General features: G+C 42.1%; 32 protein-coding genes (1 of these 32 running past the window's edge). 9 read left to right on the top strand and 23 right to left on the bottom strand.

The window, feature by feature from the left end:
• Positions 1-163: 163 nt before the first annotated feature.
• Together AC04Q1_RS23650 and AC04Q1_RS23655 are read right to left on the bottom strand one after the other, a co-directional pair.
• Positions 164-3,478: a DUF5107 domain-containing protein gene (locus AC04Q1_RS23650; RefSeq protein WP_478367020.1), complete on the bottom strand. Its 3,315-nt coding sequence runs from the start codon at positions 3,476-3,478 to the stop codon at positions 164-166.
• 77 nt (positions 3,479-3,555) lie between these two features.
• The gene (locus AC04Q1_RS23655) at positions 3,556-4,905 is read right to left on the bottom strand and encodes a sugar porter family MFS transporter (protein ID WP_478367021.1); all 1,350 of its coding nucleotides are present in this window, start codon (positions 4,903-4,905) and stop codon (positions 3,556-3,558) included.
• A 107-nt stretch (positions 4,906-5,012) separates the two neighbouring features.
• Here AC04Q1_RS23655 and AC04Q1_RS23660 point away from each other — a divergent pair, with 107 nt between their 5' ends.
• Positions 5,013-5,783, top strand: coding sequence for a hypothetical protein (locus tag AC04Q1_RS23660; protein WP_478367022.1), 771 nt, complete (start codon positions 5,013-5,015; stop codon positions 5,781-5,783).
• Positions 5,784-6,041: 258 nt separating this feature from the next.
• Here AC04Q1_RS23660 and AC04Q1_RS23665 read toward each other — a convergent pair whose 3' ends face one another.
• Genes AC04Q1_RS23665 through AC04Q1_RS23700 form a run of 8 tightly spaced genes read right to left on the bottom strand, consistent with a single transcriptional unit; the run spans position 6,042 to position 21,385 of the window.
• On the bottom strand, positions 6,042-8,219 hold the full coding sequence (locus AC04Q1_RS23665; RefSeq protein WP_478367023.1) for an alpha-galactosidase: 2,178 nt from the start codon (positions 8,217-8,219) through the stop codon (positions 6,042-6,044).
• A 31-nt stretch (positions 8,220-8,250) separates the two neighbouring features.
• Positions 8,251-10,167 carry a glycoside hydrolase family 97 protein gene (locus AC04Q1_RS23670; RefSeq protein WP_478367024.1) on the bottom strand — a complete coding sequence of 639 codons (1,917 nt, stop codon included), beginning with the start codon at positions 10,165-10,167 and terminating at the stop codon, positions 8,251-8,253.
• The gene (locus tag AC04Q1_RS23675) at positions 10,167-11,195 is read right to left on the bottom strand and encodes an aldose epimerase family protein (protein WP_478367025.1); all 1,029 of its coding nucleotides are present in this window, start codon (positions 11,193-11,195) and stop codon (positions 10,167-10,169) included. The genes AC04Q1_RS23670 and AC04Q1_RS23675 overlap by 1 nt, the downstream gene beginning before the upstream one ends.
• A gap of 38 nt (positions 11,196-11,233) precedes the next feature.
• Positions 11,234-13,564: a glycoside hydrolase family 95 protein gene (locus AC04Q1_RS23680; protein ID WP_478367026.1), complete on the bottom strand. Its 2,331-nt coding sequence runs from the start codon at positions 13,562-13,564 to the stop codon at positions 11,234-11,236.
• Positions 13,565-13,624: 60 nt separating this feature from the next.
• Positions 13,625-14,836, bottom strand: coding sequence for a DUF4998 domain-containing protein (locus AC04Q1_RS23685; RefSeq protein ID WP_478367027.1), 1,212 nt, complete (start codon positions 14,834-14,836; stop codon positions 13,625-13,627).
• Positions 14,837-14,864: 28 nt separating this feature from the next.
• Positions 14,865-16,091 carry a DUF4959 domain-containing protein gene (locus tag AC04Q1_RS23690; RefSeq protein ID WP_478367028.1) on the bottom strand — a complete coding sequence of 409 codons (1,227 nt, stop codon included), beginning with the start codon at positions 16,089-16,091 and terminating at the stop codon, positions 14,865-14,867.
• Between the two features lie 39 nt (positions 16,092-16,130).
• On the bottom strand, positions 16,131-18,086 hold the full coding sequence (locus tag AC04Q1_RS23695; protein WP_478367029.1) for a RagB/SusD family nutrient uptake outer membrane protein: 1,956 nt from the start codon (positions 18,084-18,086) through the stop codon (positions 16,131-16,133).
• Positions 18,086-21,385, bottom strand: coding sequence for a SusC/RagA family TonB-linked outer membrane protein (locus tag AC04Q1_RS23700; RefSeq protein WP_478367030.1), 3,300 nt, complete (start codon positions 21,383-21,385; stop codon positions 18,086-18,088). Before AC04Q1_RS23700 ends, AC04Q1_RS23695 begins: the two co-directional genes overlap by 1 nt.
• Before the next feature lie 375 nt (positions 21,386-21,760).
• On the opposite strand from AC04Q1_RS23700, the gene AC04Q1_RS23705 reads away from it, so the two are divergent.
• Positions 21,761-22,660: an AraC family transcriptional regulator gene (locus tag AC04Q1_RS23705; protein WP_478367031.1), complete on the top strand. Its 900-nt coding sequence runs from the start codon at positions 21,761-21,763 to the stop codon at positions 22,658-22,660.
• Positions 22,661-22,663: 3 nt separating this feature from the next.
• On the opposite strand, the gene AC04Q1_RS23710 is transcribed toward AC04Q1_RS23705, so the two are convergent.
• The 3 genes from AC04Q1_RS23710 to AC04Q1_RS23720 all read right to left on the bottom strand — a co-directional run bounded on the left by AC04Q1_RS23710 (position 22,664) and on the right by AC04Q1_RS23720 (position 28,342).
• On the bottom strand, positions 22,664-25,594 hold the full coding sequence (locus AC04Q1_RS23710; RefSeq protein WP_478367033.1) for a discoidin domain-containing protein: 2,931 nt from the start codon (positions 25,592-25,594) through the stop codon (positions 22,664-22,666).
• 685 nt (positions 25,595-26,279) lie between these two features.
• Complete coding sequence (locus tag AC04Q1_RS23715; RefSeq protein WP_478367034.1) at positions 26,280-27,770, bottom strand: hypothetical protein; 1,491 nt, start codon at positions 27,768-27,770, stop codon at positions 26,280-26,282.
• Positions 27,767-28,342 (bottom strand): RNA polymerase sigma factor, encoded by a 576-nt coding sequence (locus tag AC04Q1_RS23720; RefSeq protein WP_478367035.1) that lies wholly within the window; start codon positions 28,340-28,342, stop codon positions 27,767-27,769. The genes AC04Q1_RS23715 and AC04Q1_RS23720 overlap by 4 nt, the downstream gene beginning before the upstream one ends.
• A gap of 161 nt (positions 28,343-28,503) precedes the next feature.
• On the opposite strand from AC04Q1_RS23720, the gene AC04Q1_RS23725 reads away from it, so the two are divergent.
• Positions 28,504-29,406 (top strand): class I SAM-dependent methyltransferase, encoded by a 903-nt coding sequence (locus AC04Q1_RS23725; RefSeq protein WP_478367036.1) that lies wholly within the window; start codon positions 28,504-28,506, stop codon positions 29,404-29,406.
• Between the two features lie 38 nt (positions 29,407-29,444).
• On the top strand, positions 29,445-29,690 hold the full coding sequence (locus AC04Q1_RS23730; RefSeq protein WP_478367037.1) for a hypothetical protein: 246 nt from the start codon (positions 29,445-29,447) through the stop codon (positions 29,688-29,690).
• 64 nt (positions 29,691-29,754) lie between these two features.
• Here AC04Q1_RS23730 and AC04Q1_RS23735 read toward each other — a convergent pair whose 3' ends face one another.
• From AC04Q1_RS23735 to AC04Q1_RS23755, 5 genes are all read right to left on the bottom strand, one after another.
• Positions 29,755-30,813 carry a phosphatidylinositol-specific phospholipase C1-like protein gene (locus tag AC04Q1_RS23735; RefSeq protein WP_478367038.1) on the bottom strand — a complete coding sequence of 353 codons (1,059 nt, stop codon included), beginning with the start codon at positions 30,811-30,813 and terminating at the stop codon, positions 29,755-29,757.
• A 5-nt stretch (positions 30,814-30,818) separates the two neighbouring features.
• The gene (locus AC04Q1_RS23740) at positions 30,819-32,582 is read right to left on the bottom strand and encodes a RagB/SusD family nutrient uptake outer membrane protein (protein WP_478367039.1); all 1,764 of its coding nucleotides are present in this window, start codon (positions 32,580-32,582) and stop codon (positions 30,819-30,821) included.
• A 2-nt stretch (positions 32,583-32,584) separates the two neighbouring features.
• Positions 32,585-35,611, bottom strand: coding sequence for a SusC/RagA family TonB-linked outer membrane protein (locus AC04Q1_RS23745; RefSeq protein ID WP_478367040.1), 3,027 nt, complete (start codon positions 35,609-35,611; stop codon positions 32,585-32,587).
• A 172-nt stretch (positions 35,612-35,783) separates the two neighbouring features.
• Positions 35,784-36,656 (bottom strand): inositol oxygenase family protein, encoded by an 873-nt coding sequence (locus tag AC04Q1_RS23750; protein ID WP_478367041.1) that lies wholly within the window; start codon positions 36,654-36,656, stop codon positions 35,784-35,786.
• Between the two features lie 45 nt (positions 36,657-36,701).
• Entirely contained in the window at positions 36,702-38,330 is a 1,629-nt protein-coding gene (locus AC04Q1_RS23755; protein WP_478367042.1) for a sodium/sugar symporter, read from the bottom strand.
• Positions 38,331-38,541: 211 nt separating this feature from the next.
• Here AC04Q1_RS23755 and AC04Q1_RS23760 point away from each other — a divergent pair, with 211 nt between their 5' ends.
• Positions 38,542-39,552: a LacI family DNA-binding transcriptional regulator gene (locus AC04Q1_RS23760; RefSeq protein ID WP_478367043.1), complete on the top strand. Its 1,011-nt coding sequence runs from the start codon at positions 38,542-38,544 to the stop codon at positions 39,550-39,552.
• Positions 39,553-40,425: 873 nt separating this feature from the next.
• Here the strand turns inward: AC04Q1_RS23760 and AC04Q1_RS23765 are convergent.
• The 4 genes from AC04Q1_RS23765 to AC04Q1_RS23780 are packed head-to-tail and all read right to left on the bottom strand — an operon-like array spanning position 40,426 to position 46,862.
• Positions 40,426-42,027, bottom strand: coding sequence for a SusD/RagB family nutrient-binding outer membrane lipoprotein (locus AC04Q1_RS23765; protein ID WP_478367044.1), 1,602 nt, complete (start codon positions 42,025-42,027; stop codon positions 40,426-40,428).
• A 1-nt stretch (position 42,028) separates the two neighbouring features.
• Positions 42,029-45,130 carry a SusC/RagA family TonB-linked outer membrane protein gene (locus AC04Q1_RS23770; protein WP_478367045.1) on the bottom strand — a complete coding sequence of 1,034 codons (3,102 nt, stop codon included), beginning with the start codon at positions 45,128-45,130 and terminating at the stop codon, positions 42,029-42,031.
• A gap of 32 nt (positions 45,131-45,162) precedes the next feature.
• Entirely contained in the window at positions 45,163-46,167 is a 1,005-nt protein-coding gene (locus tag AC04Q1_RS23775; RefSeq protein ID WP_478367046.1) for a FecR family protein, read from the bottom strand.
• A gap of 47 nt (positions 46,168-46,214) precedes the next feature.
• The gene (locus AC04Q1_RS23780; protein ID WP_478367047.1) at positions 46,215-46,862 is read right to left on the bottom strand and encodes an RNA polymerase sigma-70 factor; all 648 of its coding nucleotides are present in this window, start codon (positions 46,860-46,862) and stop codon (positions 46,215-46,217) included.
• A gap of 150 nt (positions 46,863-47,012) precedes the next feature.
• Between AC04Q1_RS23780 and AC04Q1_RS23785 the strand changes: the two genes are divergently transcribed.
• Positions 47,013-47,909, top strand: coding sequence for an ROK family protein (locus AC04Q1_RS23785; protein ID WP_478367048.1), 897 nt, complete (start codon positions 47,013-47,015; stop codon positions 47,907-47,909).
• A 227-nt stretch (positions 47,910-48,136) separates the two neighbouring features.
• Here the strand turns inward: AC04Q1_RS23785 and AC04Q1_RS23790 are convergent, their stop codons facing one another.
• Positions 48,137-49,429 (bottom strand): GH36-type glycosyl hydrolase domain-containing protein, encoded by a 1,293-nt coding sequence (locus AC04Q1_RS23790; protein ID WP_478367049.1) that lies wholly within the window; start codon positions 49,427-49,429, stop codon positions 48,137-48,139.
• A 408-nt stretch (positions 49,430-49,837) separates the two neighbouring features.
• Between AC04Q1_RS23790 and AC04Q1_RS23795 the strand changes: the two genes are divergently transcribed.
• From AC04Q1_RS23795 to AC04Q1_RS23805, 3 genes are all read left to right on the top strand, one after another.
• Positions 49,838-52,984: a GH92 family glycosyl hydrolase gene (locus AC04Q1_RS23795; protein WP_478367050.1), complete on the top strand. Its 3,147-nt coding sequence runs from the start codon at positions 49,838-49,840 to the stop codon at positions 52,982-52,984.
• 915 nt (positions 52,985-53,899) lie between these two features.
• Positions 53,900-57,013: a SusC/RagA family TonB-linked outer membrane protein gene (locus AC04Q1_RS23800; protein WP_478367051.1), complete on the top strand. Its 3,114-nt coding sequence runs from the start codon at positions 53,900-53,902 to the stop codon at positions 57,011-57,013.
• Between the two features lie 17 nt (positions 57,014-57,030).
• Positions 57,031-57,671: the 5' portion of a SusD/RagB family nutrient-binding outer membrane lipoprotein gene (locus AC04Q1_RS23805; RefSeq protein WP_478367052.1), read on the top strand. 994 nt of this gene lie beyond the right edge of the window; only the first 641 of its 1,635 coding nucleotides appear in the window; the start codon lies at positions 57,031-57,033; the stop codon falls past the right edge of the window.

The raw sequence follows: 57,671 nt of genomic DNA on the forward strand, positions 1-57,671 counted from the left end.
AACCGGAGGCTTTTTTTATGGATTTAGCTTGCTTGATTAGTAAGATCGTCGCCCTGAATTTATTTCAAAGTCTATCTTGCAGGAAGGATGCTGAAATAAATCCGATAGCTATCGGATCAGCATGACGACTGTTTATTTCCCAGCGCAATAATCCGAAGTCTCGCTAGCGTACTGTCTCCGTAAACTTAGGGAGTCCGTTCAGCAATTTTTGATGTACCACTACCCCAAGGTGGCCTTTTTCAATGGCCAATACTTCTTCAAAGGAATCAGCGGCCAGTTCCATCTGTTTTAACCCTACATAACCCAGGCCCTGCATATACAAACAGTGGATTTTATTTCGTTTATCCAGGTCATCTTCCCAAATGGTTAGGTCGGGTAAGGATACGGCAAAATAATCGATGGTCACGTGATCGTTGATATGTGCTTTCGCATAATCCACAAGTTTTTCAAAGCGCAGATCGGCTTCCGGTTTCCGATGGAGTTGAAGCAGCGCCAAACCCTGGTAAAAAATCTTATCCGGTTGCTGGTCGTTGTAAAAAATAGCTGCAGCAGGTTCGCTTAAACCAGTGACTGCTTTTTCCCAATAGGTTTTGGCCTGATCGCTATCATTCAGCTTTTCGAAGGCCACACCCAACCAGTAAAAAATATCATTTTCCTGTGCGCCGGTTAATTTGCCTTCGGCAAGGTTATGCGGATACTCCTGCGCATCGTTGAGGTATTGGATGGCTGTTTGATAATCCTCATCAGCAATGGCCTGTTTTGCCAGTTCTACCAATGCGGTTACATACTGAATGGCCACCTTACCTTCGCCGCCCTCCCATGGGTGGAAAATTCTGTTCTTCAATAAATCAAGCGCTTGCTGATGTTCGCCTTTCAGGTTTAACAGGGTGATGTATTCGAGGTACACATCATCGCGTTGACTAACAAGCTCCTTGTTTTCATCAAGGAAATTTAACCTGAAATCAAGATCTTTATTTACGCGCTTATACAATTGATCGAGTTCCATTAAGATACGGGCATCACTTTTATCCAGTGCAAATGCCTTTTCCAATAAGCTTACCGCCTGGGCCTGCTTGTCGGTTTTATTGTAATAAGCCAAAGCAAGGTTGCGCTGAACGGTCGGGAAATCTGGGTCGGTTACAATCGATTTTTCCCAACAGGCGATCGCGTCGTTATAATGTTTAAATGCATACCAAAAGTTTCCTAAATAGTAAAGCGCTTTGGCATCATCAGGATTTTGCTTAATGGCTTCATTTAAGGCCAGCACGGCCTCTACCTGGTTTGGAAAGCAATAATCCGGATTGGCATTAGCAGCTTTGTTATAGGTTGTTTTGACTAATTCTGCGTTTCCGGTTTTACTGTAAAACCAGGCCAGGTAATAATAGGCCAATGGATAAACATCCTGTTGTACTTCGATGCCTGCATTTAATAGCAAAATCGCCTCGCTGTATAAACCCGCGGCAGCATAATCGAGCGCATATTCAATATAACTGTGAATATTTGCCCTGATCAGTTTATGGATTTCTTTTAGGTCATCATTGTTCTCAGACAACAGGTATTTTTCAAACAGGATACCGAAATTAAAATGATCGTTTGCCAGGAAGGTTTCAGCCAAAGCCTTTTTACTTTGACCCATTTTACGTAAGATGGCTACATGCAAATGCAGTGCCTTTTGATCGTTTGTATTTTTAGCGATTGATTTTGTGATATGCTCCAAAGCACTTTCCAGATCACCCTTAAGCACATCAAGCTGGGCGATATAAAAATAACCCTGATTTTGCCAGGCCGCATTCCAGATCGCTTTATAAAAGGCATCGTAGGCCTCCTCCAATTTATCCTGAAACTTTAGCGATAAACCTAAATTAAAATAAGCTTCACTATCATAAGGGTTTGGATTGCGTGCGGTAAGGGTCTTTATTGCCTTTTTAAAATAAGCTTCCGATTCGGAAAACTTGCCTCTTCTTAACTTTAAAAGCCCTACAGCATTGTTGCACCTGATGTCGCCATCATCTCTTCTTAAAGCTTCGTTGTAATAATCGAAAGGGTTGTAAATGGCATGACGGTATTGTTCGAGATGCAAACCCGTTAAGAATAATTGCTCGTTGTTTTCAAATTCCGCCGGAGCCTTTGCCGGTTTGGCCGCTTCAGGAATATCCGTTTCATTTTCGCCCTCCCATTTCCAATCCACTAAAATACTGCCCTTTTCATCGCTAACGCTGATCTGCAATTGTTCAGGATTACCTGCAAAAGCAATTTCCTTTTGATAAGATAAAGTTGGCGCAGCGTCGTAAGTATCGTTTAACAATTCACGGTCGCCATTCTTCAACACGATGCTGGTATTGGGGTAAAGCCCGGTGGTATATACCTTCACAGTTAATTTCCCCTCAGCCTGCTCAATATTCACCATGGCATTTTTAGTCGCGTTTTTCACCACGCCCAAATCACGGTAAGGCATATAATATTGCACAAAATCTTTGTACTCACCAGGCATAATCCACGAGAAATCGGGCTGATTATCGGTATATACCCCACACATCAGTTCGATATAGGGTCCGTCTTCATCGGTAAGGTTACGGTCCCAGGCCTGACCAAAATCGCCATTGCCCCAGGTCCATTGTTTTTTGCCCGGCGAGATATGGTGATTGGCCACATGCAGCAAACCGCCCTTGCTATCGTTTTCATAACCCCCTACAAAATTGTATTTAGAGGCAACCGCCATATAAGAAGTGGGTACGGGAATATTTTTATATCGCGAGATATCGGTACCCGGCGAATAATCTACTTTATAATAGGTTCCCTTTGCGATCGGGAAGGAAGAAACATCACGTTTGCCATGATCGAAAACAGCATTTACATCAGGTGGAAAAACAGACTGATAATCGTCGTTAACTTTTACCGCTGGGTTTGCCCACCACAAAAAAGTCTGTGGAAAGGGTGTCCTGTTATATAACTGTCCTTTTATTTCGAGATAGTTTTTATCGGGATAAAGGGTAAAACCCATCGTTCCTTTTGTACGGAACATGCGCTCTACCTCACTGCACCACACTGTTGCGCTGCCATCTTCATTTTCTTCAAATAGGGAATCAACCGGATCGAATGTTGAAGGGCGATGGTGCTGGGGCCAGTTAAATTCGATACCGCCCGAAATCCACGGACCGGTTAAACCCACCAAAGCCGGTTTAATCACCTGGTTGTAATAGATAAAATGGCGGTTTTTAGTTTTATCGAAAGCCATTTGTACCCTTCCGCCCAATTCGGGCAAAATCATGATCTTTACAAAATCATTTTCCAGATAAACGGCCTGGTAGGTTTTATCTACTTTTTCATCCGCGATTTTTTCGATCACAGGATATGGATAAACGGCCCCACTACTCCCCTGGTAAACTCTCTTTTCTATAAATACCGGATTTTTTTCTGGCAAGCCAACTTCATAGGTTGGAATCACAACAGCTTCTGTCCAAACTTTAACTTTCATCATCTTGAATGCACAATTATATTTTTGATTGATCTTCTTCTAAAAGAAATTAATTATCTGAGTATGGGTATCGGTTAAAATTAATGGCCAATTAAAGTCGTTTCCAGTTCCTCTAAAGTTTGTCCCTTGGTTTCTTTCACCTTGCTTTTCACAAAGAAGAAACCCGCCAAACAGATTACTGCATACAGGTAAAACGGGCCAAAAGCCCCCAGCCATTTGGCCAAAATCGGGAAGGTGAAAACCAGTATGAAGTAAGCACTCCATAAAGCCACAATGGCTACAGATGAAGCTTTACCCCTGATACTGTTCGGGAAAATCTCTGAAATCAATACCCAGGTAACCGGCGCCAGAGAAGTGGCATAAGTGGCAATGGCCAGCAGTACAAAAACCGAAACCAGATTGGCCTGTGCATTATGCTGCAACAGAAAGGCCAATATAATATACAATACCGACAAACCCAATGAACCGATGAGCATTAATGGCCTGCGCCCCAGTTTATCTACCTGCCACATGGCCAGGATGGTAAATACCAGGTTCACAATGCCAATAGCAACGGTTTCGAAAAGCTGCCGGTCTAAATTGGCACCCACCGCTTCGAAGATGGTAGAGGTATAATTAAAAACGACATTGATCCCGCATAACTGCTGAAAAACAGCCAGGGTAATGCCTACCACTACTGCCGGACGGATGGCCTTCGCAAAAACAGCTTTATAGGTCTGTTTCTCTTCGCCTCCCTGCATCGAACTGCTGATTTTCTCAAAAGTCTGTTCTACAAAATAGGCGTTGCCGATTTTGTTCAGCACTTTTCTGGCCTGATCGATCTTTCCAGCCTTGATTAACCAGCGTGGACTTTCGGGCAGCCATAACACTCCCACAAAAAACAGTGTTGCAGGAACGGTACCCAAGCCGAACATCCACCGCCAGGCATTTACACCATAATCGGCAAGTTTATAATTGATTAAATTGGTCACCAAAATACCGATGACTACCGTTAGCTGGTTGATGGCCACATTTCTGCCGCGTTTTTCGGGCGGAGAAACTTCAGCAATGTACATCGGGCTCAACATCGAGGCCATGCCCACCCCTATGCCTGCTGCAAAACGCATCAGGATAAAAATAGTCAGGTTATGGGAGAGTGCCATACCGATGGAGGATACTGCAAATATGAGTGCCGCCAACATCAGTCCGGGCTTGCGCCCCTTGCTATCGGCGATATTACCAGCCATTACACAACCTAAAATACAGCCTAAGGCCAATGAGCCGGTTAAAAACCCTTCCCAATAGGCATTAAGTGCAAATTCGGTACGTAAAAAAGGCAAGGCACCTGAGATCACGGCGAAATCGAAGCCAAAAAGATACCCGCCCAGCGCCGATATAAAGGAGATGCCTAAAATGTAAGTGTTATGGTAAGAAACAGTTTGATCGTTCATTATAATTGGTATTTGGTTAGCAGATCCATGTTAAAATCTGATATTCAAAACTACTTATCCAATACTAACAATCAAATAGCCCGTGAAAGCAATTTAATGGATAATTGATGTATTTACATGGACAATATGATCATGTTTTCGGGTTGAGTAACCAGCTAAGATCATTTGATACGCCAACCACAAAGTGCGCAGAAATTGGGATGCAGAGGGCGCAAAGCAAACGCGATGGTAAAAAAATGGCTGTGTTGGACAAAAGTATATCTAAGGTTAGAGAAGAATTTGTATGCGAACGCAAGATCCTCATATTTTGCTTTAATGGGAAGAATCCAACATTTACCAGAATGAAAATAATAATTTTAATTATATCTTTATTTCTCTTAAATTCTTATGAAGTTATGAGCCAATCAGTAGACAAAAATCTTGTGGCTGCCGTGGTAACCGATTTTGATACCCATTTGTCAGATTATCTTAAGAAATATCCGCAATTGGAAGCTCTAACATTACTGAACCCTGGGCAAACCGTTTACCCGCCTGGTAATGATGTTATGCCAATAAATCCTTATTATTATAAGGTAACAGAAAAAATTAACCAATTTAAAAATTTAAAGCACCTTCGATTACAGTGTTTGTATGTGTTGGATCTTCCAAATAACATAACGAAGTGCAAGTTGGAAACACTGGCCATTCCATTCTGTCCTGATTCTGACATGGAATCCATTGTGGGTAAATTAAAAAAGTGCAGGTATTTAAAAGAAATTGATTTGGTTAATGTGGTTCTTTCTGATGACAAAATAGCGTTTTTAAAAAAAAGCTTACCTCATGTGAAGTTTGTTAATCTGATGGATGATCTTTCTTTTGATAATGAAGTTGAAAATTGAAAGAATGATTAGCACAATTATTATAAAAATGTTGCCTCAATGGAATTAAGGCAACATTCTTATTTTAATTATCAAGACATTTCTCCCTATAACTCAAATATGTTCGGCTATCCCCTCAATTCCAAAAAGATGCTCCTTCAATTTCCAAAAATGACGCATCTGATTAAAACATAAAAAGCCGTAGAATTAACCAGATCCTACGGCATATGTATGATTATAACCCATCATACCGGGGCTGAGAATATTTTAACGTGCGAATTATAACGCCTCTATTTTTAGCACCACACTCGTCCTGTTTTGGTTAACATCTGGGTTAAAGCCGATTTTCATCAGAAAATCGCCGTTGTAAACTTTAGACGCATCAATCGATGATTTAACACCCGGAAATACATTGATCTCCGAGATTTTGTACTTTTTCGAGGCATCTAAACCATTAAACCGGATCGGCAGCTTACTCGCCTCACCATAGCGGTTGTTCACCAGATAGTTAAATACAACCCCTGTTTTTTTATCATCAGTAAGGTATAACATCGAAGCCACACTACTTTCGCGCGGGTTCGAAAGCCGGTACTGATCGCCCTGCCAGATAACAGGCTTAATCCCGTTATAGATCTTAATTGCATTTTGGCAAAATTGTAAGTCGTTGGGTGATAACTGCCCCACTACAATATCGAAACCCATTTTGCCCATCATGGCTACATCGGTACGGAATTTAATGGGCTGCTTGCCCCAGTCGGTAACATGGTTCGAGCTTGAAATAGCCGGATAGAAATAGGAATATTCCCACTGCATAAATATCCTTTCCAAAGGATCGGTATTATCGCTTGGCCAAAACTCGGTGAAGTATTGCAAAGCAGCATAATCTACCCTACCCCCACCCCCAGAGCATAACATCATGGGTACAGTAGGGTATTTCTTTCTGATGCGTGCTAAAACCGTATACAAACCACGTACATATTCAATATAAAAGTGCGACTGGTTTTTAAGCGTGGCCGAATGCGCATTGTAAATTACCGAATTACAGTCCCATTTAATATAAGCCAACTCTGGGTTTTTAGTAAAAAGATCATCCACCACACCAAAAACAAAATCCTGCACCTTTGGGTTAGTCAAATCGAGTACCAACTGGTTACGGAAATAAAACTCTTCCCTTCTGGCTTCTTTTACCACCCAATCAGGATGTTTTTCGTAAAGCTCACTTTTAGGGTTCACCATCTCGGGTTCAATCCAGATCCCGAATTTCACCTCATTGTTTTTGGCTTCCTTAACCAAAGAGGCAATGCCGTTTGACAGTTTCTTTTTATTTTCATCCCAATCGCCCAAACCCGCAACATCGCCGTTCCGTGGATATTTGTTCGCAAACCAGCCATCATCCAGTAAGAACATATCCACCCCTAACTTTTTGGTGTCTTTGATCAGTCCGAACAATTTGTTTTCATCGAAATCGAAATAAGTAGCTTCCCAGTTGTTCAATAGGGTTAGGCGTGTGCCTTTGCCATCTAACAAACGGTAATTACGGGCCCACGACTGCAGGTTCCGGCTTGCAGTACCTTTACCCGTGCTCGATAAAGTGGTAAGGAAAGCCGGTGTGGTAAAAACTTCGTTTGGTTTTAAGGTATAAGCCGATGCATAATTGTTGATCCCCGAGATGATCCGCAGGTTATCCAGGTTATCCAGTTCAAGATCAGTCTTAAAGTTCCCGCTATAGGCCAATGCGCCATAAAGTACCGTACCTTCTGTTTCAGTTGCCGGTTTATCCATCGAAACCATAAAAACAGAGGGCTGGAAAAGGTTGGCCCGGGTACCCAGCTTCGAATCGAGTGTTTTGATACCATGGGTGATTTTTGCTTCTTCGGGCTGCATTTCTTTTGCCCAGTCGCCATGGTATTGGGTAAGGTAAAATGAACCACCCCTTAAGTACAGATTGGCTGACGCAAACTTCTGCAGGGTTACATTGCCCTTCTCCTTGTTTTTGATTTCACTCCACTGCTCTATCACGTTTTCGTTGTAATACACTTTGTAATAAAGGGTAGTTTCGAACGCATATGCGGGATCTTTTAATAGGATACTGGTAATAGAAACATTATCGGATTCTTTTTTTACACTGTAACTCACATAATGCAGATCGAGCGAATTGTTCCCATCGGCATGGCTAACCGTAATGGCAGGTTCGAATAAATTCCGCGTTCCCGAAGTGCTGTAAGCGGCATCATTAACGCCGGTATATTCACTTCCCTGCTTATATACATTGGTGATATCGGCATAATCGCTTTGTGTGGCAAGCTTTGGTCCGTAATACAGCATTTTAAGATTGGCTTTAGAATCGGCCTGTAATACAATGGCATTCTGTTTGGTTTCAATCGGGATAAGTGTTTGGGCTTTTACCTCCAGCAAACACAACATGAGGCCCGAAAATAAAGTGACTGATAGTTTCATATAATAGTTGCTCTGAATAAACGATCTGTAATTATGGGTGGATAACAATAGCAAAACCACCACCCTTTGCCATATGAATCGGCAGAACGGTTTTTTGGTTTATGCTAATGGTTTTATAGATATAAGCTGTGGCATCGGTATTGGCATTTGGCGCATCCGTATATATTTCTGCCTGATACTGCTGTCCGGGCTGGAGAAAAGAAAAATCAACGGTAACCTTACGTTCATCCCAGTTGCTCATACCACCCACAAACCAGGTTTTACCTTTTCTTTTGGCCATCACCACTTCTTCACCCAATTTGGCCGAAAGGGCTTTTTCTTCATCGTAAACTGTGGGCACTGCCGATAAGTACCGCATGATGGTGTCTTCTTTCATATAAGCACTCGGCGAATCGGATAACATTGCCAACGGCTGATGATAGATCACAAACATGGCCAGTTCATGGCAGCGTGTTCCCTGACCTGAGGGCAAACCCGGATCGATGGGTTTAAATGTTTCTTTGGTCTTGTTGCGCATGGCGCCGGGGGTATAATCAAAGGGCCCGGCCAGCATACGTATAAAGGGTGTTAATACGTGTAAATCGGGATTGATGCTATAGTCCCACTTATCCGACTCTGCTCCCCTAACAGCTTCATAGTTTACAATATTGGGGTAGGTTTTTTCCAGTCCGGTAGGTTTGCTGCAACCATGAAAATTGATCATCAGTTTTCTTTTGGCTGCCGCTTTTGCAATCAGTTCGAACCATTTAATCGCCTCCTGATCATCGCGGTCGATAAAATCTACCTTCAAGCCTGATGCGCCTATCGATTGTACAAAATCGAGGTTTTTATCCAAATCTTTAAGCAAGGTTGAAGCCACACACCATAAAAACACCCCAACATTTTTCGACTTCGCATTGGCGATAACCGCCCTGATATCATTTTTAGGGTTGATTTTAGTAAGATCGTAATTGTCAGACCAGCCCGCATCGACCATTAAATATTCGAACTTGTATTTCGCCGCAAAATCGACGTAATAATTGTAAAGCGCGGTATTGCGGTTATCCATTCCGGATGGGATTGGCGCGCCAGGCAAGAGGGCATCATGCCACCACTCCCATGCTGCCTTTCCGGGTTTGATCCAATTGCTATCTTTAATTCTGGATGTTGTAGCCAATTCGGTAACGAGGTGATTGGTGAGCAGTTGTTTATCATCTGTAGCGATAATGGCCAAACGCCATGGATAACTCCGCTCGCCCGTGGTTTTGGCCAAAAAAGGAAAACGCTGTTTTACAACGGAAACAAAGTTGCCCCAGCTACCGGGAACAGCAAGCGATGGCAATTGTGCCCATTCGCCAGCAAAACCTATTTTCTCTTTTTTGACATACATACCCGGATAATCAAAAAGATCCGATTCGGCCACAATTACCTTTGTACCGTCTTGATAAGCAAAAAGTGCCGGTGTGGTTGCCCGCTTTCCAGTTGGAATAGCTTCTACCGCGGCTGATTTAACATAAACCCCTTCCCAGGTGGTGTAGTTATCGGTTTCCTGAAGAATCGCCGCAGCGCCTGGATTAACATTGAAGGTGGCTGTTTCGTTGATTACCTTTAACGAATCTTTTAAATGCGTAATAAAACGGTAAGCAAAACCTTCATTGTATAACCTGAAAACAACATCGTACCTTTTACCAAAACTTAAGGTTAAGGCATTGTACCGTGTTGTTTTTTGGGTTGATGCTTTATCAGGCACATCACCGCTACCCAGGCTGGCATTATCGAATTCCATCCCAATGGCAGAAAAAGCGATGATTTCCTTCTGTTTTAACATCACCGAATAACCCAAATTTTTGTCGGTGGCAATGTGTACACCTATGTTTCCATCAGGAGAAGTCAGGGTATAATTTTTCTGAGCAAAAGCGATTTGAACGATCAAAAAGGGCAATAAAAAAATAGGTAAAAAACGTTTCATTATGATATCGTATCGAACTTGTAAATAATTTTCTGTTGGTAAACCGTACCTTTTTCTATGGATACCGCTGGTGCAATCACCTGGTTTGGGGCATCAGGATAATGCTGGCATTCGAGGCAAAGCCCGTTAAATGCAGTATAGGGTTTTTCGTGGTGCCCAATGCCTACCGTAGCTAAAAAATCGCCGGTGTAAAGCAGCACACCCGGACTATCGGTAAAAACGCTTAACCTTCTGCCTGAAGGGCCGTGCAATAGTTCTGCGGCCAACACCAGCGCTCCTGGTGTTTTCTTTTGTAACAGGTAATAATTGTTTAGTCCCTTATTATACTTTCCTGCAAGCACATCAGCAATCTGCTGTCCGTTAAAGGTGTTTTGCTGTGTGGGGACAATGTTTCCTGTCGGGAGATAATCTTTGTCCATTTCGAGCATTTCTGTTGATGGAATGTTTAAGCTGTGGTCAAAGATATCAGTATGCCTACCACTCAAATTGAAATAGGCGTGATTGGTAAAACTTACAATTGTTTTTTGGTTGGAGTAGGCCTGATAGTTGATCAGCACTTCATTTCTATCCGTCAGTTCGTAAGTGACCGAGCAATGCAGATCGCCTGGGAAACCGCCTTCACCTTCGTAACTGTACAAGGTAAAAACCACTTTGTTGTCTTCTGTATGGTAATTAAATACCTTGTTGCTAAAACCAAAAGCGCCGCTGTGGTTGCTGTGCAGACCATCGTTGGTGTGCAAATGAAAGGTTTTGCCATCGAGCATAAATTTTCCATTTGCAATGCGGTTGGCAAAGCGGCCAATGGTTGCCCCCAGGTAATTCTGATCGTTAACATAATCTTCCAGCCGGGCAAAACCCAGGACCACGTCAGCAAGTAAACCATTTTTATCGGGCATTATTACGGACACCAGGGTTGCGCCATAATTGGTCAGCGAAATAGATGCACCATGCCTATTGGTCATTTTAATGAGCTTCACTTCATCTACCTGATTGCCTAAACTATTTTCTTTTGTATGGGTAATGTTCATTATATGTTTTGGTAGATATAAGGGACAAATCGTTTTATTTAACCTGTTCTTTTTGAAGAAAGTATATTGATCAGTTTCCCGTTTATTTTAACTTTTACACGGCTTCCCTGAGGTGAAAAAACCTGATAACTGGTGATCACACCATTTTTCCAGTTCATGTTCACCGTATAATTCCCCCTGGCCTTTAAACCCTTTACGCTTCCGTATTTTTTCCAGGCGTCTGGTATAGCAGGCAATAAACTGATATAGCCTTCATGGCTCTGGATCAGCATTTCGGCAATACCTGCAGTAGCACCAAAGTTTCCGTCGATCTGGAAAGGCGGACCTGCAGAAAGCAGATTATCATACACACCGCCACCTGCACCATAATTGATATCGGTACGTTGGGTGGGTTTTAACAGCTCCCTAAAAAGTTTAAAAGCCCTGTTTCCATCCCTTAACCTTGCCCAGAATAAAAGTTTGTAAGCGATAGACCAGCTAGGTCCATCGTCACCCCGTACATTCAAAGTCTTTTTTGAGGCTTCTGCCAGATCTGGCGTGCCATCAACAGTAATCAACGAGGCAGGATAAACCCCATACAGATGCGAAATATGGCGGTGCTGGGGATCGGTTTCTTTGTAATCCTCAATCCATTCCATAATCCTTCCATCTTTAGAAATCCTACCCGCTGGTGGCAGCAGGCTCAGTTTCTGTTGAAGTGATTTTTGCAGATCTACATCCTTACCCAGCTTTTTAGCGGCTTCAATTACATTTGTAAAAAGCTCCCTTACAATCTGATTATCGATGGTTGGGCCTATGGTTACATTGGCTGTTTTTCCGTTGGGCATGTAAAAGCTATTTTCAGGCGATACCGAAGGAGCAGTCATCATCCAGCCTGTTTTAGGATCGGCAACCAATACACAGCTGTAAAACTGTGCCGAGCCTTTAATAACCGGATATATCTTTTTGAGATAATTTACATCTTTGCTAAAAGCGTAGTGATCCCAAAGGTTGTTGCAAAGCCAGCCCGAGCCTGCATTGGCAACGCCCCAGGAAGCGCTTTCACCAGGTTCGGTAAAACCCCAGATATTGGTAATCACATGGGCAATCCAGCCATCGGCATTGTAATAAGCCTTGGCCGTTTTTTGTCCGTTGGGCACCATATTGCCTACCAGATCGGCCAGTGGAAGGTTAAGCTCCGAAAGGTTCACCACTTCTAATGGCCAGTGGTTCATTTGAACATTCACATCCAAATGATAATCGCCGTTCCATGGGGTATGGACCTGGTTGGCCCAAAGACCCTGTAAATTTGGTGGTAAAAGCCCAACCCGCGTACTCGAAATGCTCAGGTACCTGCCATATTGAAAAAACAAAGCGGGTAATTGTAAATCAGATTCAGGGTTTTTATAATATAGTGCTAAACGTTTATCGGTGCTGAGCTGACTATTTTCACCAGTTCCAAGGTCGATATCCAATCTATTGAATAACTTTTGAAAAGCCTGCGTGTGTTTTAATTTTTCTACGGCATAGTTTGCTTTAATGGCTTTATCCAATAAAAGCGCCGCATTTTGCCTGAACTGATCGTCTTTATAACTGGTTTTGGTTGATAAATAAATGGTGAGTACATTGGCTTTGGTCACCTCAAGTGTATTCCCCTTTTTATCGATTTTACCTCCAGAAACTACCGGCTCCAATAAAGTGAGGTACTGCATGCCTTTCCCATCAATGCCGTTATCCAGCTGCCCTGAAAGTTCGATCCGGTTTGCTTTAACTTTGCTCTCCCCACGTTCGGGGCGGCTCAGCGATAATTTACAGTTAATCTGCCCTGCTTGATCGGCAGTAATCCTGATAATGGCCACGTCGCCGCTGAAACTGGTAAAATATTCTCTTTTGAAATGTACATTGTTCAACGTATAATCAGTGGTAGCCATCGCATTGTTGAGCAAAAGTTCCCTTTTATAAGCTGTAGGGGTTTTATCCTTCCCCTCGTACTGGTACTGAATGTTCAGGTTGCCCAGCATTTGAAAGCAGCCCCAATTGGCACCACCAGATCCTTTTCCGGTACATACAAAGTTTTGGTTCACCAGGTTTTGCGCCTCATCGTTTTTGCCTTCCAGGATCAGCTTTCTGATTTCGGGCAGATTTTTATAGGCTTCGTAGTTATTGGCATCCTGAGGGGCACCAGACCAAAGCGTAATATCATTCAGTACAATCTGCTCATTATTTATGCCACCATCGGGCATCATGCCCAAACGGCCATTGCCCAGGGGCAGTGTTTCTTCCCAGCGGCTGGCGGGTTTATCATACCAGAGTTTAAAAGGTTTGCTTTGGGCAAAACTTGCCGATAATGTAGAAAACAAAATAACGATGGTATAAATGAATCTTTTCATTTGATAAAATAGGATCGGATATTAAGCTACGTCACCTTTGAGGTGACATAGCGGAATGAATTAGTTACGTTTATAAAAAGAGAATTCACTGAAGTGCAAATAACCTTCGCCACCCCAGGTTTCGAGTACTTTAAAGCGAATATACCTGTATTTGGGAATCGATGTAGGGAAAACAAATTTCTCACCTGCCTGTGCAAATGCTTTGTCCTGATCGGTATTTTGGCCTTTAGGCAAGCCTGATGGTTTAAACGAGGTAAAAGTCTGGAGTTTTGTCCAACTGTCCCAGCTTCCGTTTGGATTAGGGTTATTGCTCGCCCAAACCTCAAATACCTTGATATTGCCTACGCTGTACAAGGCATTTTCGCGCTGCCAAAGTTTAAAGTTATCCAGCTGCACCTGCTCACCGATATCGAAGGTAAACCACTGCGGCATACCCGATCCACCCGTGTGGAAACCCTGGTCCTGCCCTTTTATATTATCCCAAACATGGGGCAATATCCATCCATATTCTGATGGTATATCGGTTGGGAGCGTTAGCTGTTGAAAAAGCGATTTGTCACACTCGGTCACCTTAATAATGGTCGGAAAATCAGAAAACTGCGGGGCATTAAAAGCATCAATTGATCCGGCTTCGGGATAATAAGAAGACCGGTATTGAATGGTTGTGCCCGGTTTATAGTTCGGTATGGAAATCGTATTATCATTCGCCAGTAACTGCCTTTCTTCTATTGTGCCAAGAATATTGGTGTAACGGATCGTGGTGGCCACATTCATGGTATCTCTTTTATTAAAGTTTAAAGTCAGTGTACCATCCGTCTGGAAAACATAAGGTTCGGTAGCATTTATGCCCCTGTTTAATAAGGTTGCACTATATGCAGCCCCATATACCCTAACATTATTGATTTCGGTTGCAATGGATTTATTGCCATCGCTATCGTACGAAACCACCGAAAAGGTATACACATATTCATCCAAATTAGGGATGATCACCTTTACTACATCGCTGGGATTGTGTGTAGCAGCCGGTACTTCCAGTGTATTGGCACCATTGTTCCAGGTGATGATGTATTTGGTGATGCTTGGATCGGGACTTGGATTCCATACCAGCTGTGCCCGCAGGTTACCGGTATTATAACCTGCTGTACCAATTTTGCCCGAATATTTGATCTCTTTATTATCCAGAAAGGCCTTATAATCATCAGCATACTTCTTACAGCCAAAGAAAACAATGGATAGGAAGCAGATGAAAGTAATTTGATATGTCGTTTTCATGATCTATTTCTTATTTATATACTGATGATTACTGAACACTTCCGTACAGATTGATTTCTAAGGCATGCACATAATCCAGACCGCCCCAGGTTTGCGTAACCTCGTACCTTAGGTATTTTACAGGTTGGGCCGTACGTGGCATTTTAAAATTCACCCCTTTGGATACAAAATCCTTATCAGCAGCATTGGCCTGGTTTGGTGCTAAACCCGAGGGTGGGTTGGGGAAGACAAAGTTGCCGAGGTTAACCCAATCGCCCGCTACGGTACCTTCTGCCGAATTGGTTGGCAAAGGAGAATCGGCAGGGTTATTTACCGTTGAACCCCAGAAAGTAAACTTACGGGTATTCTGATAACCATAATAATCAGATGGCCGCTGCCAGATTACAAAACGGCTGATTTTGGCCGATACCCCCAAACTCATGGTACCAAAGGTACGTGGAGCACTTAAGGTATGCCAACCAGGTTCACCCAAACTGCCATCAAAGAAATATTTAAAATCCCATCCCGGATAAATTGGTGCATCACTTGGTAAACGGTAAGTTGCCATTTTCTTCTTATCCAGCAAGGTTTCGAATAAGGGCGTAACGGTTTTGATTACGGTATCGGAAGTATTGCCAAAACGGTCTTTAGTGTATACCCCTACTTTATATGGTACAGGATTAAGGTTACGGATCGATACATCGATGGTATCCGAACTTACATATTCGGGCTCCTGCTCATCAAACGATTTTGTTTTATCGTTGTACACCAAAAGATGTACCGAAAGGGAAGCCCTGTTTTTGTTCAGTCCGAAGAAACTCGCGCCCCCAAAATCGGCTGTAATGTTAAAACCTGTATTCACCGCAATGTAATTTGGCGTTTTAGGGTGCACCTTCACCACTATCGGGTCTGACATTACATTGGCACGGCTTACCGCATATAAGGTAACATCATAATCCTTTTCTCTCGCAAAACCATCCACCATAACCGTATCGGTATAATAGCTCGATTTGGTTTCCCTCACACGGTTATCGTTTATCGAATAACGCGCTAAAACATATAACAGGTTTTTCGAATTGGGTAAAGTATAGGTAATCCTGGCAGCACCGTCAATGTTCTCCACTTTGGCATTGCTTACCGGGCCTGGTTTTGTCATATCATCAGAAACGGCTTCAAAACTGTCTTCTGCCGTTTTACAAGAAGCAAAAAACATGGTGATCAGGGCCATTGCCAACATCAAAAACACCAGGCTTTTTCTGTAATTAATCTTTTTCATAATCTATAATTGAATATTCATCTGCAAAATTGATTTTATCTACCAGAACGGGTTCTGTACCAGGTTTTCGTTGATCACCACTTCCGAATTTTTGATCGGCCAGAAATAATCCTTTAAACCAAAAAACGGTACGGCAACAGTCCTTGGGCGATAATAATTTACCGCACTGCCTTCGTTTACATTCCAGCCTTGCAATGGTCTGCTCAATACGCCTTGTAACTCTTTCCAACGGCGTAAATCCCAGCCACTCTGACCTTCAAAACACAGTTCAATCCTTCTTTCCTGGTGGATAATCTCCCGTCGGCCTTCTTTGGTATCCGGCTTCGTTGGATTTTTTGAATAGCTTTGCCAGGAGGTGGCAACGCCCTGTAAACCGGCCCTGGTACGAACTTTATCTACCCACGACAGGATATCGGCTTTGGATGCCGTTCCCTCTTCGTTTAAGGCTTCTGCATAAAGCAGGTACAGGCCGCCAAGACGTACTACCGGCAGATAAAATGTTTCGAACTGTATACCATTGTTCATAATCGACAGGTATGGCACCAGTTTCTTTGGCCAATATCCGGTAATGTTGGTCGCAAACTGGCTCTTCGGTCCACCGATGGCAAATGGCCCTCTTGCCTGCACATAAAATGCATCACTTTCGTTCCGTTTATCATTTCCGAACCAAATGCCCCCATCAAAACCTAAATCAGCATAAAACCTCGGCTCGCGGTTAAAGTTGGCCTTTGCAGTTTCATAACCCTGTTTGATGTACGATTTGTTGGCATCATCACCAAACTGTGAAGTATTGCGGTTGGCATAATCGAATGCACTGGTATTATCCTCATTGATCGGCACGCCATTTTTGGTATAAAACAATTCGGTGGTAGAAAGCGGAACCGACCAGTTAGAAGGCTGCTCGTTACCAAAAGCAACAGCATCAGAAGTCAGTTTCGGAAACACATAACCCTGATAATCAAATCCATATTGCGAACCCCAGATCAGCTCCGGATTTTGGTCGCGCTTTTCGGCAATGACCATTTGAATGGTGAGTACACGTTTCAATTGATCGGAAACATTTTCTACTTTATTGGTGGGCACCAGGTTGTATAAGGCACCACCCTGCGCTACAAATTCATCGATAGCTGCTTTACAGGCTTTTGCTGCCAGACTCCATTTCTGGGGATCAACTGCAGTAGAAAAGAGGTTTTTTCCATCTTTATCTTTAAAACTTGCAAAATCGGGATTACCATTAAACAGTGGACTTGCAGCAGTGGTGAGTGCTTCTGCTTTTAAAGCCAAGCCCATCGATTTAGTGGTACGGCCATACTCTAAAAGTGGATTTACAACTGCGGATGGCAGATCAGGAATTGCCTCGTTGAGCAATTGGTCTACATAAGCAAAAGATTCATCAACGGTTGAGCGTTTGACTTTTGTATCTTCAATCGAACCATCAATAGGGCGGTTTTCTTTGATCAATACAATCGGGCCGTATAGCCTGATCAGGTAATAATGATAATAAGCCTTTAAAAATTTAATCTCGGCAATCCATCTTTTCTTCTCATCATCTTTCAGATCGAAAGGTTTGTTGATGTTTTCGAGCATAATGTTGCATCTTCTCAATGCCACATAAATATTCTGACCGCCATTATTGCCCGTCCAATGATCGATTACGGGGCTTGATACGTTCTGCACCCCTCCCCTGATCAGTTTAAAACCCGGTCCCGTGATTTTGTTGAAAGGGTTATCATCGAGATTCGGATATATAATTTCGGAAGAGGTAACAAAACCCACATTGTTTACCACCTCACGGTTTAAGTTCTGAAAGGTATTGTAACAACCGAAAAGATAATTTTCAGCTTCATTCCTGTTCGAAAAAGCATAATCGAGCGTACCCACATTATTGGGAACAACATCCAGGTACTTTTTACATGATGTGCCCGCAATACAAAGCACCAGCAGACAGATCAGTTTATAATAGAATTTCATATCTTTTATTTTTTCTGTTTTCATTATAAATTCACGTTTACACCGAAATTGAATACTTTCTGAATCGGATAAGCGAATCCATTTCCACCCAGTTCAGGATCCCACATTTTAAATTTACTCCAGGTAACCAGGTTGAGACCATTCAGATAAAAGCGGCAATTCGAAAGTCTTATGCTTTTTAATATGTTTTTTGGAAGGGTATAACCGATTTCTACCGATTTTAACCTGATAAAACTTCCGTCCCTTAACCACCATGAACTCGCTTGCAGGTTGTTGGCCACAACGGCCGAACTGGTACCCAAACGTGGATAGGTAGCAAATAAATTCTGGTTTTCTTCTGACCAGTGGCTATCGGCAAAAGTTTGCAGCACCTGCGCCCTACCTTCTACATAGGCTACAGTGCGTTCAAGAAAAGGACTTGTTTTTGCAGGATCGATAAAAAACGATACCCTGGCCTGCCCCTGAAAAAATGCCGAAAGGTCGAATCCTTTATAGCCGGTTGAGAAACCAAAACCATATACAATTTCCGGTGTGCTTGGGTAACCCATAAATGCCATGTCAAGATCGTCTATCCTGCCATCGTTATTTAAATCGCGGTATTTAATATCGCCTCCTCTTGGTACAGCGCCGGTAATCACATTACCATAAGCATCACTGGTATTAAATTGCTGGGTAGGCGAGTTTTTTACTTCGGCATCATCAACAAACAAACGTTCGGCAATATAGCCATAACCCCTGCTGATCGGTTGACCGATAAAATGTCGCCAGGTTTCAGGATAATTAGGTTCTTCTATATAGCTGTATTTATTGGTAGAATACGTAAAGTTTCCACGAACTGAACTCCAAAGGCCATTATCAAAGGTTTTCTTATAATCGAGCGACAGGTCAATCCCCTTAGAATCTACTTCACCCAGATTGGTTAACACATCGGTTTCAAAACCTTCGGTAGCCGGGATATTACGTTTACGTAAAATATCGTAACGGTGGTTCTTATAAAACTCAGCAATGATGTTGAAGTTTTTCAACAGGGTAATTTCACCTGCTAAGTTGGTCTGCCGTGAGGTTTCCCAGGTGATATTGGAGTTTGCATAACTCCTGATGGATACCCCATTCAGTTGGTTACCGTTATTGATACCGAACTGCGCAAAGTTACCGCCGTTCAGGTTCACATCCGATAGGTAGAAAAAGCGTTGCGAGCCTATGGCATCGTTACCCACCAAACCATGACTAAAACGTATTTTTAAGCGGTTAACAATATCGTTCTTTGGCCAGAATGCTTCGTTTGATGGTACCCATGCCCCACCAATGGTAGGAAAAAAACCATATCTATGTTCCGCTGAAAAACGTTCAGATCCGTTAAGGCCAAAGTTAAATTCGACAAAGTAGCGGTCTTTAAACGAATAAGTTGCCCTGCCTGCCACCCCCATGTTGCGGAACGGCAACGAATAGGGTAATGTTGTGGTGTTGGTCCGTGGGTCTTTCGCACTTGAGTATAAAGTCTGCTGTGCAGTACCAATAATGGTTGAGCTTACCGTATGGTTTCCAAATTTACGGTTATAATCCAGGGCACCCTGAAAGTAGAAAAAAGAGTTGGCGTTAGGCTCGCTCCTGTTGTATACCAGGTATTCAGTTGGCACATTATTGGCAACATTATTTTTAGGGTTAAGCCAGGTTAAAGTATAGGTGTTGGCCACTTTATCGTAACTATCGGCACTGTAAAAATATGGCGAATAAGCCAACTGCGAATCGAAATAAGAATACCTGTTGGTATTAAATACCGTTCTTAGCTTAAGTCCTTCGGTGATGAATTTAAAATCCTGGTTAAGTTCCAGTTGTGCCGACATACGCGATTCGGAAGAGCTTTTATGCCCTTTTAAAAGTTGTGCATATGGGTTTCCATTGGGATAAAGGATACTGTTATTTTTGGTCCCATCCGGTCCACCCACGTTACCGAACAAAATATGGTTCGCACCCGCATTGGCTTCATCTGCAGGATAATATGCAGGGAACAATACCGGACTCGCATGGGAGGCAATGGCATATAAATCAGAAGCAAATGAACCATCTAAAGTGATCGGGCCATTATAATCGCTAAAGGTACCCGAAAGCCTTACAATCAGTTCGGTTGTCTTGCTCAGGTTGATATTGATATTAGAGCGTAACTGATAGTTTTTAAAATTAACATTGTTCTCGTTATTGTTGCGGATATCTGTTTTTAAGATGCCGTTATCAATATTATAGGAACCCGAAATGTAATACTTGGCCACACCGCCACCGCCGCTGATACTTAAGTTATTACGCTGTGTGCTGGCCCTGTCTTTAAACAACATATCGATCCAGTTTACTGCAGGATATACGTATTGATTGCTTCCAGGGGCACCATTTATGGTAGCACGGGTATTGTCTATCTTAGTTTGGTTAAAGGGCAATGGCAAAGATGGGTTACGTGTTAAAGAAGCTTCGTTAAAAAGCTCCATATATTGGATTGGATCTACCAGATTAAGGGTTTGGGTAGATTCTGATAAGGAATACTCTGAGCGGAAATTAATTTTGGCTTTACCTTCCCTACCTTCTTTCGTACTGACCAAAATTACGCCGTTGGCACCACGTGCACCATAAAGCGCTGTAGCACTTGCATCTTTTAAAATCGAAAAACTGGCGATATCATCGGTTTGTAAACGCGCAAGATCATTTGGCGTTAACTCCACATTGTCGATCAGAATCAATGGGTCTTGTTTATATCCGAAGGTAGTTACCCCACGGATAAAGAATGAAGCATTATCCTGCCCGGGCTGTCCGCTGCGCTGATAGGCAATAATACCAGCCGCCTGCCCGGCAAGTGCCGCGGTAAGGTTGCTCGCAGGTATTTTTAAATCGGCGGGTTTAATGGTGGTTACCGAACCTACAACAGCTTCTTTCCGTTGCTTTTGGCCCATTGCGGTAATTACCACCTCATCGGCCATCATAACCACCGACTCTTTCAGCACTACATTGTATACGGTACTTTCGGTTACCACAATGCGTTTGGCAGTATAACCCACCAAGGCTACACGAAGTGCGCCACCTTTGGCCACATCGATTACAAATTTACCGTTGTTATCGGTCTGCGTTCCGGTTTTAGTGCTTTCAACGGTTACGGTTACACCTGGTAAGGCAACTCCTGTGGTATCTCTAACAGTCCCGGTAACGGTTGTTTTGTTTTGGGCAGTTGCCTGCAGACCAATAAAAACCAAGAACAAAAACGGGATGCATGATAACACATTTAGAAAAACATGTTTTCGGCAGAGCCACCTAATGTCTGAATTAGTAAAAAATGACTTCATAAATTATTTGGTTAGGGATTTTTAGATATTATTTCGTGTATAGAACTGTAGTTTAGCTAAAGGATATTGAACGGATAAAAGGATTTGTAGTTTGTTTTCTTTGAGGAATGAAAATCATATGGGTTATATTTGGTTTAGTAAACTTAGGGTAGAAAGCTTTCTTTTAAAATGGATAAACCCAAAAAAAAGATGGACAATACGATCATTATCAGAAAATTTTGCATGAATAAAAAAAATATTAATTTTTATGCAAAAACACATCTCTTTTAATCCATAAATACTTATATTGTTATGCCTATAGCATAAATCTGTCTATGATATTTTATTGCTGTAATTAACCAAATAACCTGATATCCCATTTTTCTTAAAATTTTAATGGAGCAAAAAATCATTGAGCCTAGAAAAAAAATCAAAGAGGGCTTTATCGGCCAGAAACGGATTGTAATCCCACCAAACATCAGGAAAAAGATTGTACTCAATCCTATCGTTAAAACTTTTTATTTAACGGCAATCGGTCACTACCCAAAAGCTGCCAACCATGATATCGAACGGAAAGCGGGCAGTAAAGACTATATTTTCCTCTACTGTACAGAGGGTTTTGGGTATATCAACATTCTTGGCAAAAAATTACTGCTGAGTCCAAATTCCTATTATATCATCCCAAAAAACATCAGCCACCGCTACCAAAGTCACGAAACCAGTCCATGGAGTATTTTTTGGGCACATTTTAGCGGCGATGTTGCCGAAAGCATTTATAACCGCTTCGCCGAAGGCAACTTAACGCAGATACAAGAAATACCTTTTGTAGAAACCAGGATTAAACAGTTTAACCTGATTTACACGCTACTGGAACAAAGTGTAGATGAAAAAGACATGGAAATCATCAATATCAAGCTGCTGAATTTTATGTCGTCGTTTATTTATTATAAAGAAGTAAACCCTGATGTGTACAACACCAACTCGATCAGTAAATCCATTCTTTATATGAAGAAAAACCTGAGGGAAAAGTTTACGGTGGAAGATTTAGCCGTTCAGCAAAACCTCTCAGCTTCACATTACCTCAGGTCGTTTAAACAGAAAACCGGCAGCTCGCCCATTAATTATTTCAACCAGCTTAAAATACAGGAATCCTGTCAATACCTGTATTTTAGCGATATGAGCATCAAAGAAATCTGTGCTGAACTGGGTTTTTCAGATCAGTATTATTTCTCCCGTTTATTTAAGCTCATTACGGGCACCTCGCCATCGCGCTATAAAAAACTGCACAAACGATAACCCCTAATGATTATAGGGCACTATTGATAGTTTTGCCGAATCATTTTTAATCAGGTCGGCTTTAAATTCTACACGGATATTCCTGCTCTCGCCCGGCATCAGCGTGAAATAACTGTCGTTAATTACGTGTGGTAATATCTGTTCGCCGGTACTGGCTTTAACCGGCTGTACCCTGATGGCAAAAGCAACGGTTTTTGCTGATTTCGGATTGGTGATTTTTGCCTCGATGAAATGTTTAGCACCTATTGTTTTTTCAGTTGAAGTAACCTGGAGTTTCGCTTTGGACAATAGGTTTAAGGCAGTAAAATCCTTGCGGTTGTTTCCTCTCCAATACAAGTTGTTTGAAACCAGTTTTCCATTGGCATCAGTGAGTTTAAGTTTTAAAAAGTGTACACTGCTTAAATCGGTACTTGGCGCGTCTCCTGCAAATACTTCGAAATTCCATAACGAATAACCCCAGTAAGAACCTCTTTCAACCCCCAGTATACGCACATAACGCGCTTCTTTCTCCTCAGAAAAGATAATTTCCTGCAGCCCCTCTTTTCCGTTTACCTGCGTCATGGCATCACTCCAGGTTTTGGCATCATCAGAAAGCTGGATTTTAAAAAGCTTTGCATAGGCCTGTTCCCAGTTTAACTTCACCCCACTGATCAATTCTTTTTTACCCAGATCTACATAAATCCATTCGTTATCGGTCGAATTACTCGCCCACCGGGTATCGTCCTTCCCATCATTAACCGGCGCTGTTTCGCCAGATGAAGCTACCGTTGGTTTATTTAAGGCCAAATTAACCCGATCGCCACGGAATGGAAGTTTAAATGCGGTAACCGCAGCATTCGACAGTGAATTTATTGTAGCGGTCTGATTATACTTCACCACCTGCCTGCCATCCATATTATAGATGCCGGCCTGTGCCGTTAAACCATTTAAATCGCCAGATGAGGTATTGATTACCTTGATTTCGTTGTTAACCGGATTCCATTGGATATGCACCGGTTCGCAAGCTTTTTTTACACCCCAATATGCACCGTTCAGATCATAAAAATAATCATAGGTCTGCCAGATAAAGGTAGGGTTGGAGGCATTACTTGTCCAGGTCATAATACCCGAAGCATCTTCCCAAAGGTGATCTAACCAGCCTTCGTACATGGCTTTATTGGTCTCGATATTGAGCAATTGCGCTTTTCTGCAAAAATCTTCAATGCCAAGCGCTTTACCATACCGGGTATTCATGCTCTGCTCATATTGATCGGCCCCGGCATTAAAGGCCCAGGTACCAAAAAAATGTTTATCCCACATATCGTTCCTTGGCCACCAGTTTTCTTTGGGGATCATCTTTTTAAAGCTTTCTACATTGGTGAATACCGCTGAACCCAGTTCTGTACGAAAGCCCCAGCCATCGTTACCGCCCAAACCGGTTGGGTATTGCGTAAAATAATAACGGGGATCTTTATTCATCCATGGTCCACTGCCCGATAAATTGTCGGCATGCGAATTGGCCTGATAATAACGATCGTTGCCATCAAAGGTAGCGATATCCTCTTTTAACCAGTTATTTAAAGGGGCTTCGGGCCAGCCTTCATTATCACCACACCAAACGGCAATAGAGGGGTGGTTTCTGAACCTTTTGATTTTCTCGATTACATTTGCATTGAAGTTATTGACGTCGCGCGGAAGACTGGGATTCGAATTCAACCAAAAATCGTCCCACACCATTATGCCGTATTTATCGCAGGCTTCGTAAAATTCGTCATCAGTGGTAGATCCGATCCAGTTACGGATCATATTAAAGTTCATTTCCTGATGCAGTTTAACCTTGGTGTCGTATTCGTCGCCACGGCAACGCAACATATATTCAGACATCGCCCAGTTCCCACCTTTTACGAAAACCCTCTTTCCATTAATGGCAAGATGAAAAACACCGCCAATAGTATCGTAAGCATATGATTTGATACCGAATTTGATGGTTTTCTCATCCGAAACCTGGTTATTTACACTTACACTCAATTTACAGGTATAAAGATTGGGTTCTCCGTATCCGTTTGGCCACCAAAGTTTTGGATGATGCACCGCCAGCTGCTCAAATTCTCTTTTATCAAGCAAAAACGAAGTTTCATCATTGGCATCTACCCTTACTTTTTTTGAAAATCCGATATTGCCAGGCATAATTACTCCAGTGATGTAAGCGCTTTGCTCCTTATTTTCTGTATTCCTGATGGCTAAGGCGATACTCAGATCCGCCCGAGCATTGGTGGGCAGTTTGCTACGCACCCAGGGATCCTGAATGGTTAAACTGCCTGAATTAGACAGAAACACCTTATCGGTAATGCCCGAATTTAAACCCGGTACGTAAGGCATCCAATCCCAACCACCACTTGATATATAACTGGGGCTGGAAGCATTGGCCATTGGCCGCTGGGGAATATCGACCAAAACTGCGAGGATATTTTTCTTACCTGTATTGATCAATGCTCCGATATCGTATCTGCCCCTTTCCATAAAACCGTTCAAGCTACCAAGCTTGATTCCGTTTAAATACACATCAGCCTTGCGGTTTACACCATTAAAGTTTAACCATATTTTTTCTTTTGTAAAGGATTTTGGTACTTCGAAACTGGTGATATACCAAAAGCTTTGATCAAATTTCGTTTTATCCGCTGTCCATATGTGATCGGCAACGTTTGGATCTTTTTCCAGTCCGGCGGCCACGTAAGCGGTATAAACTGTCCCCGGTACAACTGCCTTAACCCAATCCTGTGGTTTAAAATCGGCTTTCCAGAATGCGGCAATATCATTAACTTCTTTTTTTGGCTTAATGCTCCATACCTGCGTGGCAGAACTGTTTAAAGAAATCATATCCTGGGCATGCAAACCAAAAGTTAACAATAAGAGCAGCAGAAATAAGTTAATCGTTTTACTAAAATGAAGAGACATAAGAAGGGGATCGTTCTAAAAATTATTTGGTTATAGGGTAAAGGCGAATATCGTAAAGACTCATGCAATTACAGGTATTTTAATGATTGGTTAGCATTTTAAAATTGGCATTTAAACCTATGGATAAAAATGGATGATCAATAAAAAAAGATGGATAATACTATCTATGCTAAAAACTGTGCCTCCCTGCTCTAGTGGTGGTACAGATAACAAAGCCTTCGACTGCATGATCAATCAAAATATTAAGTAATCGTAATTGCTGGGAGAAACCTCAACTTTTCTGGGTCGCAACATTACCGTTATGGGTTATAGCGGCCGCATTAGGATAGCCAACAACAGCATTCTTAAAAAGATATTCTTAGTGCCTTCTGGCAGGCAATATCGCTCCCGGCTCACCGAAATAAGCCCCAAAATAGACTCTGGCTTTACCTTTTAGGTAAGCAAAAGGTAAAGAATAGGTAAGCAATAGGTAGAGAATAGGTAAAGAAAAGGTAAGCAAAGGGTTAACATGGGGTTAACCTGGTACCTGGAAAGGGTAGAGAATGGTTAACAAACAAACAGCGACAATCTGTATTTTTTAGATCTGTATTTTGCTTTTGTATTAACAAATTGGCATAAGTTATTGTATTGATCGGTTAGATACCGTCCAATAGAAATAAACGATTACAGACTGTTTTACAACATATTATTTAAACCTATACCCTATCCCAATCCTAAAGGCCTGATTGCTTTGTTTAGAAGGACCTAAACCATTACTCACCTTATATGGCGCCAACCATTGATAGCTGCCATTGATATCAAACTGTTTAATGTGAATACTGATGCCGCCCCTAAAGCCTATGTTTACTTTATTGTTTACGGTATTCACTAAGGTGGAATCGATGGTTTTGCTGTGGTACAAGGTATCGCGTGGATCGGCTATAGGGCTTAACCGGGTGATCATTTCAGACTGCTTGCCCACAAAACTAATTACCGGCCCCGCTTTAACGCTTATGTGTTTTGAAAGCTTGTAGGCGGCGGTTAAGGGGATATCCATGGTAATCACTTTTCGTGTTGTTGCAATGGTAAACGGTGGCACCGAATCGGGACGGTAATAACTCGGATGTGTAAATTCACCAATAATTTTCTGATAGCTATTGATATTTACCCCCATAGCAAATTGCCATTTCTGGCTTAAGGCATAGGCACCAAATATACCTGCATAAAAACTGCTGTTTCCTTTTTTCACATTTACTCCTGTTGTAATGCCATAAGTAAAGATTGGTTCGGCATCATTTTCTTGTTTGGTTCTGCCCGTTTTAAATTTAGGTGGCCTGATGTTCTTTACCTTCTGGTTTTTGCCAGGTGTAATGCCATCTGCCCTGCTAATGCGTGGCCCCCTCCTACCATCATCTTTCCTTGATGATGCGTTTCGTGAATCCTTAGCCGAATACGGCTGCGAAACAGTCTTTTGATCTAAAATAGAGACAACTGAAGGACGGGGAAGAGAAAATGTACTACCTTGTTGAAATCCCTTTGGTACCAATAACAAACTGTTACCGTTCGCTAATGAGTTATCGGTCTTTCGACCATTATACCCGTAAACATCAACTCCTGAGGCAGGTATTGATGATCTTGTGCCAAAATTGTCTGAAGCACCAACCGTAAACGGCTTTTCTGTCCCGGCGTGTTTGTTTCCTAATAATGTCGCCGCATACGGTTTCTTGCCGGATGAGGCGTTTATCGCATTGTGATTTGGTCCTTGTTTGCCATTAAGCGAATCTCCAACCTGCACTGCAACGTCACTTATCGCCTTTTCAACCTGTCCGATACTATCCTTTTTAACAGCTGTATCAGCTATTTCATTGTAATTCAACATTTTGCTGCTAACAGGAATCGAATCTGCACGCACTGGCTTCACGTTCTTTATGATTTCCTGATGCTTATTTTTTGATTTCTGCACTGCAAAGTAGCCTACAGTCGAAACCGTGGCGGCAACAGATAGTGTATAACCGATCACTTTAAACAGTTTGGCTCCTGTAGATAAATTGGGGCCGTGGCTACCGATCGGGCTCACTGGCATCTGCTCATTGAGCAATTGATGCATGCCCGCCCATGAGGCATCCGAAACATCCTTAACTGGAAGACTATCGAATTTATTGCGCCAGAGTTTATGATACCATGCTGAATTTCTCATCTTCTTTTTATGTTTTCAGTTGGTTTATCAATTGCTGGGGAAGCTAACATTTTCCTCAACTGTTTCTTTGCTTCTGCAAGGTGCCACCTTGAGGTGCTCTCGCTAATATTCAGATGTTCTCCGATTTCCTTATGCGAATAACCGTCTATTACCGAAAGGTTAAACACCAATTGGGTAGCCGTTGGCAACAGACGGATCAATTTCAGGAGATCTTCTACAAAAAGTTTGTCCAGTACCGATGGCTGGATAAAAACTTCTTCAATTTCATCCTGGCTGATCGCATCATTAAACTTCGCCTCTCTCCGGCCAATATCAATACACGACCTCACCATTACGGTGCGTATCCAGGCGCCAAATTCTCCTTTTTTGGCGTCGAAGGTTTGGATGTGCTGAAAAATCTTCAAAAACCCAATGCTCAGCGCATCGTGCGCCAAGTCATCTGATTTTAAATAACGAAAACATATCCGCAGCATATCGGCATAGTAAAGTTTATAGAGACCTTCCTGCGCTTGCCGCTCATTGGCTTTGCAGCCTTTGATTAGTTTAGTATCCTGCTTAAAAAAAAGGTTCATCCATTTGGTTCGGTAAGCGGTTTTTCATTGTGTTGTATTAGGGTTACGCAGTGGATATGAAAAACGCTGGGTTAAAATTAATTTATTTTTTACGGATACATTTTATTTTTCCGACCAAGCGTTTTCAAGACTGGGTTCGTAAGCAATATAAAACCTAAGCTATGCGCCACCACGAAAGCTATAACCGACACAATGAATGGTACAATGAACATTTTCCATCCGAAAGTGCGAAAAGTGATCTTTATGAAAAAGCAAGGGCAACAGGAAAAAACAATGTTGCCCAGTGGCTGCAACAACTATTTTTCAATTGTCTGGATCCACTTCTGGATAAAAAAGACAGCAGCTGGCTTACCGTTGGGGATGCTTATGGATTTGATGCACAGTACATCCTGAATTCAGGCAATAATGCATTGGCAACCGATCTGAATACCGATTTTTTAAACATTGCCCAAAAAGAAGGAATTATAAATGCTTGTGCGGCGGAGAATGCAGAAAAACTCACACAAGCCGACAATAGTTTTGATTTTGTGCTTTGCAAAGAGTCTTATCACCATTTCCCAAGGCCATATGCCGCGATGTACGAGATGATCAGGGTGGCCAGATCGGGTGTGGTGGTAATGGAACCACAAGACCCGGTAACAAAAATGCCTTTGTTGTTAATGTTAAGCAATCTTTTCGGCCGGAACAGCGTTTTTATCAACCAACTATGGAAAAACCGCTTTTCATTCGAACCCGTTGGGAATTTTGTATACAAGGTTTCGGAACGCGAATTTGAAAAACTGGCCGCGGGTTTGGGCCTGCCCTTGGTCGGTTTTAAAAAGATAAACCCCAATTATTGGTTTAAAGGAGCAGACTCGATATCTACCGATCGACACAACGGGCAGTTTTTCTTTATTAAAATGAAAAAAATGCTCTTTGATGCCCTCGTTAAGTTAAAAGCCGTGCCTTCGCAGGTATTAACTACAGTTGTTTTTAAACAACTACCCGATGAGTACACGATTAACCTGCTGAGGAAAAACGGCTACCATTTGGTTTATATCCCCCAAAACCCTTATCTCAATTAAACATCATCCTTCACCTCATACCCATTACCTCAATAAATATGAAAACCAACACCACACCTGGAATCCTTTATTTTTTCTCTGTTTTAACTTTACTGGGCTTTTTGGTATTGACCTGCTTTTTTTATCCCCGTATAAACTGGAATGCATTTTTTGCCGCAGCAGGCATATTCCTGCCCATTGTAATTGGGGCGGCCATTGCGGCTATTCTTTTGTTTTTGGGTATATACCTGGCGATTAAAGCCATTAACCATGGAAAAGAAAAAAAACACGTCCGGTATTTGTAGCCAAATTAAAAATGCCCCAAAAAGCATTTAACTCCTGGGGCATTATAATCGGTGCCTTTTATCATCAGTTAAACAGTGGGTTTTTCCGGAAATAGGTTATTCCTTTAAAACTTACTGAATAATCACTTTTAAAGTGTGTACTTTTCTGATAATAATCTGTGGTAATAATTTGCGCTCCGGATGCACATGCGGCTTCAAAATAAGACCGGTCGTTCATCCTGGCCTGACGTGTATCAATATCCGCGCGGGTACGGATCATATATCCCTTTTCTACCAAAACCGGGATATTGGGATCTTTGGCATCGTTTCTGAACATGATTGCCGCCTCCGGGTTTCCCGGATCGACGTTTGCGAACAAAACACGGCCTTTTAAACTCGGATGGTCTTTCATGTACATCGATCTTTTTGCGCCCTGGGCATCAAGAATAAAAACAAACTTCCCCCTTGCTGATTTCAAAGTTGGCCAATTGCCCTTTAATACCGCTTCTTCGAGTGTTTTATACTCTCCCCTCACCTGATCCGGAACAATTAAATGATTTTGTCCTAACCCATCCTTAATTGTTTTATCAAGCGCATCAAAAGTTTCGTTTACAAACTTTTCCGGCGGTGTAAAACCAGCCCTTTTTATCGAATCGTCTTTCGTTTCGAGTGTGATAAATACAGGCGAATGATCAGGGTGTGCCTCCGACCATGTTTTCAATTCGTGCAATACCTCTTCAAGTGTAAAAGCGTTGCTGCGGAAATCAAGATCAGGTATATGCAGGATCTTAAAACCTGGTGCGTTCATTTTACCCTCAACATCATAAGGTTTCTGATTTTTTGCCCATTCCAATCCTTTTGGATGGCTGTATCTTCCACCCTTAACATCAGCATACACATCGATTTCCAGATTACGCAAACCTAAAGCAAGCTGTGCTGTATAGGCCGGATGTTCATAATCCAGCTTACTTGCTGATACCGAATCCTGCTGCTGAAACAGTTTAAACAAAAGCGGATCAATAGCCTGTTTAAAGCTATTGTGAGAGCCAATTACCTGGATTTTGTTGATCGGCAATTCGTCCTCATCGGTTTTCGCCAAAAACAACATCGCCAGCAATAAAGTGGAGCAAAAAATACTTTTCATCTGGATTAATATCCCTGGTTCTGTTTAATCGATTTCGTTACATCAAGCGTAGTCTGAGGGATCGGGAAAATCCTTCTGAAAGGCTGTGTAGTAGGTTTTGCACTAAAAGGTTTCTCAAATTTACCAAAACGGATCATCTGTGGACGTCGTAACAGTTCCCAGTACGTTTCGTAAGCAATCTCTTTATATAAAGTAGCCTCATCAAGCGATGTGATGGCCACACCAGGCGCATTACCATACAGTGCTTCCCTTGTTCTTGTGGTGCGTAGTTTGTTGATATCGGCCATTGCTTCTGCCACCATTCCTTTACGGAAGTAGGCTTCGGCACGCATGGTATATATTGCGCCTAAACGGATCAAAGGAATATCTACATTGCTGGATCCGTTACCTTCTTCAGGATCGAATTCATATTTAAAACAACGTGCGCCACGGTTGATCTCATTCTGCGCAAAAACAGCTTGTGTTGGGTTTGTAAAATTAAGCGCTGGGGTGAAGTCCATTTTAGTTGATGTACTTTTTTCCATCACCAGCTCCGAAACCTTGATCCTTCCATCTGAAGTCATTTCAAAACCATTAGTTGAAGTCAGTTTTGGGCCGTATTGCTGGCCAACCATTATCCCTCTGTTAAAGTGGAACCAGGGCACACTTGGACTGCTATTGGGAACCAGATCTGTTGCCGGTACACTACCCGGGCCATTGTTCATAAACCAGGTACCATCGGCATACTGGTATTTTCTTTCAAACCTTGGGTCTTCGTGGTTACCATCCCAGCTTGCATAAAACTCAGGGCTGATACATGCTGCATTGGTTCCCCTGTTTAATGGAGAAGGTTTTTGGTTACGCTCTACACAAACGTAGGCGAAAGAGTTGGAGCCGTTATGGATATAATCGATTTTCTGTGTCACTACGAAGATCAGTTCAGCACCGCCGGAATTTTTGATCGCAAAGTTATCGAAGTAGTTGCTCAACAAGCTAAACTTGCTCGAATTGGTCAATAATGAAGTATAACTGATCACCTTGTCCATATCCGTTTCGGCTGTGTTCACCGATTTCTCGTTGAAATTGAAGGTGGCTGCATAACGGTCTTTAAACACCGCACGGTTCAGGTACATATTGGCAAGCAAGCCATATGCGGCCTCTTTGGTAAACCTTCCGTTATGTGTAGATTGTTGGCCTAAAGTAGCCAGGTCAGGGATAAGTGCTTCAACCTGAAGGATGAGGTTATCAATTTCCGTTGCCGCCTGTTTCATCTCTAACGGTGCTTTCTCGTCCATTGGGTCGCGGTATGGCGCCTGTCCGAAAAGATCGAGCGTGGTATAGGTATAAAAGGCTAGTAAACCCTTGGCCTCTGCTAAAAAGAGTGTTCTTTGCGGAATACTGCTTTCGGTAACCTGTTTAATCGCTGTTAACGATCTGGTAATTCCGTTGGTAAGCATGTTCCAGTTATCGGTTACAATCGGGTTGTCTGATGCCCAGGTGAATTCGTGCATTGAGCGCCATTTACCGCCATCGCCCCAATCGCTTCCACGTGTGGCCAAAATCGCTTCGTCAGTGGTATACTCCTGCAAGGAGAATACAGCGCCATGGTCAACAAAGGTACCATCACCCAAACGGTCGTAAGCAGCAGCTAAAGCTCCTGCAGGATTTTGTGCATTACCGCCCAGCACTTCATCGAGCACTTTTTCGTCGAGTTTGGTACAGCTGGTTAAAACCAGGACTGTAGCCAGAAATATGATATTTTTTATTTTAAATAATTGATATGTTTTCATCTTTATAGTTTTAAGGTTGCGCCAAAAATAAATGTCCTTGCAGTTGGATAACTGGTATAGTCTATACCCAGCGACTGATTTCCGCCGGTTGCCTTCGGGCTGTTGATCAATGGATCGTAACCGCTATAATTGGTTATGGTAAATAAATTCTGCCCGGTAACATATACGCCAAGTCCCTGTAACCAGCTTAGTTTTTTAAGCTTGATGTTGTAGCCTAAACGCACAGAATTAAGCCTGATGAAATCCGACTTCTCCAGGTATAATGACGACAGTTGCGGAGGATTGGCAGGATTGGCTCCCGATTCGAAATATTGTCGGGCCACATTCCGGTCTGAGGCAAGATTGTTGATGTTCAATGCATTTAAACCGGTATTGTTTACCAGATAACCTCCCGTTTGCCCGATGAATGAGAATGAGAAATCGAAGTTCTGATAAGTCATCTGGCTATTTAAACCATAGGTAAAGGTTGGAATGGCGCCCTGGAAAATTACGCGGTCTTTATTGTCGATTACGCCATCGCTGTTTACGTCTCTGAAAATATTCGCGCCTTTGCTGTCAAAACCCATGTGTTCCAACAGGTAAAACGAACCTGCGGCATAACCGCTTCTGTAGATATTGGCGGTTACACCGGAAAGCCCTGGACCGGAAATGGTCCCCGACAGGATCTCTGAAACCGGAAGATCTTTAATCTTGTTGTTTAAGGTTGCACCGTTCACATCTACCGACCAGTTGAACTTTCCGGTGTTGATCACTTTCGAGCCCAACATAAATTCAAAGCCTTTGTTTACAATCTTGCCATCAATATTTACCCATACATTACTGGTTGGGCTTAATACCTGCGAAGGAATGTTCAGGATCGCGTCGGTTGTGGTTTTGTTGAAATAGTCTAATGTTCCATAAAATTTGCCTTTGAAGAGCTCGAAATCAAGTCCTACGTTGTATTGGGTAACCACCTCCCATTTCAGGTCAGGGTTAGGGGTTCTGGTTACCGAAATACCATTTACCAATGCCAAATCATTATATAAATAATAACCATCGCCAGCAGAAAGTGCATAACTGGCCTGCGTAAGTTTGTTCTGTACTTCCTGGTTACCTGTTTGGCCCCAGCTTGCCCTTAACTTAAGCTCGCTTAGGAAAGGGATTTTTTTAAAGAAATCTTCCTGTGCCATGTTCCAGCCCAATGCAAACGATGGGAAATAACCATATTTATTGTTCGCACCGAAACGCGTAGAACCATCGGCACGTACCGATGCCGTTACCAGGTATTTGTTATCGTAAGCATAATTTACCCTCGAAAAGAAAGATTGCAACTCGTTGATCTGTGCAAAACCAAATACACCGGTCTGTTTCCCGGCGTAACCTGGATTGTTCTCCGGTAAAATACCGCTACTCTGTGCCGCTATTCCATCAAGGTTAAAGCTACTGCCTCCCCTTTCGAATTTCTGATAAGAGAAACCTCCGATAGCCTCCAGTTTATGTTTGCCAGTCAGCAGGCTGTAGTTCAGGTAATGCTCCATCAGCGTACTTTTCGAATCTAGGTTCGCCTGGATGTACTTACCTATTGGATTTAAATCTGTGGTGTTCGGAAAAATTGTGGTATTTCTTTCACCCACAGAGCGGTCAAGCCCTAAGTTAAATTTGTATTCAAGGCCTTTTACAATCCGGAATGATACATCCATATTACCCAATACCCTTAAGGTACGCGTACGGTCTCTGTAGATATCAAGCAGATAAGCCGGGTTATAGTGTGCATTCGCATTGAAGTTGGTAAACTTTCCATTCTGATCGAACACCGAACGGGTTGGGTTCGACATTAAGGCCTGAATGATCAGCTGTCCGTTCGAACCACCATCATCACTGGTTGGCACACCGTCATCACGGGTTTCACTTCCCGTTAAGTTGATGCCGATTTTGAGGCGTTTATCGTCAAGGAAAGATTCAGAGGCATTGATCCTGGCCGAAGTACGTCTGAATTCACTATTCTTCACAATCCCTTCCTGATCCATCTGAGCAGCCGAAACAAAGTAGTTGCCGGTAGCGGTGGCCTTCGAGAAGGATACCGAATTGTTCAATGTTTTCGCCTGGCGGTAAATCACATCCTGCCAGTCGGTATTGCCTCCGTGGTCGAATGATTTGTCCTTAATTGCCGCACGGTATTCATCAGCAGTCAAAAGATCGAGCTTATGGGCGACGTTTGAGAGCCCCAGGTACGAATCGTAGGTGAAGCTTCCCTCACCCGTTTTGCCCTTCTTAGTGGTCACGATTACCACACCGTTTGATCCGCGGGCACCGTAAATGGCTGCTGCGGAAGCATCCTTCAATACCGAAATGGATTCGATATCGCTTGTATTTAAAAAGTTTAACGGGTTTTTCGCTTTCGATGATCCGAAACCAACATTCGAGCCCGTTGGGCTCACATCATCATTCGTTAAAGGTACTCCATCTACTACGAAAAGCGGTGTGCTCCCACTACGGATAGACCCCACCCCGCGGATGGTTACATCAACACCGCCCCCTGGTTCGCCGCTACTGGCCACTACACGTACGCCGGCAATTTTACCCTGCAGTAAATTATCTGCTGAAGTAACCACGCCCTGCCGGAAGTTTTTCGCATCAAGCTGGGTAACTGCACCCGTAACATCTTTTTTGGTCTGCTTTCCATAGCCCACAACCAAAACTTCATCCATATTTGATGCATCTGGTTCCAGTTTAATGTTCAGTACATCGGTAGTGGCTGCTATCTGTTTTGTTTTGTAGCCAATAAAGGATACCTCTAATGTTTTACCTTTTACGGCGTTGATCTTAAACTCGCCTTTAGAGTTGGTCGAAACAGCATTCGAAGTGCCCTGTTCCTTTACGGTTGCACCGATCAAAGGCTGGTCGGTTTCATCGGTAATCCGGCCGGAGATGGTCCTCCCCGGTTGCTGTGCAAATACAGCCATCGACACCATCAAGAGTACTGCTGAAAACATAATTTTCAGGGACTGAGGTGTCAATAAACGAAAATTAAGCGTATAAATTCCTTTCATGAGCATAATTAATAAATAGTAAGTGTTTGGTTTGGGATATTTGTAACTAAAGAAATCGCACAAAGATGTCTTTTTGATATAAGCAGTATTTACCTGTCAGATTATTAAATTGTTAAATCATAATCAGCAATAAGGGTACAGTATAAACAGAAATAGCAGTAGCGGCGGGCTTTTAAAGCGCTACTGTAGCAGGAAGGTATTTCGCTATAAGGTCTTCATAATATGGTTTTAATTCGTTTACAACAGGCGTTTTCGGGCTTTTAGAATACAGATCGTAAGGATTAAATTTATCTACCCATTTAAACATTTCCTGGTCGTGGGCATTGAGTATATGGTTATAAGCCTGCTCACGGTGTTGCGAATAAAAAGAATGGTACCTGATCATATATAGGGCAGGTTCGGGAAGATAATTTTTAGTCAGCTGATATAGATACTCGTCGTGGCCCCACGACATGTGGATATTATCCAATCCACACTGGTGGCTATACACCCCATATTTGGTATTGTAGCGCTCATCATAGGTATCCGGATTATCGGCAAAAAACTCAGGGAAAACAATCTTGTCGGAGAATTTACAGCCTACCGGAAAAGAATCTCCAACTACATTCCACTGCGGTTCGCCAAACAGGCAAAGTACTTTTCCCAGATCGTGGATAAAACCGGTAAGTACAAACCAATCGGGATGCCCGTCTGCACGGATTGCTTCGGCAGTTTGCAATAAGTGTTGTAACTGATCGAGTGAAATATCAGGATCAGAATCGTCAACCAAAGTATTCAGATATTCCATGGCCTGCCACCAGGGCATTTCTTTTTTATCAAATTTTAAAAAGTTTTCCTTTTTGGCCAGTACGTTATCATAAGTTTGATATTTATGGTTTAAGCGGTAAAACTCACGTACGGAATCAATTTCCGGACTGTCGTAATTTCTAAATTCCTCTTTAGCCTTTTCCGGAACACCTGGTTCAGGATATCTTTTTAACACATCATCTTCCCAAACTTCTAAGCTTGAAAGCGGGTTCATTTTTTCGTTTTTTTGTGTTTTCATAACGTTATATTTTCATGGATATAAAATCGTGCTTAAGGTTGTTCATTACCAGAATACCGTATATAAAGCGGCAAGAATACCGCAGATGAGCACTGAACAGACGATAAATGAAGGACTAACCTTAAACATTTTGCGATCGATTTCGAGTCCTTGCGGATTGCTTTTACTTTTAGGATCAAAAACGGTAATCAGAAACATCAATGCGAGAATGATGCAGAATACCCAGCTCATGCGGTGTAAAAAAGGAATCGGTGCTATAAAACCCCGGGTGATTTCGGGCAGGAATTTAAAAAATGTGGATAATGGAATGGTTAGCAACGCCGCTGTAAGTGCACCAGTAGAGGTGGTTCTTTTCCAAAAGAAACCCAGCAGAAAAATGGCAAATACCCCAGGAGAAATAAACCCTACATATTCCTGTATAAACTGATAAACCTGATCGAAGCTTCGCAAGGCAGGTGCAATTACAATGGCGATCAAGGACGCAACAATGATCGACCAGCGGCCTACATTGACCAAATGTTTTTCGGAGGCATTCTTTTTAATGTATTTTTTATAAATATCAAGAGTAAATATAGTGGCGATACTATTGCACTTACCAGCAAGCGAAGCCACAATTGCGGCTGTTAAGGCAGCAAAAGCCAGGCCTTTAAGTCCGGTAGGTAAAAGGTTCATTAAAATGGGATAGGCATGATCGGGTTTTACATTGCCTGCAGCATCCACCATTTCTTTATGAAAAAAGCCCTGTTGCCAAAGTACATAGGCACATATTCCCGGAATCACTACGATTACAGGGATCAGCAGTTTTAAAAATGCAGCAAAGATCAATCCCGCCCTACCGGTTTTTAAATCCGCTCCCAGTGCCCGTTGTACGATATATTGATTACAGCCCCAATAGTTGAGGTTATTGATCCATAAACCGCCTGCCAAAACGGCCAGCCCTGGTAATTCGTTGTAAAACTTGTCGCCTTTTGAAAAGATCATATGGAAGTGATCATCCGCCTGGCTTTTTAAAACCGGTAATGCCTTCAGCACGGTACTCATGTGAAAATGGTCGCTCACCATATTGAGTGCCATATAACAGGTAACCAAACCGCCAATCACCAAAACCAATACCTGGATCACGTCGGTATAACCGATTACCTTCATGCCACCAAGTGTAATGATGACCGAAAATACCGCCAGGCCAATAAGGCACACCGTAAAAGAAACTCCTGTAATGGTTTCAACGGCCAGTGCACCAAGAAAAAATATGGAGGTAAGATTGACGAATACGTAAACCAATAACCAAAAAACCGTCATTAATGTGCTTACCGTATTGTTATACCGCTGCGATAGGAACTGAGGCATGGTATAAATCTTGTTTTTAAGATAGATGGGCAAAAAGAATATGGCTACAATGATAAGGGTTGCCGCAGCCATCCACTCATAACTGGCAATGGCCAAACCCATTGCAAAACCAGAGCCTGACATGCCGATAAAATGTTCGGCCGATATATTTGAGGCAATGATAGACGCACCGATGGCCCACCAGGTTAAGGAACCTTCGGCCAAAAAATAATCTTTTGTATCGGTACTTGCTGCTTTTTTACTAGAATATACCCAATAACCGTAAGTGGCTATGACAATAAAATAGATAAAAAAAACGACATAGTCGGTTGTTTCCAGATGATTCATGTTTCATTAGCCTAAATCAATCCGGGCACTTGATGGTGTCGGATTAATTGTTTTATATTTGGTTACAGGAGAAGCTGAAAAAGAGCGGTTCTCCTGATCAAAGCTGTATATAAAAATATTAAATCGGGTGTTCAACTGAAATTTTATTTACGAATACGTTTTAGTAAAATACGACATTACCCTAAATTAAAACTCAAATAAACCAGCATAAATGAGGCAAAACGTTACAGTAAAAACTTTAGCCAAAGAATTAAATATATCGATCGGAACTGTCTCAAAAGCCCTTAACGACAGTTATGAGATCAGCATCGATACCAAACAAAAGGTTTTAGACCTGGCCAAAAAGCTCAAATACGAGCGCAACCCCGCAGCGAGCAATCTCCGCAGTCAGAAAACAAAAACCATCGCTGTGATCATTCCCCAAATCGCCAACAACTTCTTTTCCCTGGCGATAAACGGAATTGAAGAAATCGCCAGGAAACGTGGTTACCATGTATTGATTTACCTCACCCATGAGAACAGTGAAATTGAAATTGCCTTTACTGATAGTCTTTTGAGTGGGCGCGTGGATGGCATATTGATCTCCGTTTCGAGCAGTACCGAAAACCTGGATCATTTTAGAGAACTGGTTAATAAAATCCCTGTTGTGTTTTTCGATCGCACCATTGAAGATATTGATGCCATTAAAATCACTGCAGACGATTATGAAAGTACTTACGATGCCACAGTACACCTGATTAATAACGGTTGTAAAAGAATCGCCTATCTCTATGCCTTGAGTTGCCTCAATACCGGTAAAAGAAGGATTGCAGGTTACCGGGATGCCCTAAAAGATTATGATATGGAATCGGGCGAAAACCTGATTGTAAACCACCATAACAACGACGATCAAAATTATGAAAACATCAAAAAACTGATCATCAGTGAAAAACCCGATGGTATTATTTCGTCGATCGAAGAACTTGCCCTCCCTTGTTATTATGTATGTAAGGAACTGGGCTTAAATATCCCAAATGATCTCAAGATTATCAGTTTTTCGAACCTGGGCACAGCACCGCTTTTAAATCCTTCGTTGAGTACCATTACACAACCCGCTTTCGAAATTGGCAGGGAAGCCGCTGGACTTCTGTTTAAGATATTGGATAAAAAACCGTTTGATTTGGATGAAATCCCTAAATTAAAATCGATATTAATTAAACGGGATTCTACAGGACCGTTGTGATTGTTTTGTTTAACCGCAAAGTGCGCAGAGTTGTTTTTTACCGCTGAGTACACAGAGGGCATAAAGTTGAGCGGATAAACAGGCGGTTAAAGATACGCGTTCTTCATCCTGAACTTGTTTCAGGATCTATCCTGCTCTGCGTAAATCTTCTTAATCTGCGGGAAACCTTTTGCCTTATAGCTCCCGCTGACTTCACGGATCGCCGCAGAAACTAGCCCATTTTACATTTCTCATCCTTTAACCACTGAGGGCACAAAGAAATACACTGAGGACTCAGCGTTGGGCATATAAAAGGTATTAAAGAAACGCAATCTTCATCCTGAACTTATTTCAGGATCTATCCTGCTCTGCGTAAATCCTCTTAATCTGCGGGAAACCTTTTGCCTTATAGCTCCCGCTGATTTCGCGGATCTCCGCAGAAACTAGCCCATTTTACATTTCCAATCCTTTAACCACTGAGGGCACAAAGAAATGCACTGAGGACTCAGCGTTGGGTATATAAAAGGTATTAAAGAAACGCAATCGTCATCCTGAACTTGTTTCAGGATCTATCCTGCTCTGCGTGAATCTTCTTAATCTGTGGGAAATCTTTTACTTTATTGCTCCCGCTGATTTCGCGGATCGCCGCAGAAACTAGCCCATTTTACATTTCCTATCCTTTAACCACTAAGGGCACAAAGAAATGCACTGAGGACTCAGCGTTGGGCATATAAAAGGTATCAAAGAAACGCAATCGTCATCCTGAACTTGTTTCAGTATCTATCCTGCTCTGCGTAAATCTTCTTAATCTGCGGGAAACCTTTTGCCTTATAGCTCCCGCTGATTTCGCGGATGGCCGCAGAAACTAGTCCATTTTACATTTTACATTTTCCATCATTTATCCCACCAAACTCTCGAAGTCAATACATCGCCACCAGCGATCCTGGCTACAGCATCTTTATAATTTTGCGGGTTATTCAGAATCTCTGTGGAGAGGTAGATCATCCTTCGCGGAATGGTGGCATTGGTCACATTGCCTTTGTAATTTACCGGAATAAGTTTAGGGTAATCGCTCCTTTTCCAGTTTAACCAGGCTTCTATAAAATTAAAATTAGTTCCGGTAGCTACCCAATACTGTGTATTAATGGCTTTCAAAGCCTTCTCGGTACTGCTTTCATCAAGGGGGTCCTGGTTTACAAAGGCGGTAATTTTGTTGGCATCAACCGCAGCCAGAGGATCGAGCTGGGCAAGCGACTGTATCGCTCCGGTTAATCCATTGGCATAGTGCAGTTTTGCAGTTCCATCTATATTCCATTCCCTCACCTTCGCCTCGGCAAGTAAAAACTCGGTTTCGGCATAGGTAAGAATAAAAATCGGGCCACCTAATTTCAGGTACATAGCGGTTCGGGGTCTGGAATATTTTCCAAGCGGGGCAAAATCGCTTCCGCTGCCAGTACCGCCGGGGTAATTGGGCGAATGGCTGATATCGGTTATTCCTCCCTGCAGATCATATCCATTGGGCATACCCAGCTGAACGGCCGGATCTGTATTGCCGCTCAGGTTCTGATCGGCATTTCTGGCCAGTCCATCTCTGGGTATCTCACCAATAATACCCAAACGCGGATCATTGGTCGTTTGTAGCTGATCGATCAATGTTTTGCTCCAGCGTACTTCCAGATAATCGGAATAAGTTCTTAAGGCAAGTGATGTTCCATTCTGACTGTTAAAAGAGGAAGCATCCGTTAACAGGATTGCGTTATCGTTTATGCTGTTAAAGGTTTTACCCGCGGCTTTCTCCGTCCACAATCTGGCTTTCCCGGGGTCGGCTTTAGTTAAACGCATGGCAATCCTCAGCATTAAAGAATAGGCAAACTTCTTCCACTTGGTAATATCGCCCTTGTAAAAGAGATCTGCGCCTGGCCCTGGCTTTTCGGTATCCAGTTGTGTAATAGCCGTTTCAAGATCGTTCAGCATTTGGGTATAAATATCTTCCTGACGATCGTATACAGGATATTTAATGCCTTGCATAGCTTTAACCGCCTGCGAATAGGGCACGTCGCCATAAGTATCGGTAATCCGTTGCAAAATCAATACGAACATAATATCACCTATGGCAATCAGGTTCTGATAAGCTGCAGGATCTTTCAGCTTCGCCAGCCGCTGCATCTCCCTGATGTAGGAGGCATCGGTATAACCTTCGTTGAAAATGCGGCCCTGGTAATCGGTAAAACTGCCAACGTTGATGTATTTATCGCCATTGTTGTAATAATAATAACTGGAGGCCAGCAATTGCATCATCGTACTTTGGTACAACAGCTGATAATAACCCAGATTGGCATATTTAAGCTGTGCCTGTGCCAGCAAACTGTTCGGATCGTAATTATTTTCGGTAAGTTTGGTCGGATCGGTATTGATTTCGTCGAGCTTTGCTTTAGAACAACTGCCCGCTAAAAACAGCAAGAAAACACCCGCAATATATCCCCTTATCCAACTCATCTTATTTAAATTTAAAGTTAAAATTAATCCCAAAACTGCGTGTAGCGGGCAATGAGGCGCCTTCTATGCCTGCATAGCCTAAGGTTGGCGAAAACTGCGATTCAGGATCTATGTTTTTAGTATACTTAAACAAGGTAAACACGTTACGCGCCACCAGATCAACCCCGATACTGCTAAAAGGTGTCCTTTTTAAAAAGCTACTGCTGAAAGAATAACCCAGTGTAGCCTGCCGCAACTTGATAAAACTGCCATTGAGTACCGATAAGGCAGAAATATTGGTAGCCAGCTCGGGGTAATAGGCATAAGCAGGAACATTAATGGTATTTTTTTGTCCATTTTCCAGCACGCCATCGGCCACAATACCGGTTTCTCTACCTATCAAAGTAGCTTTATTTAAACCAAGCACGTAGCTATAATATTCTGTAGCCGACAGGATTTTATTGCCAAAGCGATAATCAATCAAAAAGGAAAAGTTAAACTGTTTATAACTAAAACTATTGGTAATGCCGCCATATAAAGTGGGCATGGTCCCCCCCATGGGGATAAAATTACCCCTTTTGGGTATACCATCCGAGCCAATAATCACATTTCCGCTGGCATCGCGCAGGTAATCGTAGGCCATAATCTGTGTAATCGGTTTGCCTACCACCAAAGCGGTATTGGCATTTAATGGCCTATAAGTACCTGTAAGTGTATAATTACTGTTGCCATCGATAGAGAGCAGCGTATTTTTGACCTTGGTTAAGTTTAGGTTAATCTGCCATTTGCTGTTCGACGTGAGCACAGGTGTATACCCCAGAGCCAGTTCTATCCCAGCGTTTCGGGTTGCACCAAGATTAACGTAAGCTGAGCTAAAACCTGTGGTTACCGACTGTTTGGCATTGATGATTTCGTTGTGGGTAAGGCGGTTGAAATATGTAAAATCGATATCCAACCGGCTGTTGAAAAATTTAAGATCGAGGCCAGCTTCTATTTCATTCAACGTAAATGGCTTTAAATTGTAATTGGGCAGATCACCAGAAAAGCCTCCGATGGGAATACCATTTACCTGGTTATCTACGGTATAATATATTTGTGTGGTATAGGGAACGATGGGTTCGCCACTGGTTTTTGCAAAATCTATTCGCAGTTTACCAAAGTCGAGCCCCTTCAATTTCAAAAGATCCGAAAAAATGAAACTGCCCGATATGCCCGGCACAAAAATGCCCCGGTTATTGGCTGGTAAAGTAGAATAGATGTCGTAGCGGCCCGTAACCGATAAATTGAGAAAACGCTGATAACTCAGGTCGGCAGTGTAATATGCCGACTCCGTTACAATCCTCGAGATGGCCAGGGTTTTTGTACTGGTAATCAAATTCTCGGGAACATACAAATAAGGCACCTTAAATTGCGAGCCGCTTAACTTGTCGCCATTCCCTTTCCTTTCCCGGTAGTTGGCACCCATGGAGAATTCGAGATTCAGTTTATCTGTAAGGTTTCGTGAGGCACTGAACAGTATATCGCTGTTAAGCTCTGAAGTATGGTTGTGGTCGTAAGCATTGATACCACCCTGCCTGTTGATGGAAAAAGCTATACCGGTAGGCAAAATGGTCACCACTTCATCCTTACTCGAATCATAACCGATCCTCCCCTGAAGGGATGCCCAACTGGCCAATTGGTATTTCAGCACTGCAGATGTGATATAGCGGTTTCTATTGGCATCATCGGCCTGTTTGTTCATCAGGAAATAGGGATTGGTTTTATATTCGTCGGCATTCCAGCGGCTTTCGAAACCTGTTTCTGCATCAAAACCTGGCGCAAGTATCGATTGATCTAAACTGGTGGCCAGTGCCGCAATCCCATAATTGGCATTTAACGGACCATCACTGAGGTAACTTTTGTTTTTGTTTCGCTCGTAAATATAATTTCCGGTGAGGCTTAACGATAGCTGATTGCTTAAGGCAACTGTTCCGTAAAAATTGAATGTTTTACGGTTCAGGGCACCATTGCTTAAAACAGAATTGTAATCTAAGTTGGAAACCGAAACGCGGTAATTGTTCCTGGTATTTCCACCTACGAGTGAAAGGGTATTGATAAAAGCAGGCGCAGTACGGTAAAAAGTCTGGATATTGTTTTTAACAGGCGAATAAGGCCGCATGGAACCATCAACCTGTGGCGTTAATTTATCGTCCATCACTTCGCCCCAGCTCAACAAACCTGTAGAAATGGCATTATACTGGTCGCTGGGCCGTTTATTCTGTGTTCCCTGACCATAAGTATATTGAAAATCGGTAGAATTTACAGGAACATCAAAAGAGAGATTGCTATTGTATTCGAGTTTTGCCCTGGTATTTTCGCCACCGCTTTTCAGGTTAATGAGGATGACCCCATTAGCGGCCCTGGCCCCATAAAGTGCAGATGCCGCCGAACCTTTCAGTATGGTAATGGTTTCGATATCGTCTGGGTTGATGTTACTGATGCCATCACCATAATCGGCACCACCATACTCGTTGGCACTTCCCCTGATGCTGTTATCGATGGGTACCCCGTTTACGACAAACAAAGGCGAGGCAGCCGTCATACTCGAAACCCCACGGATCAATACCCGCGCCGAAGAACCGGGTCCGCCGTTTACGCCGGTGATGTTTAGTCCGGCCACCCTGCCCTGCAGGGCCATAATCGTATTGCTTTCCCTCGCCTTAGCCAAGGAAGAACCTTTGATTGTGGTTAAGGCATACCCAACTTTTTCGTTGTCTTTTTCGATACCTAAAGCGGTAATCACCACCTCTTTTAAAAGATGTACGCTATCGGCAGTCGGTTTACCTTCAACATTTTTCCTGATTACAATCAGATTATTGGGCAATACCGAATAAGTAAAGCCACTGTTAAGCAACAATTGTTCGATTATTTTTAAGGCTTCTTCGTCTTCTACCTTTACCGATACACGATGTTTAGGGATTTTGGATTCGCCATAGGCGAAACGATAAACAGTTTGTTGCTGTATACTTTCGATTACCTGTTTGAAATTGGCATCTTTAAAATCCAGGCTAACTTTGGTTTGCGCATGTACACATAGCGGAAAAATCAATCCGATTAACAATATGATCCGCTGTGCAAAATTCATGGCTACAAATATACACGGCTTAACTGTTTGTGCTAACGGTAGATGTACACATTTTTGCCTTTTATCGAATAATTGAAGTTTTCGATGAGTTTTAAAATGTTTAAAGCTTCGGTGATACTTTCTTTCTCAAAATATGAAGTAAACCGCATGTCTTTAAGTTCCGACGCTTTAAAATTTACCTTAACACCATACCAACGTTCGAAAAGTTTAGCTACTTCATCAAAACGTTGATTTTTAAAGGTGAGCCCGTGGTTAAGCCATGCGGTTTCGATTACTTTCTCTGTTCCTATTCCGTTATAAATCGTCAAGCGGCTTATGTTTCCCTTTCCATTAGACAAAGTAAATTTATCTCTGGGTTTTAAGATAAAAGTTTGGTTGTCATTATTTTTAACTGAGACCGATACCTTTCCCCTGATTAAAGTAGCTTCGGTAAAGGCATCATTTGCATAGGCTTTTACGTCAAATTCAGTTCCCAATACTTTTACAGCTACCTGCGAAGTATGTACGATAAAAGGATGCTCAGGATCTTTTTTCACATCAAAAAAAGCTTCCCCTGAAAGGTAAACATTTCGGGTATCCCCATTAAATTGCGCCGGGTATTTTAAACTGCTTTCCGAATTCATATTCACAGTAGAGCCATCAGCCAGTATAATGGTTTTAATTTCGGCAGCCCTGGTCTGTGCGTTTAGCAAAGCAGCTGGTGTGGAGAAAATACTTTCGCGGTTATAAACCAATACTGCGGCAAAAGCAATTGCCACAACAGCGGCAATTTTTAACCAGAAACCAGAAGATTTATTTTTACGCACCGTTAAAACCGGTTGAACCGGAACTTTAATCTGCGCTTTGATCCGTTCGAAAACAGGGTCGATGTTTTCATCTTCAACAGTTTCGGTTTCAAAATAAGCCTGCAGCACATCATATTCATTTTTCAGCACCGGATGATCGGCTAAAATAGATTTCAGTTCAACAGATTCATCCGGCGAAAGTTCTCCGGCCAATTGTTTTCCAAGCAATTCTGTAAATCTTTGATCTGTCATTTTGTTTTCCGTCCTTTATTGTATGTTCCTTTTTATGAGAAAATTGCCTACAAAAAATATAAAAAAGATAAAGTACCCGCTAAGATAACCAGAGAGATGATTTTTCCAATTATTTTTTCATCTGTCCCCTTGTCTTTGGTGTGTAAAGGCTGCAGGACCACGCGGAGTTTTGCAATAGCCCTGAACAGCTGGGTTTGCACCGTGCGTGGTGAAATACCCAAGAGCTCAGCCACTTCCTTATATTTCATTCCGCTCTCTTTGATCAACCTAAAAACCATGGCGGCCTGTGGTGCCAAACCTGCAATTGCCCGGTCGAGCTGTTTGTGCAGCTCCCTGGTTTCCATAATGTATTCTGGTGTATGCATACTCACCTGAACATCGTCTTCAATATCAACTAAATCGATAAACGTAATTGATGAATTTTTTTTAAGGTATTTAAGTGATTGATTTTTTACCGCGATAAAGAAATAACTTTCGGGATTTAACACATGGGTACTTGCTGCGCGGTTTTCCCAACATTTAACAAAAACTTCGGTCACAATATCTTCTGCTGCCTGTTTATCGCTTACATAATAAACAGAGAATTTAAGCAACCTGCCATACAGAAAGCGATAAAGCTGCTCAAAGGATGTGATATCATCTTCGAGACAAATCTTATTCCATAAAACGACTAGATCTAGCTTAGCTGCTTTCAACTTGGTTAGTTTTTGAATCAAATGTAAGGTAATAAAAAATATTTCATAAAAAAATCACAGTGCTGTAGGCAATTTGACAAAAAAAGGGGTTCTTATTCTAGTGCCATGTATATGGCATTGGCCATTTATAGATCTATTGAAGCTGAAACAATGAATACAATCAATTATGTACTGGGCATTGATATTGGCGGTTCGCACATTACCGCGGCCGTAATCGATATGCAACAACGCAATATCCTTAAAACCTCTTATACCCGCGATCGCGTAAACTCTCATGGCACAACTGAACAGATTATAACAACCTGGTGTACAACCATTAAGGCAGCCTATAAAAAGGTTGATGTTCCAATTGGCCGTTTAGGCATTGCCATGCCAGGCCCTTTCGATTACGAAAACGGGATTTCTTATATTGCGGGGAACGACAAGTATGCCGCTTTTTATGGCCTGAACGTGAAAGACATGCTGGCCGGCGAACTGCAGATCAGTAGCGACCAGATTTTGATGAGTAATGATGCTTCCTGCTTTTTGGCTGGAGAGGTATTTGCAGGCGAAGCCCGTGCCTATCAAAACTTAATTGGCATTACACTGGGTACCGGATTGGGAAGCGCCATGAGTATGGAAGGAAAAATTACGGATGCCAATTTATGGTGTGCGCCTTTTTTAGATGGCATTGCCGAAGACTACCTGTCTACCCGTTGGTTTTTAAAACGCTATTACGAACTTTCGGGAATCAACATTTTAAATGTCCGCGAACTTGCGATGCTTCATGATGAGAGTCAAACGGTACGCAAAATATTTACCGAGTTTAGTGAGAACCTGGGACTTTTTCTGAAAGATTTCCAGCAAAATAACGATGCCGAGGCAATTGTAATCGGTGGTAACATCGCCAATGCATCAGGCCGTTTTCTTCCTGGTGTAACCAGATACCTTCAATCGATGGATATCAATTGCCCAATCCACATTTCTAAACTGAATGAAGATGCGGCCTTACTTGGTGCTGCAGGTTGTTGGGCAGTGCAGCCAAAAGAAACTGTTGAAAAACTATAATAACCTGAAATGGAGGATGTATTCTAAAGCTATCGGTAATGTAGTAGCCCAGGTTATATTCGATAGGCCTGCCGCCCTGATCGAACATGTAACGTTTTCTAAAAGGCAAGGACCATCCTGCCTCAACATCCAGTTTAAAAGCAAAAAAGGGTAATAAACGATACGTCTATTACCCTTTTTTGCATAGTGATTAAATGTATTGCGCACAAACCGAAATCGTGCTTGCCTTATTTTTTCCTATCCAGTTCAGTAATGGCTGTCCATAATACACCGGCTTCTCCCCTAAAACTTGAAGAGCCCATTGGCTTATTATCAGGAGTATACCACTCGTAAAATCCATTATTTTTGACTACCCTGGCCAACATGGGCTGTAATGCTTCCCTGGCTTCAGCCAGTAAGTTGTATCGGATAAGCTGGCTAACCATCCTTCCTCCGAACCAGGTCCAATCGCCCCCATTTTGATAAGAATATGGCCCCATACCCTTATTTTCGAAAGTACCCGAAGGATAAACAGGATAAATGGTAAGGCCGATTGTTGCCGCACGGGCATCCACCATATTTTTTTTCATCTTTTGGTAGGCTTCTTTCACCTGCTTTTTGTTCAGCAAACCAGCTTCAATGGCTACTGCAGTGCCACCATGATAATAAATTTTCGATTCATCAAACGATGCCGGGAAAGGCGAACCGTTTAAATAAATATGAGGGATGTACTTTTGTGCTTTATTATCCCATAAATATTTGTTGATATTCTGACGTACATTGCTGTAAATTTTATTCCATTTACTGATCTGGCCTGCATTTAAATCGGCAATTGCAATAAAATCCTTTATAGCAATTAAAAACATGGCGTTATCATAAATATCAATCGCGCGGTGTGTATTCTCATCGATTACAACACCCCAACTGTGTTCTGGCTGTACATCGCCCCAATCTACAGTGGTTGCCCCCCAAAGTAAACCATGCTTTTCGTCAAATCTATTTTCCATCAGAAAATCCAGCGCCCTTTCCATCTGATTTTTAACCGTTAATCCTGCCACCTTATCGGTTAAAATGCTTTTATCCCCTGTGCTACGGATGTATTTTGCAACAGCCTGGATCAATGAGGTCTCCTGATCGGTTTCTACAGTGTTTTTATGGCCAAGATATTCAGGTGCCAATTCAGATTTGTAAAACTTACCATATATCGTGGCTTTACTCGCCGGGATGTAACCATCCAAAATGCCTCCATCCGGTTGCTGAAACTGAAAAAACGTAATCAGATGCTTTCTGATCTGTGCTTTATCGTTCACCTTACAGCTTAATTCGATAAAGGTGTTTAAATCCCTGATCCAAACCTCGCCATAACCATCGCCGGCAGTAAAACCTTTTTTGATCAGTTCTTCAGCCATGGTTTTTACCTTGTTGTTTACTTCTGGCTGTACATTTCTTTCCTGGCCTGTTATGTTAACAGTTTCTTGCGCTAAAGATAGATCAGGTAGTGCTAGCACCAATAGCGCTGCTAATGCAATATTTTTGTTCATGTGCATGTTTGGGTTAAATCTAATCATCGGTTTTTACATCTTTTATCATTTGTTTGAAATTTGTTATTGATAACCAGATTTAAAAGATCCAGATCTCTTTTTTCAATGTGTTTTTTAATAGGAAATATTTTGGTTAGCCTGTATGTACAAACATATAAACATTAATTTGAATTTCAAATAACTGAAATAAAAAATTACAGCCTATTTAATGACATATAGCTAATGACTAAAACCAACCAAATCACGATTACATTACTGAATAAAAGCTATTTAAATAAACTTTCAACAATACTGAAGAATTTAACACATTTTTAATTTTGATTATAAACTTTCACTCTATATGTTTGTACATACAAATTATTTCTAATTGTTTTTAACCTAACAACCTATAATATCATCCCGATCAATATGAAGAGATTTAAAGTCTTACTCACCAGTTTTTTGTTCGCAGTGTTTATCACCATTAGTTTACCTGCATTAAGCATTGCACAAAATAATATCGTTTGGAAAATAGGCGAAAAAGACAACAAAACTGACGGATTTGCTTTGGCTCCAGGCCATTATCAACAGTTTTTGGCACAGGATTTTGGTTGGGAAGACCGTTATTACCTGGTGGGTAAATCAAATCCAGCTACCGATTGGCCTTATGTACTTCCGGGCACGGCAGACGGCTGGGGCGGCACTGGTCCAACTTCGGGCATCCGCTCGCACCAGTTAAATGTACTGTTTGACCTAAAACCATTTAAATATGCAGAAAAATTTCAGTTTATTACCGACATATTGGGTTACAATGGAAAAAACCCACCATTATTTAAAGTAACCATCAATGGAAAGGATTTTAAGTTCCGCCTGCCCGCAAACGAAAAAGACCAGGGAATTTATGGAGATAAAAATGATTTAAAAGCAATAGCTTATAAAGTTGACATTCCAGCCGGTTTATTACATCAGGGTGGAAATGCCATCACATTAACTATACTCGAAGGTTCGTGGTTGATATTTGATGACCTCAGATTGGAAGGCAACGCATCATTACATCCCCTGGCATCGAAAGATGTATATGTTAGAAATGTAAAAGCTGCAGATTATACCATCCCTAAAAATGGAAACCTCATGCAGCCCTTGCTTGTCGATATTGAACACCTGGATAACAAACCATCAATTGCCATAAAAATCGACGGAAAAAACGTATTAAACACCCAGATAGATACCGGCAGATATATATTGGAAGCACCTATGCCTGTATCCAAACAGCCTAAAAAAACAGCCTGGCAAGTATTATCGGCAGGCAAAATTATTGCTGAGGGTACAGTTTTAGCTTCTGAACAACCATTGAAAATAAGTGCGGGATACGCAGACACTAAAATCGGCACCGCGCATTCCAGATGGATGATAGCACCGGGCCCATGGATGCCCTTTAGCATGGTTAAATTAAGTCCGGATAACCAAAATCCGGGATGGATGGCAGGATACGATCCCACGGTAGAGAGTGTAGGTACTTTTAGTCACATCCACGAGTGGACAATGGCTGGCTTAGGTATGATGCCGGTAAATGGTGAAATTAAATACAAGATAGGATCGCAGGACAAGCAAAATGACGGCTATCGCTCCGATATTGATAAAAGCACGGAGAAAGCACCCATTGGATACTATTCGGTGATGCTTAAAAAGTATGGCATTAAAGCAGAATTAACTTCCACCACCAGATGTGGCTTTCAACGCTATACTTTCCCTAAAACAAAAGATGGCAGAGTGATGATCGATCTTAAAGTACCGGCCGAATACGATTATAAGATTAAAAGCTTTCAGATGACTAAGGTGAATAAACGCCGGATTGAGGGCTATAGTGTACAGCAAACCGCCAATGCATGGTCGGGAGGGGTTGATCAGGATTATACCGTAAATTTCGTAATCGAATTTGATCAGGATATCAAGAAAATCGGTGGCTGGGTGAATGGCAAAGCTCAGTCCGGGTTAAGTATAACCGGTAAAGATGTTCTTGACGCAGGCATGTATGCCGAATTTGATACGCAAAGCAAAAACGTGGTACAGGCACGCTCGGGTATTTCGCTGGTGAGTATTGAAGGTGCAGCGCGCAACCTTAAAGAAGAAGTAGAAAAACCTTTCGGCTGGAATTTTGAAGGCGTACGTGCCGCGCATGTAGCCACCTGGAATAAGTTAATGGATCGGGTGGCGATATCTTCAGACGATAGCAGGGAGAAAACCAGATTTTACAGCAATATGTACCGTGCGCTTTGCAGCCGGAATACATGGAGCGATACCGATGGATCCTGGATTGATGCAACTGAGCAAAAAAGAAAATTTACAAACCCGAACGATGTGGCTTTAGGATGCGACGCCTTCTGGAACACTTTCTGGAATCTGAACCAATTTTGGAACCTGGTAACACCTGAATGGTCGTCTAAATGGGTCAAATCACAATTGGCCATGTACGATGCCAATGGTTATCTGGCTAAGGGCCCGGCGGGTATGGAATATATCCCCGTGATGGTTGCGGAGCACGAAATCCCACTTGTTGTTGGCGCATATCAAATGGGGATACGTGATTATGATGCCCAGAAAGCTTTTTCTGCTGTTTACAAAATGCAAACCCAACCTGCTGCCACGGTGGGTAAAGGAATGGCCGGTAATGAAGATTTATTGCCTTATCTCGAACATCATTATGTACCCTATGATAAAGGAAGGTTTAGCAACAGTTTGGAATATGCTTATGATGACTGGACGGTTAGCCAATTTGCCAAAACCCTTGGCAAGGAAAAAGAATATACCGAATTTTCTGATCGGGGCAACTGGTGGAAAAACGTGATTGATACCGCTTCAGGCTTCGCCCGTATGAAAAAATCAGACGGCACGTGGTTCCCGGATTTTGATCCCTTTAAATCTGGCGCAAACGAACATTACGTGGAAGGAAATGCCTGGCAGCTTACTTTTTTTGTCCCTCAGGATGTACGTGGCCTGGCGAATCTCATCGGAAAGAAAAAATTTACCGACAGACTGGAATGGGGTTTTAATGAAAGCTACAAATGGCGCTTTAATGCGCCAAACGATGCCTATTGGGATTACCCTATTATGCAGGGAAATCAACAATCGATGCACTTTGCTTTCCTCTTCAACTTTGTACAGAAACCCTGGTTAACCCAAAAATGGAGCAGGGCCATTATCGACAGGTATTATGGTTTCGATATTGCCAATGCCTATCTCGGAGATGAAGACCAGGGGCAGATGAGTGCCTGGTTCATCATGACCTCTTTAGGCCTCTTTCAAACAGATGGTGGCTGCAGCACCAGTCCGCAGTACGAAATCGGGAGTCCTTTATTTAACAAAGTGGTGATTGATCTTGGCAATCAATACGGAAGAGGTAAATCATTTACCATCGAAGCTAAAAATACCTCAAGAGTGAATAAATATGTCCAAAGCGCAAGCCTTAATGGCAAAATATTAAATAACTTTTCTTTCCCCAGTTCCGAACTATTAAAAGGTGGGAAACTGACCCTGGTGATGGGAAGCGAGCCCAATTACAAATGGGGGATTAATTAATTTTAGTGGTGTCAGATGTTACCATCTGAGACTATTGCTAATTTCGAATCGCGATATAAAGCGCTATTGTGCTATAGTTTAATCCTCATTTTTTATTTTACCACCTAAGCCACCTTAGCGCAGCTAAGCAATTGCTGCTCTGAAAGGTCTTTTCTTTTCAGTGGTGTCAGATGTTACCATCTGACATTATTTCTAAATTTCGAATCGCAATATAGAGCGCCATTGTGCTATAGTTTTATCCTCATTTTTATTTTACCACCTAAACCACCTTAGCGCAGCTAAGCAATTGCTGCTCTGAAAGGTTTTTTCTTTTCAGTGGTGTCAGATGTTACCATCTGACATTATTTCTAAATTTCGAATCGCAATATAGAACGCTATTGTGCTTTATTTTAATCCTCATTTTTTATTTTACCACCTAAGTCACCTTAGCGCAGCTAAGCGAATTGCTATTCTGAAAGGTTTTTTCTTTTCAGTGGTGTCAGATGTTACCATCTGACATTATTTCTAAATTTCGAATCGCAATATAGAGCGCTATTGTGCTTTAGTTTAATCCTCATTTTTATTTTACCACCTAAGTCACCTTAGCGCAGCTAAGCAATTGCTGCTCTGGCCTCAGTGCTCATCGCCAGCAGATCTTTCGCTGCGCTCAGCAAGACAAATTCCCCACTAAAAATACGCCGTGGTTTTCTATGCATCCCCACCCTTCCATTCAGGAGGGCGTGACAAAAACCCTTCCCTATTTTCCGTTTCCATAACCCCGATAAGGCGCAAAGAAAAAAAAATAAAAATAATTTCAATTTCCTTGTAGGCAATTTGTGTAAACAAAATACTCTTCACTATAAAACCGGATGGATGGAAATCCTGAAGGAGGCAAACAATTAACCAAATACTTATTCAAAATTATTCATAATGAATATGAAAAAATCTCTACAGCTCACATGCTTATTGCTTTATGCATCAGCAGGCCTGTATGCAGCAACACCAGCAGATCATTTTAATCGGGCAGTTTCTTTCCATTCGGTTTATCAGGATGTGATTAAAGGAACAGTAAAAGATGAAACGGGTGCGACCTTACCGGGTGTAACCATTACCATAAAGGGTGCACAAGGTGGAACGCAAACCAATACTTCAGGGCAATACAGCATCGCAGCTAAAACCGGCGATGTATTGGTATTCTCCTTTATCGGTTACCAGAGCAAAGAAGTTACAGTAGGTACGCAAAGTACTGTTGACGTTACTTTATCAAGCGATTCTAAAAACCTTGAAACCGTAGTGGTAACAGCACTGGGAATTAAAAGATCGGAGAAATCGTTAACCTACAACACGCAGCAAGTTTCCGGTGATGAACTGTCGAAGGTAAAAAGCCCTAACTTAATGAACTCGCTGAACGGAAAAGTTGCAGGCTTAACGATTAGCCCAAGTGCTTCAGGTGTAGGTGGTTCGGCCAAAGTAATTTTAAGGGGAAGCCGTTCAGTAAGTGGCAACAATCAACCTTTATATGTAATTGATGGTGTGCCCATCAGCAACAATGGTAATGCCAATGGTCAGCAGAACAGCGTGTTTGGTGGTGGTCAGGATGGTGGCGATGGTATTTCTAACCTAAACCCCGACGATATTGCAAGCATCACTGTTTTAGAAGGTGCTTCAGCTGCAGCATTATACGGTAGCCAGGCGCAAAACGGTGTAATTTTAATTACCACCAAACAAGGTAAGGCTGGCAAAACAGAAATCGGCTTTTCTTCAGGTGTAAATATCGACAATATCGCTTACAAACCGAAGTTCCAGAACAGCTATGGGCCAGCCTCTACAACTATAAGAGATAGCTGGGGATCAGCAATCGGCAATACCACCGATAACTTAAAAGAATTTTTCAAAACAGGTATCAATACCTCGAATGCGATCAATCTTTCGGGTGGTTCGGAAATTGCACAGACTTATTTTTCTTATTCAAATACTTATGCCAGTGGCATCCAGCCGGGCAATAAGCTGAACAGGAACAATTTAAACCTGCGCGAAACAGCCAAGTTTTTAAACAATAAATTAACAGTTGATGGAAGTGTAAACTACATCAATCAGAAGATCAATAACAGTCCTTCTCTAGGTCTTTACCTTAATCCTTTATTGGGTTTGTACCTTTTTCCGAGAGGCGTAGATATAACACCATATAAGGATCAGTATTTATTGGCTGGGAACGAAGGTGGTGCCCGTCAGAACTGGCTGGGAGGTGCTACAGATATTAACCAGAACCCCTGGTTTTTAACCAACCTAAACCCAAATACTTCGATCCGCAACCGTTTTTTATTGAGTGGTAGCATAAAATACGATGTTGCACCTTGGTTAAATATCCAGGTTAGGGGAAATATAGACCGAACTACTGATGATTATGAAAACCGCAGATATTCTGGAATTGCAACCAATTTCAATTCGACAGGAACAGGTTATTTTGCACAAAGCAACCAAACCTATGTTCAAAAGTATGCGGATGCGATTGCCAACTTTACCGTTCCAATGACAGGTTCTGATTTTAAAATCAACGGATTGATCGGCGGAAGTGTAAACGACCAGAAAACAGCAGGCTTATCTTTAGCCGGTAACCTTTCGGCAGTTGATTTCTTCTCACCAGCCAACACCATCGTTGCTCAACCGGGAACATTTCCTGGAAATACCTTAACCAATGTTGTACCAATTATTCCAAACCATAGTCAGTTACAGGCTTTATTTGGTAATGCTAATATCTCTTACAAAGATTGGGCTTTTTTAACGGTAACAGGTAGAAATGATTGGTCTTCTAATTTGTCGTACACACCAAACGATTCTTATTTCTATCCTTCAGTGGGTTTATCGTTTATCGTATCTCAAATGTTTAAACTTCCTGAAGCCATTACCTATGCCAAAGTGAGGGGAACTTATGCCGAAGTTGGAAACACAGTACCTCCTTATCTTACTTTTATTCAAAACACTTTAAAATCAGACGGTGCATTAAATTTCAATACCAATGCTGCTTTTAGAGAATTAATGCCAGAGCGTACAAAATCATTTGAAATTGGAACGGATTTACGTTTTCTTTCAAACCGCATCAATTTTAGCTTTACCTATTACAAAACCAATACCAGAAATCAATATATTCCGGTAGTGGCTCCGCCATCATCATTGGTATCAACGGGATACCTTAATGCGGGTAATGTAGAAAATAAAGGTTTTCAGTTTATTTTGGGAGCAGACGTGGTTAAGGGCGATGGATTAAACTGGAACACATCGATAAACGGCTCTTTAAATAGAAATAAGATCATCGATATTGCATCTGCAGATAAAATCAACAGTATAGATTTAACCGGAGCTGGTAATACTTCTTATATCTCGAGGTTACAAGTTGGCGGATCATATGGTGATATTTATGGCTATACTTTACAGCGTGATGCGCAAAACCGCATTATTTTAGGTGGCGATGGTACTACGGCTTCTCCTTACACTCCACTTAAAAGCACTGATTTTAATTATATCGGCAATCCAAATCCAAAATTCCAACTGGGCTGGAGCAACAATTTTAGTTACAAAGACTTTAGCTTAAGTTTCCTGGTTGATGGCAAATTTGGTGGTCAGGTGTTATCGTTAACCGAAGCCTTGATGGATGAAGCTGGTGCATCTGAAGCAACTGGTGTTGCCAGAAACCAGGGTGGCGTTAAAATAGACGGTGTAGATACCAAAGGCAATGCAGTATCCACAACCATTAACCCTCAAAGCTACTATTCATTTGTTGGTGGCAGAGCGGGCGTATCAGGCGAATATATTTACAGTGCAACTGTGGTACGTTTAAGAGAAGCGGCCTTAGGCTACACCCTTCCGCTAACGGGCAAAACGTTTAAGAGTGTTAAATTTTCGGTTACCGGCAGAAACTTGTTTTATTTTTATAAAAAAGCACCTTTCGATCCCGAACTTACCATGTCGACCGGAAACGGTTTGTCTGGTGTAGATGTTTTTAACCAGCCTGCTACACGCAGTTTAGGTTTCAATCTAAATGTATCATTTTAATTCTATTCGAAAACAACATGAAAACTATATATCATAAATCCTCAAATAACAGGATTAAAGGTTTGTCAGCTGTTTTGCTGGCATCATTAATGGCCCTAAATTTTGGATGTACAAAAAACTTTGAAGATTTTAACACGAATCCAAATTCACTTTCACCAGAACAGACCACTGCCCTTTTAAAATCGGCAATCGGCCCGATAGAGCAGGAAATCTTTCATAACTACCAGATTGCCCAGAATCTGAGTGCTGATGCTTTTAGCGGTTATATGATGGCTCCAAACCCATTTGGAGGAATTAACAATATGAACTATTCGCTCAACAATGGATGGAACAGTGCTGGTTTTAATGATCAATATAACTACGTAATGGCACCTATTTCTAAAATTGGCCAGAGTGTGGTAAAAACACAATCGCCTGAATCATGGGGAATTTCACTTTTGGTACAGGTAATGGCCATGAGCAGGGTAACCGATAAATTTGGTCCTATCCCTTATACTACTGCAGGTTCGTCATTGGTATCCACCCCTTATAATGATCAGAAAACGGTATACGATGCCTTTTTTAAACAGATTGATACGGCGGCGAACAATTTACAGGCATACATTACTGCGAATCCTGGCAAACCTGCCTTTTATGATAAAGGTGATTTAATTTATGC

Source organism: Pedobacter humicola, from assembly GCF_056490705.1.

Coding starts and splice junctions, on each gene's coding strand:
- AC04Q1_RS23700 (WP_478367030.1), bottom strand. CDS start 21,385: ATGAAGTCATTTTTTACTAATTCAGACATTAGGTGGCTCTGCCGAAAA.
- AC04Q1_RS23670 (WP_478367024.1), bottom strand. CDS start 10,167: ATGAAACGTTTTTTACCTATTTTTTTATTGCCCTTTTTGATCGTTCAA.
- AC04Q1_RS23710 (WP_478367033.1), bottom strand. CDS start 25,594: ATGTCTCTTCATTTTAGTAAAACGATTAACTTATTTCTGCTGCTCTTA.
- AC04Q1_RS23755 (WP_478367042.1), bottom strand. CDS start 38,330: ATGAATCATCTGGAAACAACCGACTATGTCGTTTTTTTTATCTATTTT.
- AC04Q1_RS23655 (WP_478367021.1), bottom strand. CDS start 4,905: ATGAACGATCAAACTGTTTCTTACCATAACACTTACATTTTAGGCATC.
- AC04Q1_RS23735 (WP_478367038.1), bottom strand. CDS start 30,813: ATGAAAAGTATTTTTTGCTCCACTTTATTGCTGGCGATGTTGTTTTTG.
- AC04Q1_RS23785 (WP_478367048.1), top strand. CDS start 47,013: ATGAATACAATCAATTATGTACTGGGCATTGATATTGGCGGTTCGCAC.
- AC04Q1_RS23730 (WP_478367037.1), top strand. CDS start 29,445: ATGAAAACCAACACCACACCTGGAATCCTTTATTTTTTCTCTGTTTTA.
- AC04Q1_RS23680 (WP_478367026.1), bottom strand. CDS start 13,564: ATGAAAAGATTCATTTATACCATCGTTATTTTGTTTTCTACATTATCG.
- AC04Q1_RS23800 (WP_478367051.1), top strand. CDS start 53,900: ATGAAAAAATCTCTACAGCTCACATGCTTATTGCTTTATGCATCAGCA.
- AC04Q1_RS23720 (WP_478367035.1), bottom strand. CDS start 28,342: ATGAACCTTTTTTTTAAGCAGGATACTAAACTAATCAAAGGCTGCAAA.
- AC04Q1_RS23660 (WP_478367022.1), top strand. CDS start 5,013: ATGTATTTACATGGACAATATGATCATGTTTTCGGGTTGAGTAACCAG.
- AC04Q1_RS23740 (WP_478367039.1), bottom strand. CDS start 32,582: ATGAAAACATATCAATTATTTAAAATAAAAAATATCATATTTCTGGCT.
- AC04Q1_RS23765 (WP_478367044.1), bottom strand. CDS start 42,027: ATGAGTTGGATAAGGGGATATATTGCGGGTGTTTTCTTGCTGTTTTTA.
- AC04Q1_RS23665 (WP_478367023.1), bottom strand. CDS start 8,219: ATGAAACTATCAGTCACTTTATTTTCGGGCCTCATGTTGTGTTTGCTG.
- AC04Q1_RS23795 (WP_478367050.1), top strand. CDS start 49,838: ATGAAGAGATTTAAAGTCTTACTCACCAGTTTTTTGTTCGCAGTGTTT.
- AC04Q1_RS23685 (WP_478367027.1), bottom strand. CDS start 14,836: ATGAAAACGACATATCAAATTACTTTCATCTGCTTCCTATCCATTGTT.
- AC04Q1_RS23725 (WP_478367036.1), top strand. CDS start 28,504: ATGCGCCACCACGAAAGCTATAACCGACACAATGAATGGTACAATGAA.
- AC04Q1_RS23760 (WP_478367043.1), top strand. CDS start 38,542: ATGAGGCAAAACGTTACAGTAAAAACTTTAGCCAAAGAATTAAATATA.
- AC04Q1_RS23745 (WP_478367040.1), bottom strand. CDS start 35,611: ATGAAAGGAATTTATACGCTTAATTTTCGTTTATTGACACCTCAGTCC.
- AC04Q1_RS23650 (WP_478367020.1), bottom strand. CDS start 3,478: ATGATGAAAGTTAAAGTTTGGACAGAAGCTGTTGTGATTCCAACCTAT.
- AC04Q1_RS23790 (WP_478367049.1), bottom strand. CDS start 49,429: ATGAACAAAAATATTGCATTAGCAGCGCTATTGGTGCTAGCACTACCT.
- AC04Q1_RS23690 (WP_478367028.1), bottom strand. CDS start 16,091: ATGAAAAAGATTAATTACAGAAAAAGCCTGGTGTTTTTGATGTTGGCA.
- AC04Q1_RS23695 (WP_478367029.1), bottom strand. CDS start 18,086: ATGAAAACAGAAAAAATAAAAGATATGAAATTCTATTATAAACTGATC.
- AC04Q1_RS23705 (WP_478367031.1), top strand. CDS start 21,761: ATGGAGCAAAAAATCATTGAGCCTAGAAAAAAAATCAAAGAGGGCTTT.
- AC04Q1_RS23715 (WP_478367034.1), bottom strand. CDS start 27,770: ATGAGAAATTCAGCATGGTATCATAAACTCTGGCGCAATAAATTCGAT.
- AC04Q1_RS23775 (WP_478367046.1), bottom strand. CDS start 46,167: ATGACAGATCAAAGATTTACAGAATTGCTTGGAAAACAATTGGCCGGA.
- AC04Q1_RS23750 (WP_478367041.1), bottom strand. CDS start 36,656: ATGAAAACACAAAAAAACGAAAAAATGAACCCGCTTTCAAGCTTAGAA.
- AC04Q1_RS23675 (WP_478367025.1), bottom strand. CDS start 11,195: ATGAACATTACCCATACAAAAGAAAATAGTTTAGGCAATCAGGTAGAT.
- AC04Q1_RS23770 (WP_478367045.1), bottom strand. CDS start 45,130: ATGAATTTTGCACAGCGGATCATATTGTTAATCGGATTGATTTTTCCG.